Consider the following 42271-nt stretch of genomic DNA (forward strand, 5'->3'; position numbering starts at 1 on the left):
CCCGACCCAGAGGTGCGTGAGGAGGCTCGGCTCGCAGCAGCCGAGATCACCGCCGCCGAGTAGAAGGGCCTCACCCCCAACTCTTGACTATTGCTGCGAGGGTGGCCCCGACCAACGGGACCACCCTCGACCGTTTCCGCTTTCCTGGGGGTCACGGGATCGCGCTTCGGCGACGCGACTGTTCCGCTGCGACATCGGGCAGGGTTCACCAGTCGCCGGACAATCCGGCGCGAGAGGGAGGGAGACCAGATGGCCCAGGATCTGGATGCCGAGCTGTCTCGCATCTACGAACGCTGCATTGAGGCGGTACGCACGATCGCTGCGCTCGACCCGACCAAGCCCGTCGAGGGATGGAACCAGTACACCTGCACGTCCGCCAATGAGTTCGCGACGGACGTCGAGATGGCGTGGCTCGCGGCTCACCCCGGGCACGAGGCGCGTGACGCGTACCAGGCAATCATGGAGGGCGTTCCCGTCGAGCGTGCGAGCGTCTCCGGGGACTCGCCCACGCGATACATCACGTACGGACTGACGTCGTTCGGCCGTGTACTGCAATGCATCGAGGCCATGCGCGTCGGCCAATTCGATCCGCACGCGCCAGGCGGCATCCGAAACAACGCAGCCTGATCTTGACTCCCTCGCCACGCTCTTGGTCGACCCCACCGACGCCCCCAGCGTCCTGCGTGCCGTCCTAAGGTGCGCGGGCTGAGGAGGCATGCCGCCGCCGGTTTCGGCGGCGGCGCTTCCTCACGGGACGTTGTGCCGCCAGGCGCTGGGCACGAGGCCGGGCAGCCGGTGCTCGATCTGGTACTCGCCTTTGACGCAGCCTGCGAAGGGGCCGGTGGGAGCCCTCAGCTCGCGTATGCAGGGGTCGTAGTGGTCGCGGTGCCAGACGGAGGGGCCGGTGTAGTCGCAGGTGGCGGGGTCGGTGAGTTCCTGCCAGGCGAGCCAGAGGGCGTGGAGGCGGGCGACGGCGACGGGGTGCTCGAACCAGAGGTGACACCAGCGGGCGTCGGCGGAGGGTCCGGCGAGGTAGCCGGGGACCAGGACGCCTTCGACCCATTCGATCAGGGCGCGCAGTTCGTCGTCGTACTCGGGTGATTCGAGCAGAAGGATGAACGGCGGGAACTTCCACTCTGCTTCGTCGTCGGTGTCATCGTCGTCTGCGTCGGCGCTACCGGCCGGGTCTAGGCCGGGGCCGCCTTGGGTGAGTGCCTGAAGCTGGGCGGTCAGGGCGGCGACTTGGGCTTTGAGGTCTTCGAGGTCCTGGAAGAGGCCGACGGGTACCTCGAAGTCGGGGTCAGACACGGCGGGCGGCCTTCCGCTGTTCGTGGGCGGCGACGGCGCGCTTGGTGATGGCCTGCTCTTCGGCGGCCATCTGCGGGCCGATGTGGGCCTGGCCTTCTCCTCGTACCAGGGGCGCAGGGCGATCTGGGCGACGGGCATGCCGGTGGACATCAGCAGGGCGGTGCCCTTGCGCATGGCGCGGATCTGGGCCGGGTCGAGGACCTGCTCGCGCTGCTCGGAGTAGCTGCGGCTGGCGCCCTCCTTGCCCTTGGAGTAGGAGCCGCGTTCGACGGTGTGGGCGCCGGTGAGGGTGGAGACGTCCTGGGCGAAGCGGGCGTCGTCGATGCCGACGCCGATGAGCTTCTTGGTGGCGGCCGACCACATGGCGTCCATGCCGACCTCGCCCCAGGCTTTCACGCCCTGCCGGTAGGACTGGAGGATCACGTAGGGGGTGATGCCGCGGGAGCCGAGGTGGCTGTAGAGGTCGGGCAGGTCGGCGATCTTGCAGATGTTGGCGGCCTCGTCCAGGATCGCGCGCATCGGTTCGGGCAGGCGTCCGCCGCCAGCAACCTCGGCTTGCCCGTCGCCGCGGCCGACAGCACCGTCGCCACGTACCTGACGTACTGGCTGAACGGCATCGCCGTCCACCAGGTGCGGGAGAACACCCACACCCGCTACGCCGCCTGCGTCCGCCTCCATCTCAACCCCGGCCTCGGGGCAAAGAAGCTCGCCCGGCTCACCGCCCGCGACGTCCGCACCTTCCTCGACCGCCTCCGCGTCAGGAACAGCTTGGAGGGACAGCGGCCTCGTCTTCACCACTCCGACTGGCGGCCCTCTCGACCCGGCCAACCTCACCCGCCGCTTCCGCAGATTCCTCGATCAAGCCGGGCTCCGCCGGATCCGCTTCCACGACCTCCGCCACTCGACTGCCACCCTGCTTCTGGAGCAGGGCATCGACCTCATCGTGATCAAGGAGCTGCTCGGCCATGCCCACATCGGCGTCACCGCCGGCGTCTACACCCACGTCCGACTCCGGCTCCAACGCCAGGCCATAGACACCCTCAACGACGCCCTCGGCGAGGCCGACAGACGCCCTGACAACCCACCCGCCACGGTAGTCGTCCGCTGACGTTGCCGTGACCGTTGCCGTCAAACGGCGCAGGAGCCCCGCCGAGTTTCCCCGGCGGGGCTCCTGCGATTCACACATACCACGGATCAGTCGTAGTACCCGGGCGCGAAGATGGTTACTCCCTCGACTTCGGACCCTTCTTCATCGGGGGCCGAATTGAACAAAGCGAAGCAATCCTTCGGAAATTCGATTCCGGATGCATCTTCGGTGCCGACGATCCCGAGGCGACTCAGATCGCCGATCACTTGATAGTCGCGGCCGAAGAGAGGGACTTCCCCCACAGAGGCATCCGCATTCGGGGTCACCTCAATCAGCTCAAGCCTGTCTGATGCGTCGAATTCAAGAAGCAGGCCGAGCTGAACGTAGTGATCAGTCAGAGGGCCTGTATCGCTTCGGCGGAACGAGTCACACGCACCAAGGCGCGCTTCCTCAACTCGCCGCGACTCTCCCCGAAACGGGCCACATCAAGGCCTTCACGTGGAATCACACGAAAGGACATTCACACCTCACCACCCTGGCGCAGGAAATAGATCATTTCCTTGATCGCTTTGTCGCACTTGGAGCCAAACTTTGATCGTATGTCATCGATGTCCATCTGTATGGCGCCTCGATAATCACCTTGATTGATCAAATCTTGCTGTTGCGCCCTATGCTGAATCGCTTCGCGACTACGCCCCCAGCTAGCCGTTCTGTAGTGGTCTGCTTTATCCATTTGGATGGACGGTCCGTGATCCCTCGACAGGCCATTGATTGAATTGGGGGGCATGCGGTTGATCTCAGTTCCATGCACGTTCCTGCCCGTGGTCGGTGGAGGGGGAACCCTGCGCGCGGGGCGGCTGTCCGCCGGCTCATATCGGGCCCAGGACCTCACCGGGCGGGGCCGCCAGCTCGAGGGTCTCCAGGACGGTGAGCAACTGCCGTTCCTCGTAGCGGAAGTGGTTCTCCATGATCGCGGCGATGCCTTCGAGGTGCTGGTCGAGCTCCTCGGGCGGCGCGGACCGGCCGACCGCGGCGCGCAGGCCGTTGAGCAGGTAGGCGATCATCGAATGATCCTGCTGGAGCGCGCGCAGTACCGGGCGCAGCTGGGGGTGCGCGGCCGCGATGGCCGGGAAGAGGGTGCGGTCTTCGCCCTGGTGGTGGGCGTCGAGTGCGGTGCAGAAGCCGTGGCAGTACAGCAGCAGGTCGCGGGTGGCCGCTTCACCGGGGGTGCCGTCGGCGAGGGAGGCGCGGGTGACCGACAGTGCTTCCCGCAGCCGCTGGTGCACCTGGCGGAGTTCTCGGCTCCAGGCGACGAGCCTGGTCGTCTCGCGCTCAGACACGCGAGAGCGAAGGGTGCGACGAGTGCATCGTCGGCCTCCTTCGGTCCGGCGCCTCCATGCCTGACACGGTCTGCCACCGGCACGCGACGCTTCCCGTACGGTACCGCACCGATGCGGGGCCTACGGCCGGGCGTGGGCTGGCTGTTCGGGCTCGCCGCTGCGCGGCTTGTGCCGTCTGCCGGTGTGAGGTGGCGCCGAAAGCCGCGTCAGGCCGCCGGGGGCTCGTGCGGTGTCAGTGCGTCGAGTGCGCGGTCGAGGGCTTGGAGGAGTGAGGGGTGTTCGGCGGGGGTGTAGAGCATCCGCAGGGCGAGCCCGTCGCTGAGGGCGATGACGGCGTCGGCGGTGGCCTGGGGGCCGGGGCAGCCGGCGGCTTGCAGCCATTGCGTGAGGGCATCCCTGACATCGCGGTCGACCTGGCGCCGGATCGCGGCGAGGCGGGGGTGATGGGCCGCCTGCGCGGCGAAGGCCAGTTGGGCTGCGGCTTCGGCGCGGCGTTCCTCGTCCAGCGGGAGGGTGGTGAGGACCAGTTCGCGCAACGCCCGGCGGAGCGGGAGGCCGGTGTCCACGAGCGCCATGCGCTCCTCGACACGCTCGCCGGCGAGTTCGGCGGCGAAGACCAGCATGTCCTCCTTGGTGCGGAAGTACTTCTGCACCGCCCCGGCGGACCGGCCGCTCGCCACGGCCACGGTGCGCACGCTGACCTGGTCCAGGCCCCGCTCGGCGGCGAGCCGCAGCAGGGCGGCGCCGATCCGCCGGCGCTGCTCGGGCCGGTCGACACTCTTCGGCATGTCGGCTGCTCCCCTCGTTGAGATACAGTCGTATTCTATCGATGCAGGGGGAAGACGATGGACGACGACCACAGCAGACCCTCCACCGCGGCACTCCGGATCTCGGACGCCGACCGCGACCGGGCGCTCGGCATCCTGGCCTCGGCACTGGCCGAAGGCCGGCTCGACGCCCAGGAACACGCGCACCGCGTTCGGTCGGCCCTGCGGGCACGCACCGCTGACGACCTCGGCGCCCTCACCTCCGACCTGCCCTCCCCGGCGCCGACTCGCGCCGAACAGGACCGCGAGGACCTGGCGGAGTGGCTCAGGGAGTGGCGGTACTGGCTGGGCGGGCTGGTGATCCTGTCGTCCGTCTGGGGCGTGCGCTGCCTGCAGAGCGGAGAGCTGACGCCCTACTGGCCGGTCGCCCCGCTGGGAGTGTGGGCGGCCGTGCTCGCGGCCTTGGCGATCTGGCCCCGCAGCCGCAGCCGGAGCGGCGAGAACTGACCCTCGGCGGGTTGGCGCGTGTGCGCCTCACGGGCGGCGGGGCGTGGGGGTGTGCGCCGCACAGGCGGCGGGGCGCGGCGACGCGTCCGGGAGAACACGCCCCTGTGGGGGCCCGGACCGGCGCTACTCGACGTCCTCGGACTTCAGCAGTCGGCGTGCCGCCGTCACCAGCTCGCCCAGAGCGGCGTCGAGGCTCTCCTCCTGGTCCCGTCGCCGTGCGCGAAGGTGGGCCCGGTAGGTGTCGTCGAGCAAGAGGAGCCTGTCGTCGTCGCTGAGGTGAGGCAGCTCCGCCAGCGCCGCGCGGGCTGCCGATCTGCACGCCGCATACCCGCTCTGGTCGCGGGCGAGGTTGGCGAGGCGTGCGTCATGCAGCGCACGGAGCGCTCGCTTCGCCCCGACGTGCTGCGGCGACATCGCGGGGATGGCGTCCAGCCTGCGGCGGACCCGCTCCGCCGGGGCGCGGTCGTCCGCGAGGTCCATCCGGCTCTCCACCACTGCGACGACTCTGCGAGCCAGCCTCACCAGGGCCTCGGGGGCGATCAGTTCGAGCTCTGCCTGCTTCTGCGACAGCTCCAGGTACGCCGTTCGCATGGCCGCCAGTTGAAGCCCCTCGTCGTCCCGTTCGTAGAGCGTCTCCGCGCAGGCCGCCGTCTCTCGTGCCTTCTGCACGAACTGGGCTGTCTCGCGCCTGCGGTCGTCCCACAGGGCGGCCAGCCGCTGTGCCTCTGCCGTGATGCGCGCGGCGTCCCGAGCGGCGTCGGCTTGAGCACGGCCGCCCCGCAACTGGATCCGCGCGCCGATGAAGTTGCCGAGGACGCCTCCCGCGATGCCGAGGAGCGCCACCACTGCGGCGAACACCTCGGGATTCCCCTTGATCGCGTCGATGACTGTGCCCATGGCGGTCATCGTGCCGCGAACCGCTTCGCGGTGCCGGCTGATTGACGGCCCCCGCATCCCGCGCGGTGGTCCTGTTGAGCGGGGACATCTGGAGCAGGGCGTCGAACTCGTCGTGATCAAGGAACTTCTCGGCCACGCCCACATCGGCGTCACCGCCACCGTCTACGCTCCGGCAACGGGCGATGGCGACCTCGATACGTCCCCAGGCGCCGGGGGTGGCCGAGTGGCTGGTCGACGACTTCTTCCCCGGCGACGGGCAGAGCGTCGTGGCCGGCATCGACCCGGCCAGCGGGGCCTTCGCTGGTGCAGTGGATCAGTCGCCCGGGAACGTTTTCCGCCTGTGGAGTGGTGACATGGTCGACGCGGCCTCGGCTAGCTCTTGGGCGAAGGCCGTCTGGAGGCTGGTGAGCGAAGTGTCGATTCACTCCTGGACAGGAGTGTTGCCCTGGGCTCGGTACTCGACTGCCTGAACGAGGCGTTCCCGCTTGTCCGCGTCCTTGGCCACGATTCGCCTGTGGGGTGTCGTCGGCCTGATACTCGGCCACCACCCGCCGGCCGCCGATGCTCCGCCCAGGGACATACGTGCGTTGGGACACCGGGGCGGGTCCGCGGCGATGGTGCCCTGCGACCGCAGCGGGGCGGCTGCCACTGTCAGACCCAGGTGGCAGCATCACCGAGGTGAACGCCCTGAGGCGTCCTCAACTCACCTCCGTCGCCAATGAAGAGGAGCATTCCCCATGCGAGTGCGTCGCGTAGCGCCCGGCATCGCCGCGGGCATCCTGGCCCCGGCCCTCCTGCTCGCCACCCCGTCCTTCGCCACCCCGTCCTTCGCCACCCCGTCCTTCGCCGCCACGGCGACACCGACCGCGGTGACGGTGCCCGCCGTGTCCTCGTCCGCGGACGAGCCGGACGCCGACGACCTGAAGGTGGCCATAGCCAGGATCCTCGCCGACCCGGACAGCGGTCGGCGTGTGACACGAGAAGCCAACGCCCTCCTGGACGCCGACGACCCCGACGCGATGCGCGCCTGGCTGGAGACCGGCTACCGCATCGCCCAGGCCGAGGACGACCGCGTCGCCATCGCCCGCATCCTCGCCGACCCGTCCATCAGCCCGGCCCTGCGCGCGGCGGCCAACGCCGCCCTCGACGACAACACACCCGAAGCACTGCGCCACTTCCTGGAAACCGGCAGGTACCAGGTCGCCTGACCGGCCCGGCGCCGCACCACAGCGCGTCGCCTGGGTGACGCCCCCGGCCGCCCGCCCGGCCGCCGGAACCCCCAAGAATCCAGGCGGTGCCGCCTGCACTTTCTGTGTGCCGGCGGCACCGCCCGGCAGACTCTGTGCCGGCTCGGCGGCCTCCGCAGAGCTTTGTGGTCTCGCCGCCCCGTGCGGCAGGGGCCACCGACACCTCCGACAGCAGAAAGCTCATCTTCCATGACCGCACAACCCCTCCACACCGAGCGCAGCGGTGGGCAGACCGCTGCCGTCGTGACCGGCCTGCCGTTCACACCTCAGCTCGTCAAAGCGGTGTTCAGGGACGTGACCTCGCTGCACGTCTCCCGGCCGGCAGCGTGGGCCGCCGCGTCGGTGACGCGGACCGTGCTGAGGGAGATCGTCGACGGCGCGAGAAGCGCGGCGGCCGAGGAGACCAGGACGAGGCTGATTCCCCAGGACCTCGTCTCGGCGATCGACCGGAACATCGAGGTGGAGGTGGGAACGGCGTGGTATCTGCACAGCCCGACCTTCCACGGCCTGATGGGCGAGGTACGCGACGCCGACGGCGCGCTGGTGTCTCTTCGTGAGCGCCGCGGGGCGCGTACGCCGAGTGGTGTGGCCGGCGCCCACCGGTTCGAGGCCGGGGTGAGAAGGCTGCTGAGGAGCCGGGGGGTGAGGGCCGTCCCGGCGATGGTCCGCGACCTGGACGGAATCGCGAGCGTGTTCCTGACGGCCCTGGCCCGGGACGCGGCCACGGTCGTCCGCGAGCGCGGGGTCAAGCGGTTCGGGACGGTCGCTCTGGTGGAACCGGGCGAGCCGGCCCCGGCCCCGCTGCTCAAGGACCCCCTCCTCGCCCAGTCCACCCGCCGCGGCGGGGACGGGCGCACTGTCGGCGTGGACGACGTCCTGGCCGCCGTCACGATGCAGCTGTTCGGCGATCTCGGACGACGCGCCGTCACCGAGGCGGCCGCGATGGCACGGCACAAGCAGGCCGACTGATCGGGCCCGTCCCCTGCGCTCAGTCCGCTACGCACGCTTCCCACGTGCGCGCGGCTCCCGGAATCCGCCCGGCTCCGGACGGACGGTGCCGGCGCGGATGGCGCTCCTGTGTGGTTCTGGGATCTGACGACGTCCCGGCCCGTTTAGGGGGCCGGGTCGAGATCGGTGTCGCCGGCGGACGGTGCTTCTTCCGCCCGGAGGGCCGCCGCCCTGCGGCGCGGGTCGTATGCCGGTCCGACGCCTTCGATCAGCAGCAGGTCGCCGTCGATGTGGTCGGTCCGCAGGTGCTGGATCTCCCGGTATGCGGGTGAGCGGTACCAGTCGCGTGCGGCGGCCAGGTCGGGGAACTCGATCAGGACCATGCTGCCGGGCCAGGTCCCTTCCACCACCTCGGCGGGCGGACCGTGGACGATGAAGCGGCCGCAAAACGGGTCGAGGGTGGCCTGGATGCGTTCCAGGTACTCCAGGATGTCGGGGTGGTGGCGCCGCTCGCGCAGATGCGCGAAGCCGTAAGCGGGCATGTCGGGTCCCTCTGCCGGTCGGTCCGTGTCCCCGTGCGGGACGACGCGGTGAACGTAGCCACCGGGCGGATCCGGTGGCCATTACCCCCGAGGTAATCGATCTCGGTCCGGGTGTCCGGTCAGGGTGGGGGCATCGGGGCGGCACGGGGCCGTCGTGAAGGAGACGGAGCGGGGTGGGCGGGTGTTCACGCAGAGGCGCACGGCGTGGGGGATCTCGTGGGTGGCTGCCGCGGTGGCGGTGGCGGTGGCGGCCACGGCCTGGCCAGGCGCAGCGGCGGCGGAGGTCTCGGGGACGGCCTGCCCGGAGGCGCGGGCGGGCATCGAGCGGCTCGAAGGACGTATCACGCCCAACGTCTGCGCCTTCCTGCAGCGGCAGCTCGCCTTCGGCGCGATGCCGACCGGCGAGCCGCCGCTGCCCGGGGACAAGGCGCTGCAGCATCCCCGGGTCGCGGCCTACCTGGACATCTTCGATCCGGCCGCGACCCTCTGGGAGGCGGGGAGCCCTCCCAAGAGCGATCACCGCGTGATCGGCGCCGCCATCGGCGGCTCCCTGAACATGGTCCCCGACCTGTACTACACCGGCACCGACGTGGTAGCCGACGGCGGCGTGGTGATGTTCGGCCAGTGGAACACGGCGACCGTCAAGGGCCACAAGGTGGCCTACCCGCAGATCGCGCGCAATGTTCTGGGGGACGACGGCAAGACCATCCAGGCCCGTCGCTACTACGACCGTCACGTGCTGGTACGCGACACGCTGCCCGACGCTCCCAGGGGGCTGTTCGACGGCATCGCGGACAGCGGCAGGCCTCTGGCCCCCGGCCGGGGCCGCGCGGGCGTGACGGCGGCCGAGCTGCCGGACCGCCTGGCCGCCTGGAACACGGGGAACACCGATGCCCTGCTGCGCCGGATGAGCGGCGCGCGGCTGGCCGGGCCGGGGCTGGCGAAGTCCCTGGCGACGCAGGCGGGCAAGCGGGCCTACCTCCAGCGCCTCTTCGACAGGGCTGATCTCGAACTCAAGGCCGGTCAGGTCGGGTTCGGCCAGACCACCACGTACGTCGAGTGGTACGGCACGGTCACCAGGAAGCAGTCGGCATCGGCCGGGGAGAAGGGCGTCGCCGTTCCGTTCGGGATCGTGGAGCGCTTCGGGCCCGACGGTGCGTGGGAGTTGTACTTCGACACGCTTCCGGTCCTGGCCGACCAGGAGACGATCAACGGGCTCTTCGCGCGGCTGAGCGCCCCGTAGTGCCTCATCATCCCAGGGAGTAGCGGCGCCCTGTCGGGGGTGCCGCTGGCGGGGGTGCCGCTGTCGCAGCCGTGTGCCCGCCTGGTGGTCGGCGTACGGACTTCTCTTTCCGGTCGGGGGTACGGGCGAGCGTCCCCGGCTCTGGCCGTTGGCATCGGCAGCAGGGCAGAGGATCCCGGTCGAGGTCGATGCTCCGATCAGGGGCACTGGCGCGATGAGCCCCAGCCCGTCGTCTGAACCGACCGCGCGTGGGACGAGCCCTGGTACCGGGTCCGCATGGCGGGCTTCGAGGCGTCGTTCCTGCCCGGCGACGGCGAGGACGGGGGCGAGGTCTGCCATGCCGCTGTCTTCGTGACTCCGAAGGACGGGTCTCGTCGGACTGCGACCGTGTTCACCGTCGCGGAGGTCGAGCGCCTGACGAAACGGTGGGCGGGGACCGGCGAGGCCCTCGGGGGCCGGTACTTCCGGGCCGGGACGGCCCGATCGTCCAGGACCCGGTCAAGACCCCCTTCGGGCCGTTGCGGCAGCGTCACGCTGTCGGCCTTGAAGGAGTGGGGAGCCTTCGCTCGCGTGGCCGGGCGGCGACGGACACCGGGGCTCGCGGCCTGCCTGCTGATCTCGACGGTCACCGCGCCCCCGGGCGTCACGGGCAGCAGGTGCAGCCCGGTGTGCAGCCGCACGTGTCCGCCTCGGCCGCGGCCGCTCCGAGGGCGGCCGGGGTGCGGGCGGTGGAGGCGCAGCAGCCCTTGCCCTGCCAGGCGTCGCGGCCCTCCTTGACCGCGATGGCGGCGATGACGAGGGCGGCGATGGGGTCGGCCCAGGTCCAGCCGAGTGTGGCGTTGAGGACCAGGCCGATCAGGAGGACGGCGGAGAGGTAGGTACACAGCAGGGTCTGCTGGGAGTCGGCGACCGCGGAGGCGGAGCCGAGTTCGCGCCCGGCCTTGCGCTGGGCGGCCGAGAGGAACGGCATGACCGCCAGGGAGAGGGCGGCGATGACGATGCCGGGGATGGAGCGGTCGGCCTCGCCTGTGCCGGCCAGTGCGCGGACGGCGTCGATGCTGACGTAGGCGGCCAGCGCGAAGAAGGAGACGGCGATGATCCGCAGCGTGGTCTTCTCCCGGGCCTCGCGCAGCGCGTGATCGCGGGCGGAGAACTGCCAGGCGACCGCGGCGGCGGAGGTCACCTCGATCACGGAGTCCAGTCCGAAGCCGATCAGCGCGGTCGACGAGGCGAGCGTTCCGGCCGTGAGGGCGACGGCGGCCTCGACGACGTTGTAGGTGATGGTCGCTGTGACCAGCAGGCGTATGCGCTTGGCGAGGGCGTCGCGGCGGACGGCGGACGGCCCGATGGGCAGGGACGCCATCAGCAGCAGCCTTCCGTGGCGGCGTCCGGGCAGGTCCGGTCGGACTCGACCGCGATCACGGCGGCGAGCAGGTGGTCCAGGGCGTGACCGAGGCGTTGGCCGGCGAGTTCGTAGCGGGTGCGGCGCCCGTCGGGCACGGTGAGGACGAGACCGCAGTCCCGCAGGCACGCCAGGTGGTTGGACAGGCGGGTGCGGGAGATGCCGAGCGCGTCGGCGAGGTCGGCGGGGTAGGCCGGTGCCTGACGCAGCGCCAGGAGGATGCGGCAGCGGATCGGGTCGGCGAGCGCGCGGCCGAAGCGGGCCAGCACGTCGATATCGGAGGCAGCGGTCAGCACCCCTTGAGAGTACAGCCAAACGTGAATTCACATAATCATGGACAATCGGTCGCACGCCCGGGCCATGAGGGGCGGCGCGCCGAGTCCACCGCGGGTGGCCGGCTCGGCTGCCGCGTGCCTTCGGCACCACATGATCGTTTGCACCGGTGTGACGACCAACGCTCCCCCCGTGCGGGCCGTGAGCCGGACCGTGGTGGCCGCCACGGTGACGGCGCTCCTCGCCGGGGCCTGTTCGGCAGGGCCGAGCCCGGCGCTGCCCGCCTCCGAGAAGGGCCGCAGCGACCTGATCGCGACCGCGCAGCAGGCCCTCGTGGGCCGGTGTCTGCACGCCCGGGGTGCCGCCGGGCCGCCCCCGCGGCAGGAGGTGCTGTTCGGGGCCGGGCCAGCCGAGCTGTCGATCACGCTCGCCACCGGTCACACCGTCCGCGCCCACACCGACGGCTGCCTGGCCGAAGCGCACCGCTACCTCTACGGCGACCAGGAACGCTGGTTCCGCGCCCAGGTCACCGTCAACAACCTGCGTCCCGAGGCCCAGGCCCGGCTGCGCGCAGACCCCGGCTACCGGGCCGCTCTGGCCCGCCGGGCCTCCTGCGGCGACCACGACACGGCCTGCGTCCGGGCCAGCGGCGTCGAGCCGCTGCGGGACCGCCTCGAGCCGGCCCGGCTCGCACAGGTCCGTGCCGCGCACCGCGAGGAGATCACCACCTACGGCCGCCTGCGCGAGCGCGCAGTGCGGCGAGCGGCCGGCCTCCTGGCCGACCGCCCCTCCCCCCACCAGAAAGGCAACGCACCCTCATGACCCTCAGCCGACTGCTCACCTCCGCCGCCGCGGCGTTCCTCGCCCTCACCGGCAGCCTCGCCGCGGCCGCGCCGGCCGGCGCGGCCGAATGTCCCAGCGGCAACTTCTGCGCCTGGGAGAACGCCGACTACCAGGGCCAGCGGTCGAACTGGTCCGGTGACGACGGCTGGTGGGAGAGCTCCATCGCCGACGACGACTCCTCCTGGGCCAACCACGGCCTCGAGGGCCCGGGCATCCCCGCCTTCGTGCAGGTCTTCGAGGACTTCGGGCAGCGCGGTGACATGACCCTCTGCCTCGCCCCCGGCCAGGAGGTCGACTACAACGGTGCGGCCAACGACCGCGGCGACTCCCACCAGTGGGCCCACAGCTGCTGAAACCCGACGCGCCGCCCGGGGCCCGCCGTGTTCCGCCGGGCCCCGGGCGGGCGGCTCCACCGAGGCCCAGGCCGGCCTCTGACAACCTCCGCAACGCGGACCCACGCCCGCCGGTCTCACACAGTCCCCGAAGGTGGGCCGTATGCGGTGGCGAGGGTGACCCGGGCGGTCCATGACCCCGGTTGCCGGAGCGGTTCCCAGGTCACCTCCACCTCGGTGTCGTGGAAGTCGCGCGCGAGCTGCGTCACCATCACCGCCGCCGCGGCCCGCGCGTCTCGCGGGCCGGTGCCGATCGGCACGTCCAGCCGTCCGCAGACATCGCCGCTCTCGGTGACAACGCTGATGCGCCAGCCCTCCGGCGTCGCATACAGGAAGATCCCCTTCACAACGCCTCAGGCGGGCCGCTTCCTCTTCTCCTTCGTGCGTCTCACCATGCCGCCCGTCCAACCTCGTCGAGTTCATGGCGACGGGCCGGGGTAGCGGATCCACCGCCGCGGTACGGGTTCGCGGCCTCGCGCGGCAAGCCGCACCTTCAGGACAGACCGTCGACGAGCCCGAAGCCCACCGGGAACTCCTCCAGGAACTCACGGCGAGCGGGGTCGGCCTCGGCAGCCGTCATCTCCCCGAGCAGAGCGATCAGTTCGGCCGCTGATCACTCGGCAGCGTGCCGACCGCGCGGGCGACGCCCTCCGTGACCTCGACCGCCTCATCCTGATCCATCTGCTCGTCCTCACTGCCCTCCATGAACCACAGGACATCGGCCACAGCCTCGGCCAAGGCACGGGTCGGGGACGGGTACGAAGACGTCACGGCGGTCTCCCAGGACATCAACCGCAGAATCCGGCCATCCCACCGCACACCGCTGACATCACGATCCGTGAGCCTCCCCGGGAAGGGCACCAGAGGCCGCAGGAAACCGGCCGGAGGTGTCCTGCGCCGCCCGCCGGCCGGGTCTGTGGCGGGTGGCGGGCGGCGGGAGGCCCGCCCGCGGTCCGTCACGTAAGGCCGGTGACGCACTCCAGCGCCTCCTCGATCCGCCGGCGGCGGGATGACCAGTCGGTCGACTCGGGGGCGGCACCGCCTTGTCTCCATGACCGCGGGTGCCGGCCGGGCGCCGCCTCGGCCGGCACGGCCACCGGAGCCACCCCACGGCACGATCAGCCGCCGGGCCGACGGGCCGAACTCCCCAGCCCGGACGCGGCGTCGGTGGACCCGCTCGGCAGCTCGTCCTCCCGGCGTCGTCGGTCAGGACAAGCAGCGGGCCATCGAGACGGAGCCTGGTCGTGCCTTCGGCGCCGTCCGGGAGCTTCACGGCCGGCGGGACCTCCGGTCGGTTCGCCGGCGCACGAAAGGCCGCCCGGAAACGGCCGGGCCGTCCTGTGCCCGGGGCATCGCCTTGTGGCGAAAGCCCTTCATCCCCCGCGCCTTTGGTGTCTAGTGGAAGCCGTCCGTGATCACCACTCGGCCGGTGGCTTGCCGCCGGGCCGGGGACGTCGAGAACCAAGGGAGCAGGCACCGATGGTCAGTGTGGAAACGTCGTTGAAGGAGGCGATGGCCTCCATCGAGGGGAGCGTGGGGGTCGCGCTGGTCGACTACACGAGTGGGATGGCGCTCGGCGCGCTGGGCGGGAGCAAGGATCTCGACCTGGCCGTGGCGGCGGCCGGCAACACCGACGTCGTCCGGGCGAAGCTGCGGACGATGGAGATGCTCGGCATCGAGGACGGCATCGAGGACATGCTGATCACTCTCGACAGCCAGTACCACCTCATCCGGCTGATCAAGGGGCGGGGCGGCAACGGCCTGTTCCTGTACATGGTCCTGGACAAGGGCAGGGCGAATCTGGCCATGGCCCGGCACCAGCTGAGGCGGATCGAGGCGGATCTGGAGCTGTAACCCTCTTCCTGTCGCCCGGCTTCGCATGCCCTCGACTTGAAGGAATCTTCAAGTCGACACATCTGAAAGTGATCAGTCGAGGATGGGCCGGAGCCGGGACGCGGGAGAATGGGTCCGCAAGCAGAGGTCAGGGCAGTCGGGGAGAGTCGTCGCATGCAGGTGCCGCTGTACCAGGCCAAGGCGGAGTTCTTCCGCATGCTCGGGCATCCGGTGCGGATCCGCGTCCTGGAACTGCTCCAGCACGGCCCGCTTCCCGTGCGCGAGCTGCTCAAGGAGATCGACATCGAGCCGTCCAACCTCAGCCAGCAGCTGGCGGTCCTGCGCCGTTCGGGAATCGTGGTCTCGGTCCGCGACGGCGCCACCGTCAGCTACGCGCTGGCCGGAGGCGACGTCGCCGACCTCCTCAAGGCCGCACGCCGGATCCTTACGGAACTGCTGGTCGGCCAGAGCGAGCTCCTGGCGGAACTGCGGCACGCCGACACGCCGGCGGCCTCGCCTTCGCAGCGCGGTTCGTGAGGCCGCGCGCGCATCCTCGGCCCGCAACTCCCCCCTGAACAGGGACCCGGTGCGGACTGTGCGACGACCGGATGCCGCTCCGAGCCCCTCGCGCTCCTCTCCTGTGGCCGGAGGGTCTGCGGGGGCAGGGGTGGCGGCCTTCGGGGTGAGGATCGTGTGCTCGCGACTGCCCTCGGAAGGCCGGTTGACGGTGAATCCGACGTGGGCCACGACGCGCCCCGTCACGGCTACGGCGGCGGCCGCTCGCCGTCGGTGCACGGACGCCTTCCGCAGGGCCACTCCCCCGCTCGCGGGGGCCCGCGACGCGATCCGCGCGGCTCTGGCCCGTGAGGGAGAAGCCGTTACGCCCGGCATCACCGTGCCGCTCTCCCCGAGGACCCCGGACGCGGACGATGCGCGCGTTCAGCTACCCGCGGGCCGCCCAGGCCGGTGACGTCGAAGCCGCCCGCGAGCTCGCCGGCGCCCAGCCGCGGACACCCGAACCCCCGTCGATGCCGGGGATGGGCTCACGCACTGGTCGATCGGGCGAGCGCCGGTGATCGCCCCTTACGATCACGTCCATGTCGACCACACCGTCCGCCCCCGTCCTGCGCGGCACGGGCGGCGCCGCCCTCCGCCACGAGGACGACGCACTGACGCTGCGCCGCGGGGACGAAGAGATACGCATCCCCCTGCAGGCTGTCCGCGACGTCGTACCGGACCGGCGGGCCGTCGCCGTCGAACTGCGGGTCCCTGCCGGCGGCACGCCCGTCACACACCGGATCGACGGCGTCAGCCAGGCCGCGGCGGACCTGTTCGCGACGGCGGTGGGCGCTGCCCTGGCCGCCCTGCCGGAGCCGGGCCCGTCCTTCGACGGAGCCGCGCTCGTGACGACCCGCTCCCTGCACATCCCCCGTGACCCCGGACCGTCCCGCACCGCCTGGCAGCAGGCCCGGACCACGGCCTGGCTCCTGCTCGCTGTCGTGCCAGGTCTCGCGACGCTCATCGTGACCAGCGTGCTGTATGTCATGCACGCAGAGGCGGGCATGCTCATCCTCTCGATCCCGATGGGGATCGTGACCGTGTTCCTCAACCTCGCGAGCGCCACCGCCGGGGAGCGGGTCCTGCAGATGTGGCTGTTCCCCCGGCGCGGTATCACGGTGGTGGCGGTGCGCAGCAGTCCGTACGGCACGTCGGGGACGTACGAGTACACGGATCCGAGCGGCACGACCCATCGTTACCACCGGTCCGCGTCCGCCGGCCGGATCGAGGTCAGCTACCACCCGGACGACCCCGGCCAGGCGGTCGGGGTCTATCCCCCCTCCACACGTGTGCTGGCCGCCATCGGGACCCTGCTGCTGTGGGCCGTCACGGCGGGTCTCATCTTCGTGGAGATGATGGCCGCCACCGAGTGACCATCAGGCCGCGGAAGGCGGGGCGTCGTGGACGAGGTGTCCAGACTGGGCCGTCTCGCGCCTGCGGTCGTCCCCCAGGGCGGCCGGCCGCTGTGCCTCTGCCGTGATGCGCGCGGCGTCCCGAGCGGCGTCGGCTTGAGCACGGCCGCCCCGCAACTGGATCCGCGCGCCGATGAAGTCGCCGAGGACGCCCCCTGCGATGCCGAGGAACGCCACCACCGCGGCGAACACCTCGGGATACCCCTTGATCGCGTCGATGACTGTGCCCATGGCGGCCGTCGTGCCGCGAACCGCTTCGCGGTGCCCACTGCTCGACGGCCCCCGCATCCCGCGCGGTGGTCCCGCCTCGCCCGACGGCTCGATCCGCAGGTACGCAGGGTCACGTGGACATTCGACGCCGTCGAGCCGGGGCGCGGTCGGAGCCGGCAGCGGGGAAGGGCGGCCGGCGCAGGGCCTGGTTCTCCACAGCTCGCCCGGGTGCCGGAAGGTGGTGTTCGCCCTTGTCGAGCCGTCTCGCCTCATGCCGTTCGCGGGCTGGTCGGCGCGGGCTCTACCCATGGGACCGGCCGCCCCGATCTCCTCGCCGACGCCGGTCACGTGACGCGACGCCCGACGGAATACCGGCCTCCTCGCGGTGCATGGGCACCACCGGACCGCCTGCGCCGGCGCCTTCGACGAAGACCGGGCACCCGGACCGTTTCGGGGCGACTTCACGTACGGCTCGACGGTGGTGCGGGTGAGGCCGGGCGGGCAGGCTGGACGGAGTCCGAGGGCGTGGTCTGCGGGGCCGTTCCCGCTGGAGCGGTGCCCACCAGGGCGCGGGCGGCCGGGCGCCGGCGTGGCCAGGAGCGATGGAGTACGCATCCGTCGCGTCTGAGCTGCGGTAACAGGGGTAGGCGGGGAGAACCGCCGCCCGACGCATGGAGTGCGAGGACCTACGCCCCCGTACCCCCGCCGCACCAGGAGATGCCCCGCCATGAGCCTCACGCCGGTCCTGCCCCTCCCCCGCCGGTCGGTGCGCGCAGCCGCCCGCGCGTCTGACGCTCTTTCGCCCTCGGCGCTCGACGCGATGCTGGACGCCGCCTACGAGACGCACCGCCGTTTCCGTCATGGCGCCTTCGCCGAGCCCTGCCCGACCTGCCACGTCCCGGCGGGCGAGCTCTGCCTGGCGCGTCGCAGTGTGCACGCCGCCCGCCGACTGGCGCACCGGGCCCGGGTGGCGCAGGCCGAACCGGTCTCCCCCACGGCCGCCGAAGCCCGCTGAACGCGTGGGTGGGCGGTGTCGACTTCATGTGCCGGCTGGAGGGGCCCGGCGCGGACCGCGAGAGCCGACAGGCGGGCTGAGGTGCGGCGTGTGACGGCCGGCGGACCCGCCCCTCTTGTGTCCGGATCACCGAGGGACGCCGGAGCGGGCCGGGCACGGCCACCGGGGTGTGGACGGTCCCGCAGCGGGTGATCGGACGCCGTGCCCGGCCCGATCCGCCGCGCGGACAACACGGCGGAAGGCCGCCCGGGTGTCCCCGGGCGGCCTTCCGCCGTCATCGCCGCGTGCGTCGGACGGTTCCCGGCCCCGATGTGGTCTCGTACGGCGCTCGGGCGCTGTCGGCGAGCCGGGCAGCCGTGCCCCACCCGCCTGCGAAGGGGGCTACGCCGCCAGCGTCGCGTCTTCCTGGGAGACGCCCGCACGGCCGGTGTACTGGTCGAGCAGTGCGTCCGCCGCGAGCAGCGCCCGCTCCAGGGTGCGTTCCCCCGTCATCACGCACAAGGTGTACGTGGTGTCTTCAAGGGCCCTGCTGGTGGCCCCGGTAGGGCGCACGTCGTGTTCGATGCGCGCCTGAGCGAACCGAGCCAGCACCTCGCGCAGTTCCTTCTCCGCCGGAAGGATCATCGCCGTACCTCTCCCCTCACAGCCCTCCCGCGGTACGGCCAGGCCGTACCGCGGGGTGGTGACCGTCTCCATGGCATCCGGCGCCGGGGTCCGTGCCCCCGGCAGCGTCAAGCAGAACGTCGGATGCCCCGGATCGGGAGGTCTATGCCTCAGCGTTCACGGCCATCGGCCTGCCTCCTTCACAGGGGTCACGGGGCGGCGGCGCCAAGGCCGTCCGCAAGACGACACGCGGCTCGCCGACAGTGGCCGGCACGCTGCGGACAGCGGGGCCGGCCTCTGCCTCTGCCTCTGCTTGACCGTCCGGGGAGTCGGCGCCCGGCCCCCACCGGGTCACACGCGTTCTCGCGGCTCTTCCCCGACGGCCGCCCGATGCTTCCGCCCCTCGGACACCGCCGGCGGCGCCGCCTTCCGGTCCTGCCGTTCACGCTGCCGGGCGGCCAGGGCCCTGGCCAGCACCTTCGCCCGGTAGGGATGCGACGTGCCGAGGGCCTTCGCCACCTCCACGGCCTCCTCCAGCAGGGCCAGCCGTCGCTCGGGCAACTCCCGCACCAGGGGCGACGCGCTCTCCTCCACCAGGACGTACGCCAGCTTCGAGCCGTACGCCTCCGGGGCGACCTGGGTCAGAAGGCGGTAGATCCACAGCCCCTCCGCACCCCGTACCACCCGCCGGTTGGCACTGAGCAGCCTGACCCTCGCCAGCACGACCATGTCCTGATCCATCGATCCCCCTTCGTCCCCCACCCCCGGCCGGTGCACGTCACACGGCGAGACAGCACGGCGAACGCGCCGACAACCGAGAAAGGCTGAAGGCACGTTGGCCGGAGAGTGGATGACGACGAGTCTGATGCGCGCCACCGGCTGCCACAAGGCCGGACGGACGTGCCGTGCGTCCTACCGAAACCACCTGGCGAACAGGCATGATGGACCTGACACGCACACAATCCCCGTCCGCCTCAACCGAGTCGACTCACGTCGCCCGGAGGGGCCGCCCGCCGGGGTGGATCGCGGGCGCCGGACTGTTCCCCTCGCCCGTCCCTCGCGGGGGGGGGGCCGTCTCTCGTGTGGTACCTGTCTTCGCGTGGTGACGGGGCGGTGGCGTCGAGGCCGGTTCAGCAGACCGCGCCGTTCTTCCCGCCGTCGGCGGCACGCCGAACGGCCCGCACCGTTGTCCGGTGCGGGCCGTCCGACCACCCACGGGCCCGCCGGAGGGGGGAAGTCCGGCAGGGCCCTGCATATCCCGAGCGGTCCCATTCGCTCCTCACCCCAATGCCCCCGATCCCGCCCCCCACACCTGCCGATCTCTCGAGATGCCCGCCTGTCAGCGGGCGGCGACCAGCGCCTCGTACAGAGGGGATGCTTCGTCGCCGACGAAGCCCCGGATCGCGGTCAGGTACTCGCCCCGGTCGACACGGCCGTCGCCGTCGGCGTCCGTGGCGCGGTAGACACGTCCGTGCAGCGAGCGCGCTGTGGAGACCAGGGGGGCGTGCGGGTCACGGCCGAGTCCCGCCGCCCCACGGCCCGGCGGGAGAGGCACTCCTCGCGGGAGATCGCTCCGTCGCCGTCCAGCATCGAGCGTGCGGGAGATGCGCTCCGCTCCCGCGCCACCATGAGGTCCACCGCCAAAGCTCTTCGCTGGTTTCTTCCGACCGGATCGGACAGCGGTCGCGCACTCATTCCAGCCCGCTTCCGCCCGGTGCCGGCACCGCTGCCCGGGGGAAGCGGTGAGGGTTGCGGCACGGTGCGCCCGTTCCGGCCCCGGCAGCGCCGGTACTCCTGCCGTGGGCGCAGGGGCCGGCGGCAGGAGTACCGGTGCGTCACAGGTCCTTTTCGGGCCCGGTGAGATAAGGATCTTCGGGACGGAACGGGCGGTGAGGGGGAAGTGGTGACCGGCGCACGGATCGACCTCCGCGAGAACGGGGGCGGGCACGCACGCCCGGTCAGGCTGATGCTCGTGGTGGGCTTCTCCTTGGGGATTCTGGCGCCGACGCTGCACCACTTCACCCTGTCGGGGGCGGGCGGCGCCCTCGGCATGGGGGACGGCGTGCGGGTCCTGTCCCAGGTGCTGGTGGTCTGCGCGTCGCTGGCCGGGCTGTTCACGGCCGGCCGGGCCGTCGACGTGTACGGAACACGCCCTGTGGTCCTGGGGTCGCTGGTCGGGTCATGCGTCGGCGGAACCGTCATCGTGTCCGCGCCGAACGCGTGGGCGTACGGTGCGGGTCTGGTCGTGCAGAGCGCCTCGATCATGGGTTCGGTGGCCGGGTACGTGGCGTCGGTACCGGTGCTGCACCTGACGGGGCGTCTGAGCCGGGCGGTGGGTGCGGCGTTCGCCGTGCTCGCCGCGGCCCTCACCACGGGCGTGCTGCTGGCGCTGGTCGCCGAGGGGGTCGGGGGCTGGCGGGCGGTGGAGGCCGTGCCCTTGGCGGTCTCGGTGTGTCTGCTGCCGGCCGCCGTCCGTCTGCTGCCCGTGACGGCGGTACCGGCCGGCTCGTCGCCGGCGCCGCCGGCTTTCGGCGCCGGCTGTGTGGTGACCGTCGTGCTGGGCGGGATTTTGCAGGCGATCCCGTTGCGCGACTGGCTGGACGCCACGGTGGTGGCGCTGCTGGCGGTGGCGCTGGCCGTGCTGACGGTGTCCTGCCTGCCGGCCTGGCCGTCGTGGCGTGGCCGCAGACGCGGGCGTGAGCGGGACGAGCGGGGGGCGTGGAAGCCGCGCGTGGTGGTGGGTGCGGCCGTCATGGCGGGGGGTGTGTGGGGGTTCGGGCAGTCGGCGACGGCGACGGTGCTGCTGGTGCTGCTCACCGAGCCGAGCGGTACACCGCAGGAGAGCATGGTGGCGTGGATGGGCTTCGGCGCGGGTTTCGTCGCCGCCGGCCTCTACGCCATGCGCCGTGCGGTGGCCGCGCGTGCCGCCTCCGCGCTCGGCCTGACTCTGGCGGCGGTCTGTACCGCGCTGCTGCCGGTCCTTCCCTACGGCCGTGGTCTTCTGGCCACCGTCCTCGCGGTCCTGGCCGCCGCCGGGATCGGGTTCGGCATCATCCTGGCGCAGGTGCCCTGGACCACCCGCCTCCTGGTCGCCCTTCCCGTACGGGGGCGGGGGACGGTCGCGACGGCCTATCCCGCGGCGGTGGTCCTGGGTGGTGCGGCGGTCAGCGGCATCCCCTACGGGTCGGTGGTCCCGCAGGCCACGCGCGCGGTCACCGGTGAGGGGCTGCTGTGGATCACCGTGGCCGTCCTGGCGCTGGCCGCGGTCGTGCTGGGCCGCTCCGCGGTCGCCATCGCCGTCGCGGGTGCCGCGCTGGCCCAGTACCTGCTGGTCACCGCCGTCAGCGACGACCACTACGCGCGGCGTCCGCTGTCGATGACGGCGTTCGTCGTCACCGGGGTCATCGTCGGGCTGGCCGTGTGGGCGCGGAGCCGGCAGACCGAGCGCCTGGCCCGCACCCGGGCGGGTGCGACAGCGCTGCAGCAGGCGGTGCTGCGGCCCCTGCCCGCCCGTGCCGGAGATCTGACCCTGCGCGCGCTGTACCGGCCCGCGACCGCCGATACCGGCGTCGGCGGGGACTTCTACGATGTCGCGCACACCCCCTTCGGGACCCGTGTCCTGATCGGTGACGTGCGGGGCAAGGGGTTCCAGGCGGTGGAGACCGTCGCCGATGTCCTGGGCTGCTTCCGCTCCCAGGCCTACGAGACCGCCGACCTGACCGAACTGGTCGCGCGGCTCGACCGTCATCTCGCGCGGGCCGCCCTCGCCCGCCGGGACGGCGAACTGTTCGCCACCGCGCTGCTGCTGGAACACCCCGAGGGCGCCGACCGGCTGAGCGCCGTCAACTGCGGCCATCCCTTCCCCGTCCTGATCGGGCCCGGCCCACGGGTCCGGGAGGTGGAGGTACCGGCCCTGCTCCCCCTGGGGTGCGGTCTCCTCGCCCCGGGCACCCTGCCCGTCCCCACGCGGGTGGAGCTGCCCGGGGAGACGGCCCTGCTGCTGTTCACCGACGGCCTCAGCGAGGCCCGCGACGCCTCGGGGACCTTCTACCCGTTCACCGAGCGTCTGAGCGGCCTTCCGGCCGAGGACCTGGACGTCCTGCTGGCGCGCCTGATGGACGACCTGATGCGGTGGACCCACCGCCTGTCGGACGACGTGGCCCTCATCGCCCTCGCCCGGGGCCGCTCCTCGCAGTCCGCGCACGAGGCGGCGGGCGGGGAGACCGGGGCGGGTTCGCAGCCCGCCTGAGGGTGCGTGCGAGGTCGGGCTTCCCCTGAGGGTGCGTCCCGGGGACCCCCCCTGAGGGTGTGTCCGGAGGGCGGGCTGCCCTGAGGGTGTGTCCGGGGGGCGGGCTGCCCTGAGGGTGTGTCCCCCAGGGGCGGGTCTCCTGCCGTCCCGACGTTGGTCGGCGCTCGGAACGACGACGGGCCCGAGGGGGTGTCGGGGCCCTTGCGGAGCGCTGGGGTGCGACGACACGCGATCCGTGGTGGGCCGGACGGGGATCTCATGGTTTCCGACAGGGGCCTGCGCCGGTCCGGTCTCGGTACGTTCGCGCCATCCGTGCGGGGCGAGGTGGGGGTCGGTGTGAGAGCTGTGTCGTGTGTGCTGGTGGCGGCGGTGCTGTGGGGCACCGTGGGGCCGGCGCAGATCTGGGCCGGGACCGGGGCGCATCCGGTGTCGCTCGGTGCCGCCCGCATGCTCGTGGGCGGGGCCGTGCTCGCGGCCCTCATGGTCCGGCCGGCCGGTCTGCGCACCTTACGGCTCCCCGGTGTACGCCGGTGGGTGGCGGTCGGTGTCGTGGTGACGGCCGCCTTCCAGGTGTGCTTCCTGCAGGCGGTCGAGCGGTGCGGTGCGGCGCTGGCGACGGCGGTGGCGTTCGGGACCGTCCCCGCGGTCAGCGGGGTGTGCGGGCGGCTGCTGCGCGGTGAGCGGCCGCCGGGGCGGTGGGTGGCGGGGACGGTCTGCGCTCTCGCCGGGATCGCGCTGATGCTGCTCCCGGGCGCGGGAGGGCGGGCGGACGTGCTCGGTGTCGTGTACGGGGTGGTGGCCGGGGCGAGCTTCGGCGTCTACATCGCCGCGACCGGCGAACTGGGCGCGCGGGGGGCGGACGTGGGCGCGGCGGCTCCTGTCAGCGTCCTGGGCGCGGGGCTCCTCGTCTCCCCTTTCCTCGTGTTCGCCCCGGAGGGTGTGGTCACGTCGCGCGGTCTGGTCCTGGTGGGCTGGCTGGGTCTGGGGACGACCGCGCTGGGCTATCTGCTGTTCACCCGGGCGGTCGGCCGGCTCAGCGCCGCCACGGTGGGGACGCTGAGCCTGACCGAACCGCTGGTCGCCACGGTGCTGGGCGTGGTGCTGCTCGGGGAGCGGCCGGGGCCGCTCGCCTCGGCGGGCGCCGCGCTGCTGCTGGGCGGGCTGGTCGCCGTGTCCGTACCGGGTCGTCGCCGGCCGGTGAAGGGCTCCCGGCCGCAGCCGGCGGGAGGCTGAGGGGGCTGTCACGCGCCGGCGGGCGGTGTCACCGGTCCTGGTAGCTGCTCATGTTCCGCCGCACGGTGGCGGAGAAGAACAGGGGCCCGATCGCGTCGGCGCGGGCCATCCCCTCGAGGGTCAGCCGCAGGGTGCCGGCGTCGTCGCGGAGCCAGTGGTGTTGCCGCAGGGTGCCGAGCTGCGCGGCGAAGTCGTCCTCGAAGCGGGTGCCGAACCGCCGTTCGTAGGGGGCGAGGTCCAGTCCCGACGATTCGAGCAGGTGCTGGAGCACGTACATGCGGCGGCGTTCGTCCTCGTCCATGCGGAACGCCCACTGCGCGCGCTGGAACCGTTCGCTCGGGGTGGCGATGTAGTCGTCGATGATGCGGCGCACCTCGGGGACGGCGACGGCGTAGTCGGTCGTGTAGTGCAGGTCGGTGGTGAAGGAGCGGGCGCCGACGCCGAGTCCGACCATGCCGGCCTGCTGGTTGTATTCGCTGATGCTGCTGCCGGCGGTGTCCTGGACGGCCGCGGTGCCGGGCCGCCGGAAGACGCGCATGGAGGTCTGTTCGTAGCCGGCCGACAGGAGGTGGTCGCGGCCGTACCGGTACAGACGCAGCCTCTGGTCGTCCCATTCGGCGGGGGTGGCCGCGTGCCGGGTGCTCAGGCCGGTCAGGGGGCGTACGTACAGGGGGTAGAGGTAGATCTCCTCCGGTTCCCAGGCGAGGGCGGCGTCGAGCGAGACCTTGAAGGTGCGCTCGGTCTGGCCGTCGATGCCGTAGATGAGGTCGATGTTGAGGATGGGGAACTTCGCGTCGCGCAGCCGGGCGAGAGCGGCTTCGGCCTCCTGCCGCTTCTGCGGGCGGACGGCCGCGCGGGCCTCCTCGTCGATGAAGCTCTGGACGCCGATGCTCAGGCGGGTGGCGCCCCGCTCGGCGAGGACGGCGAGGCGGTCGGCGGTCGCCGTGGCCGGGGAGGTCTCCACCGACCAGGACGCGGCCCGCAGGTCGGCGCCCATGACGTGCTCGCAGATGTCGCAGAGCCGGGTGAGCTCGTCGGCCGTCAGATAGGTCGGCGTGCCGCCGCCGAAGGCCGCGAGCGTGAAGCGTAAGGGCCTGTCCTGGGCGTCCAGGGCCTGCCGGGTGACCCGGGCCTGTCTCTCCAGGGTGTCCAGGAACGCGCTGGTGACGTCCTCGGGGGCGCCGGTGCGGGTGAAGAGGTTGCAGAAGCCGCACCGCATCTCGCAGAACGGTATGTGCGCGTAGAGGGCAAGGGCGTCCAGGCGTTCACCCGCCCACAGGTCGCGCAGGAGCGGGCCGTCCGCCAGGAGGCGGTAGGCCTTCTGGTGGGGGTAGGCGTACACGTACTGCTGGTAGGGGGTGTCCGCGTCGGTGGCGGGGGCCGGGGGCCGGATCGACGGCGACGGAAGCGTGACTGGTGTGCCCATGGCGCGAGGTGACTCACTCTCAGACGACGGTGTCACGTTGGGTGACAGCTCGGGACCCTAGGGCGACCACGAGGCCGATATCTGTAGTGTGATTGTCAAAAAATCCCTTTCAGCGGATGGAGCTTCGTATGCACTTTTTGCGGAGCCGGGGTTCTGCCCTTGTATCGGTTGGTCTGTACGGGGGCTGGGGGCGGCGGAATCGTCCGATCCGGCTGGCGGCGGCGGAGTTCGATGGGGTTCCCTGTCCGCCATGAAGCGACTTCTCATCGCGGCAGGCGGTGGCGGTGACGCCATCACGGCGGCCATGGTGCACGCGGCGCTGTACGGAGGGGACACCGAGGCGCTGGTGCTCACCTACGCCTGGGAGAGGCTGGTCGTCGACCCCGTGCCCGGCCCGCGCGGCGCCGCGGACTTCGCCGGCGCCCTCGCGCCCGTGCCGGGCCTGACCCTCATCACGCCGCGAACGGCGCCGAAGGCACCGGCCGGCTCGCTGCTCCCGCGTCTGGCCGCACACCTGCGGCCCGCCCTGGGGCTGCTCGACCCCTACGGCGGGACGCTCGGCCTGGCCCGGCAGATCCAGGCGGCGGCCCGCTGGTGCCGGGCCGACCGGATCGACCTCGTGGACGTGGGCGGGGACATCGTGGCGCGGGGGGACGAGGCGACGCTGCGCAGCCCTCTCGGTGACGCGCTGGCCCTGGCGGCCTGCGCCGCGACGGGCATCCCCACGACCGTGTACGTCGCCGGGCCCGGCCTGGACAACGAAGTGCCCCTGCCCCAACTGGCGCCCCGGCTGGGCGAGCCCGCCTTCGCCCTCACCGCCGGCGACACCGACGGCGTGCTGGGCCTGTTCGACTGGCATCCCTCCGAGGCCGGCGCGATGCTCGTCGCCGCGGCCCGCGGGGTGCGCGGCGTGTGCGGTACCCGCGACGCCCCGCGTCCGCTGGTGCTGGACGACTCCGCGCGCCAGGTGCACCGCCTGGGCCGCGACGAGGCGCTGCGGCTCAACCCGCTGGCAGTGGCGCTGGAACGCTGCACCGGCCTGGAGGACGCCGAGGACATCTCGCGGGCGGTGTGCGGTTTCTCCGAGATCGCGCGCGAGAGGCACCGGGCCGCGCACGCACCTGCCGTGCCGCCGCCGCGCCCGCCGGCGGACCCGGAGAGCGTCCTCGCCCGCTTCACCGCGTGGGAGCGGTCACGGCTCGCCGAGGGCCTCGGCTACGTCACCACCCGCCGGATCACCGAGGAGCTCGGCCTCACCCTCCCGGAGGCCCTGGTCCTGTACCGGACGCTGCGGGAGGGGACGCCGGAACGCCGGGTGGCTCCGCTGTGGCGGCTGGCGGGGGGCTGAACGGTGGGGCACCGGGGCGGGCTGGCATGGCCGGCCGGCTCACCGCGCATCGCGGGGCTGCCGCCCCGGGGCGGCTCGTCAAGACGAGGGCGGCCGTCCGGCGGCACCGGGGCGGCCGCCCTCCTCGCAGGACCAGGTCGGCGCCGTACGGGGGCGCGCAGGGGCGGTGCGGCAGAGGCGGAAGCTGCTCGAGCGGGCGCCCGTCACCTGCGGCTTTGCCGGGTCGAGAGGCAGTGACCGTTCAGACGCCGACGGCGGTGACACCGAACATCAGGGTCCGGCGGCTGACGTCGTAGTGCACGGTCGGCGTGCTGCGCAGGAGGTCCTGGAGCACGTCGGCGTCGTCGGCGTCGACGGTGAGCACCTCTTCCCAGGCGCCTTCGTCGAGGACGAGCTGCAGGGTGAGGGTGCCTCGGGCCGCGGGCTCACCGGCAACCCAGCTGAACTGGTAGTGGCTGAGCTGGCGCACCTTGATGCTGTCGTCGGTGACGGGCTGGGTCACCTTTGTCGTCGTGGCTCTGGGCACGAGTCTCTCCTCGCATGAGGGATGGCGGGTAGGTCAGCCCGCGGCCGGAGGACAAGGAGAAAGGCGCGCCCGCGGCCGCAGGCCACTGGACTCAGGGTCGGGAAGCCCGCGGGTACCTGCCAGATCAGGCGCCCACTTGGCCGAACCCCCGCCCTCCGGAAGCTCCCCACAGAAGCACTCGCCAAGCCCGCTCGGTATCGACCGGAACCTGGCCCGGGCGGCAGTCGGCCGGGCACCCGACGAGGCCGCCGGGGCGGGACAGGCGGCGCTCCGGCCCGGTTCGACGGCGAGCGCACCCTGGCGGCGGACAGCTGCCGGTCGCCGAGCACACGCCCGCCCGGCCGCTGGGTCACCGGCGAGCAGGACCGTGGGCGTGCCGACGGCCGGAGCTGTTGGCGGGGCGAACGGCGTGGAGCCGGCCTGCCGTCACGGGGAGCAGAGCGGACCCGGCCGCACGCGGGCGGTCCCCGCCCCGGGAAGCGTGCCCGAGGGCCGGTGGCTGGGCGCTCCGGCCGGGGACCATACTGGTCGGGCCCTGATCACCCACTGGACGGTTCCATGGCCAAGAGCAGCTCTCCATCGACCACTGTTCCCGACACCGTATGGCTCGGGCACGGACGTCATCTCGGGCCCGAGCCGGAGCGCGACGTCCGGCGCAATCTGCTCGCCCTCCAGGCGGCCGGGGTGATCGACGGGTTCCTGGACCTCGACCCGGTCGAGGCGGCCCGCTCGACCGATCTGTTCCCCCGGGACGAGTCCGCCGACGCCGGCCCCTCGGCCCGCCGGATCTTCGAGGCCCGCCGGCGCGTGGCCGACGGTGTCACCGTGCGCGCGCAGCTGACCACGTACGAGCCGGAGTCCCGCCGCGTCGAGAACGAGGGCGTCGGCTGGGTGCTCGCCGCCGAGGCGGAGCGGGCGTGGGAAGCGGACTGGCCCTCGCCCGCCACCGTGTTCTGGCCCGACAGCGACCAGGTCGCGTGGGATCACGAGAGGGTGGCGGGGGTGCGGCTGCGCGGGGTGAACCACCTGCCGAAGGACGACGGCCAGTTGCGGCGCCTGCTGCGGGACTGCGCCCGCAAGAGCTGGTTCATCCATGTCGTGGTGCACGAGGCGATGACGCCGGACGCGCGGGGGCAGCGGCCGGTCACGGCGTTCCTGCCGCCGAGTCTGCGCCACCGGGTGGTCGAGCTCCGGGCGACGCCGGAGCAGGCGCTGATCGCCGACTTCGCGATGAAGCGGGAGCTGGGTGTGGGGCTGCCGCGCGGCGGGGCCGTCGTCCTGTCCCCCACACCGCAGGTGGTGGGCTACGACGCGGAGCGGTTCACCGTACGGGATGTGTTCCTGGACGGTACGGAACCGGCCGAACTCCTGCGGAAGATCCAGGAGTTCGCCGCGCTGCCGCAGCCGATGCCGGCCGACGCCGAAGCGGTCCTGACACGGCTGCGCCACGGCTGGCACCTGCTCACCCCGGACGAGGAGCTTGTCCACGCACGGGCCATGGTCACCCGGTACGCCAAGGCGCTCGAGGCCATGACGGCGTCCTGCGACCTGTACCGCGAGGCGGCTGAGTCGGCGCACGCCGCGCTCGCCGAGGCGACCGGCGGCGGCGAGGCGCCCCGGATCCCCCTGCCGGCTGCGGGCGAGCAGGGCGCCTCGCCGCTGAAGGCGCTCACGAAGACGTTCTCGCTGTTCCGCGGACCGAACAGGTAGGGGCCGGGAGGTCCCGGGGCCGGCTGCTCGGTCGGGCGCCGGCCGGGCAAGGCCCGCCTGGCACGATGGAGCCATGATCATCGGCACGTCCCCCTCCCTTCCCGGCCCCGCGGGCGCGGCCGCCCGCGCACGCGAGCTGTACGACCGCCCCGACGCCCACCTGGACGCGCCTGCCGTGCTCGTCGCCCCGTACCCGCCCGGGCACGGCCGCGCCGCGCGGCAGGCGGCGCTGCGGCCGGTGTACGAAGCGGTGGCGGCCGAGCTCGGCGAGCCCACCCTGTACGGCGGTTCGGCCGCCGGGCCCAGCGTGCGCTGGCACAGCTGGCCGCATGTGGTGCTGCTGGCAGGCGGCCCGCAGGGCGCCACGCTCTCGGTGCACAAGGCATCGGACCTGCACGGAGGCGAGTACACCGCCGTGGAGTCGGGTTCGGTCGGCCGGCAGCCGGGGCAGCCGCACGGCTTCGACGCGCTCCCCTACCTCTGGCTGCTGCACCGCGGGCCGGAGCGCGACTGGCCCGCCTTCCGCTGGGATGGGCACCACACGGCCGCGTCCTGGGAGCACCTGGAGTCCTCGCTCGCACTGCTTCTGGAGTCGTGGACGGAGCAGCTGCCGGTGCAGTTGCCGGGCGACTGGGCGTCCTTCGTCGTGGGGTGCGCGCGGGACTGGCCGCGGCACCTGCGGGTGGGCTACAGCCAGGACCCCGGGCAGCTGTCGCTGATGGTGGACCACCGGACCACGGCCGAGGAGCCGGGCTGGGAGGAGATGATGCGGGAGCGGGGCTGGCAGGTGCGCGACGGCGGCTGGTGGCGGGCGGCGTTCGCGGAGGAGGACCCCGAGGCGGCGAGGTCGGCGGCCCGGCTGCTGGTCGCCGACGTCCGCGGCCGTGGGTCGGTCTGCCCGGGCGAGCTGGTGGCCTGGGAGCTGACGGTCAACGACCGCGGCCGGCTGTGGCTGCCGGGCATCGGCATGCCGGTCAACTGAACCTGGCAGGTCCCGGGGCCGGCTCGACGGGGGGGGCGGATCGCGCTTTCGGGGCCGTGTGCCGGCTCGTACGCGGCGGGGCGGCGGGGTTCGGGCGCCGTAGGGGCGGGCCGCGTAGCCGGGCCGGCGGGCGGGGAGGCGGGGCGGTTCCGGTCGGGGGCGGCGCGACGAGGTGGCGGCCCGGGCGCACGGTGGGCGGCGGGTCGCGAGGTGGCGGAGGGCGCCGCGCCGGCTGGGGGGCCGGCGGCGCGCCGGGCTGTCGCCGTGTCGCGGCCGGCGGCTCGGGTCACGTCCCGGGTGCGGTGAAGGGCGGCTTTCCGGCACGTACGAGGGGCGCGGCCCGGTCCGGCGCGCCGTGTTAGCTTGTCGGCTGGCTTTGATCATGATCATCCCGGGGGGGACCTGTCGTGAACCGACGAACCTTGCTGAAGAGTGCTGCCGCGATCGGTCTGGGGGCGCCGCTCGCGTCCGTCGCCGCCGCGACGCCCGCCCACGCGGCGGGCAACTACGACGTGCTCGTGACGGAGCAGGTGAAGAACAAGGTCATGCTGTTCCGCGCGTACAAGGAATGGCGGCCCGAGAACCTGGGGTGGTCGTGGGCGGCGCCCGCCGAGAGCGCCTGGGCGCGGCTCGGTGACGCGCGGTTCCGCGAGAGCGACCGCTATGGCTGGGTGTGCCTCGTCGCCGCCGGCGGCGGCAGGGTCGGCATGGTCAACTTCGGTGACGATGACGCCCTGTTGTGGTCCGCGACGCCGTACGGCAACCCGCACGCCGTCGAGTACGTCCGCAGTCACGGTCTGGTGGTGGTGGCCTCGTCGCAGAGCTCGCCCGAGGTGGACTACGAGGGCTTTCTGACCGTGTACGCGCCGACGGACGCGGACGCCCCCGGCACGCTCGCGCCGGTCCAGCGGATCAGTTTCTCGGGCGCGCACGGCCTGTGGTGGGACGGCTCGTACCTGTACGCCCTGGGGTCGTGGACGCTCGCCAAGTACCGCATCACCGGCACTCTGCGGAACTCCAGGATCGAGCTCGTCGACAAGCACGTGTGGGACACCGTCTTCCACGGTCACAGCCTGGACATGGACTTCACCGACGCGGGCCGGCTCATCCTGAACGGCGCCGGCGCCCTGTGGACCGTCGACAAGCAGACCCTCGCCCTGACGAACATCCGGCCGGCCAGCTACGGGGTGAAGTCCTTCTCCCGTGCCGCCGACGGCGAGTTCTTCTGGGTCCAGGCCAGGGACGTGACGAACCCGGAGCCGGGCAGGGATCTTTACTGGAACGAGTACGTGCAGTTCTTCGACGCCGCGGGCAACCCGACCTACCGCCGCGGCCTGGACTACTACGGGTACGAGGGCAGGTTCTACCGCTCCCGGATCGCCAGCGTCAGGCTGTCCTGAGGGCACGCTGGCCGGCGCCTCGTCGGGCGGACGAGCGTGCTCTCCCCAGGGGGTGCGTTCGCACACCCGAACGGCAGGCTCTAGGTGTATTGATCACGGGCGTTGTTGACACGGTTGGGTCTTGAACATGGCGAAGGCCCCCGTGTGTGGTGGAGGTGTCGAATCTTCACCGCACGGAGGCCTTCGTTTCCCACCGTCATGCCCGGCTGACCGTCTTCGGGAGACGACTGCTGGTCGAACGTGTCGTATCGGGCCGTCCGGTCGCTCATGCGGCGGCCGAGAGGGGCATCTCCCGGGCCACGGCCCACACGTGGATCCGTCGTTGGCGAGCCGAGGGACAGGCCGGGCTGCACGACCGTTCCAGCCGCCCGCACTCGACACCGCACCGGACTCCGCCGGCGATCGAGGCCCGGGTCTGCGACCTGCGCCGGTACCGCAAACTCGGGCCCGCCCGGATCGGTCCGATCCCGGGCCTGCCCGCCTCGACCGTCCACCGCATCCTCACCCGCCACCACCTGCACCGGCTCACATGGCTGGACCGGCCGACCGGCACCGTGATCCGCCGATACGAACGCGACCGGCCCGGCGAGCTGATCCACGTCGACGTGAAGAAACTCGGCCGGATCCCCGACGGCGGCGGCCACAAGACCAACGGCCGCGAGGCCGGCCGGCCGATCCGCGGCATGGCCTGGTCCGCTGGTGGCGAGAGGCCCACGAGGTCAAGGAGCGTGCGAAGACGACGGCGCGGTGGTTCGCCCCGTTGTCGGTGACCACGCGAACAACCCGGTGGATCCCGTGGGCGGCGAAGAATGCGCGGGCGCGGCTGCGGAACCCCCGCGGTGGTGGCGGCCTTCGCGTCGGGAAGGTGTTCGGTGTAGGCCAGGCGGGAGAACCCGCCGACGGCGGAGGCAGGCAGACGTACCCGCCCTTGGTCCCGGCGGTCCTCACGCGTGGGGCTGATTTTGCCTGCTCGGAGCCGCGTCCGTGGGCCCGCCACCCGCCGCCGTCGGGGATGCGGCCCACCTTCTCGACGTCCAGGTGGACCATGTGGCCCGGGTAGCGGGCCACGATCTGTTTCGGCGGGCGCCGGTCGGCCGAGCCGTCGGGGTCCAGGAACCGGCGGTGGTTGAGGCCCAGGCGCACCGGCCACCGGCCCACAGTACGTTCACTGATGCGTACGCCCTGGTCCATGAGTTCGAGTGCGATCCTGCGGGCAGACCACCTGTTGTCCCGCCGCAGCCGCTCAATCCGTTCGACGACGTCGGGCGGGGTCTGGGTCGGTGAGGAGTGCGGAACACTCGGGCGGTCCCAGAGCAAAGGAAGCGTTCGCATGCGTCACTGGAGCACCTCGGCGCTTCGGCCAGCCGCGATCACTGTGCGAAGAGGCAATGCGATGAGCAGTGCAACAGCGACCAGGAACCCGCTCGACCACAGCGGCCCGATATTTCCGACTGCGGTGCTGAGGGTGGTCGCGGCGATGAGGGGGCCGACTGCGGCGCCGACGTTGAGTGCCGCCGTCGCGTACGAGCCGGCCATGGTCGGGGCTCCTGCGGCCTCGTAGATGACCCGTGTGATCAGGGTGCTGCCCAGTGCGAACGACAGGGCGCCCTGCACGAACACGAGGGCGAACAGGGCGACCGGCTTGTCGGCCAGCGCTGCCAGGGTCGGCCAGCCGATGAGCAGCAGCGGGCCTCCGACTGCGATGACCAGACCGGGACGCTGGTCGGACAGCCGGCCGGCGATGGTGACCCCGGCGAGGGAACCGGCACCGAAAAGCACCAGAACGACAGAGATCCACAACTCTCCCAGCCCGGCGGCGTCGGTCACGACGGGGGCGAGGAAGGTGAAGCTTCCGAACGTGGCTGCGTTCACCAGCGCGCCGAGCAGCATCACCAGAATCAACGGCGGCCTTGTGAGCTGGGCGAGCTCCGCTTGCAAGGCTGTCCCGCCAGTCGGCTCTTGCTTCACGCGTCCCGCCGGGATTGCCTTGAGGATGCCGAGAGCCGCAGGCAGGCAGAGCGCGGCAACGGCCCAGAATGCGGCCCGCCAGCCGAGCACCGTGCCGAGGACCGACCCGCCAGGGACACCGGCGATCGTGGCCACCGTCGTGCCTGACAGCAGCACGGCCAGCGCACGTCCCTTCTTGTCGGGTGGGACCAGCGTGGCGGCGGCCGTGAGAGCGACGGCGAGAAACCCTGCGTTCGCGAGTGCGGCGACGACCCGGGTGGCGAACAGGACCGGGAAGCTGGTGGTGAGGGCACCCACGGCGTGAGCCGCCGCGAAAGTGAGGATGAACCCGAGAAGGCTGGAGCGCCTGGGCCAGTTGCGGGCAAGCGCGGCCACAAGAGGGGCACCGATGACCATGCCGACCGCGAAGGCCGAGGTGAGCGTGCCTGCTGTCCCGACTGCGACATCGAGATCTGAGGCGATGTCCGGCAGGAGGCCGGCGAGCATGAACTCCGAGGTGCCCATGGCGAAGACCGCCAGGGCAAGCAGATACAGCGGGAGAGGCATCGAGTGGCTCCGAGGTGAGGAGAAGCACGAGAAAGTCATCTCGTCACCGCGGCCAGCCCTCAGTGCACCCTCGCCCACCCGCAGGATGCGGTGCGACGACAGGGCTACAAGCTCAGCGGTTCAGGGGGCTGACGGCGTGACCGAAAGCCCCCACCTTGTCTGACTCAGGACTCGACATGGCCCGCACGGTACCCGAATGATGCTCGTCAAGGCACCTCGCTTTCACCGGCATGGGACCGTGCAACCAACATCATGTCCCGCAACGCCTCGAACCCGGCGTCCCGCATGAGGCCGTGAAGTTCCCCTGGGCACCGGGTCGTCAAGGATCCGCCTGCGTCTCCCCTCGCCGGCACGCTAGCGGACGCCTCTGACAAGCCGGCCCACGCCGTTCGGGCACCGGCACGGCACGCTGCGGCCGGACCGCGAGGCCGCCCCCGCGGACGATCGAGCCGCCGCCGTTCTCGAGCATCACGATCGAGGCCAGCAGGAACCCTCGGAGAATGTTGTGCAGTATGAAGTTATTGGTGTTGCAGTAGTCGTCGTACAGCTTCTGGGTGAACCGCTGGAACACCTCCAGGTCCACGTCGCTTCCACCGAGGCGCTCGCTGTAGACCAGGCCGGTGGGCAGGCCCAGGAGGTCTCCGGTCTGCTCGGCGAAGGCGGCGTACGTCCTGCCCACCCCGATCCCCGGATCCCAGATGAGCGTGCGGCTGCCGGCCACTTGGAAGGGGTAACTCATCGGTCCCACCTCGTCAGGATGTCTTCGGTTGCGGTCGTCACGAGACCGCCGCCGTCGGGGATGCGTGCGGTGGTCGTCGCCTGATCACCCCTGACGTGGCTGCTTCAGGGCCGAAGGGGCTGCGGCGCGGGCGGAGCGCTGGTGTCCGGGCCGCCCCGTCACACCGCGCGGGGGATGATGGGGGTGGCACGCCAACACACGAGGTCAGGAGCCTTCATGGCGAAGCGGGTGCACCAGCCCCGTGAGGACGCGGAGTTCGATTTCATCCTCACGATGAGCACCGTCCCGGTGCTGGCGTACTTCACCGGGACCTGGCCGAAGGCGATCGAGCCCTGCAGGACGATGGACCTCGTCGTCGGCGGCATCGCCGACGAGTACGCGGGCCGCCTGACGGTCGTCCGCACCGACATCACGCGCTGTCCGGCCGCGACCAAGCGGTACGAGGTCACGGGAGCCCCGTCCTGTGTCCTGCTGAAGCAGGGCGAGGCGGTGGCGCACGGCACGGGGATCATGACCACCGCCGAGGTCAGGGAGTTCCTCGGCGGCCGCCTCTGAGCGGCCGCGGCGGCGCCACGGAGTGCGCCCCGGTGTCCGGAGCGAACAAGGCCGCGCCCAGGAGCCGCGCCCCCTGGTACAGGGCGCGTCGGGCGGGCGAGCGGCCACCTGAACCAGCTCGACCTGGTCGCAGGTTCTGGGAGACTGCGAGCCTTGCCGACCGCCTAGGAGATCGCCATGACCGACACCGCCGAAATCCCCGAGCAGGCAGCCCTCCTCGTCAAGGAGCTGGGCCACTGCGTTCGCCTGATCGATCTGGAATGTGAGGACCTTGAGAAGGGGTCCGACGAGGCTGAGGGCGTCGCCGACCAGCTGGAGCGCTACGCCCGCGTGCTGGATATCTTGGTGAAAGGCCTGCGGGGCGAGTGACAGTCGCTTCCGGTGGGGCCTGCAACACCGCGGGCCTGCCGGCAACACCCCACGGAGGCGCGCCGATGACCGGCAGGACGCCCGCCCAGCACGCCGACACCGCCAGCGACGCCATCCGCGCCCACCCGGTCATAGCGCTGTTGGATGTGCCCCCAGCCCTCCGCCAGGGCGGGGCGACGGGAGTTGTCGTCGGCGGCCTTCCCGCGGCGGGTGGACAGGTGCGCGGGCGGCTGCCGGGTCCGGGCACGTCCTCGGGTCACAGCTTGTAGACACCGCGCCAGGTCCACCCCGCCGCGAGAACCGTGTTCCGCAGGGGGTCCTTCAGGTCGCGTGAGTCGAAGCTGTACGTCTCGACCCTGTGCCGGCGCCCGTCGGGGCCCTTCTCCACGGTCCGTTCCTTGTGCACGCCTCGGATCGGCCCGCGGCCGTGCGCACGCGCCACGGTCCGGCCGGGTGGGGGGCCCGCTCGCGTGACCTCCCACTGTTCGTCCATGGCCCGCACTTCACGGTCGGACGGGCACAGGCGCATCCACACCTTCAGGGTCCGTTCCACCTGCCGGCGGGTCACGCCGGAGCCCGAGGCCGGCTCCAGGAACCGCCACTGCGCCAGCAGGTCCGCTCCGCCGGTGCCCGCCTCCCGCACACCGAAGGGCACGCCCGTGCCGTTCAGTGCGAGGAGCGCGGCTCGTAGTTCCTGGGTGGGAAGCGCCCTGCTGCTTCCGTCGGTGTGACGGGTCCCCATCCACTTGTCCCACAGGCGGCCCACGGCTATCCGGCCTTTCCGGCATCCGGGCGCACGCTTCGCGGGAACTCCTGGAAGTCGCCCCCAACGCCGTTGTACCGGGTGGCCGTCGCCGTCAGCGCGAGAAGGATCACCGCACGCCTGCTCGGTTCCTCGACATCGGTGGGGGACGGAGACACCTGTGTCTGGACGAGGTCGCGGTGTACATCGCCGGCGGTGGCCGTGAAATCGACCCGCTGGGTCAGGCCGGGGGTATCGCTGCCGCCGAATTCGCGACGGTCCCTGACCGCCGCCGAGTCCGCGGCAGCGCCCAGGCGTTCCACGGACTCGAGCCGCGGCAGCGGCATCAGAAGCAGCGTGCCGACGACCAGCCCCGCGGCGTGGAGCAGCGAGTTTCCGTTCATGATCCCTCTTCGGTGTGATGATCAGACTAAGGGATGGTCTGTGGCCGCGGCCCAGGCCGGCCGGGGCGGCGGCCGGCCCGTACCGGTCCTGTTCGCCCAGCCGCGTGTGCCCGGGAGCCGGAGGGGGAGGCGGGCAACTCGCAGGGCTCGGGGTGGGTCTTCGTGTGCGGAAGCGGGCGACGTGCCTGGTGTGGAGGATGGATGTATTTCGACGAGAACGAGCCTCAGGGCGTGCGGGATCGCAGACTCGCCGCCGAGCGGGCCGAACGGGCCCACAGGCGCAGGTCGGCATCTGTCGATCTCAGGGCCGCTCATGCCGGTCTGGTCATCGTGGCGGTGGCCGTGGCGGCACTGGTCTGGTTCGGCGAGTGCGTCGCGCTGGGTGTCGTCTCGGGTGTCTTCCTGCTCTGGTTCTGCCTCGCCCTCACCTGGGTCCACGTTGACGGCGACCGGGGCCTGCACGCGTTCCAGCGCGCCTACAGCGCGGTGTTCGGCTGGGCCGGCTCTCTCTGAGCGCGGGTGTCCGTCCCCGGGGGTGTGGGGCCCTGGCCGGACAGACGGAGGCGTGGGGTGCCATGTGGCCGGTGGCCGGGATGCGTGGGGTCGCTGCGGGTCACTCTGTCAGGGGGAGGCACTCGGCGAGCAGGGCGACGATGTCGTGCCATGCCCGGCGGGCGTGGCGGGGGTGGTAGCCGACGCCGGGGAGCACGGTGTGGTCGACCGGCGGGTGGTGGAAGGCGTGCAGGGCTCCGCCGTAGACCATGAGGCGCCAGTCGACGCCTGCGTCCCGCATCTCGGCGGCGAAGGCGTCTCGCTGTGCGGCGGGCATGATCGGGTCCTCCGATCCGACGGCGGCCCACACGGGGCAGCCGATGCGGGCCGCCTCGCCCGGGCGGCCCGTGGTGAGGGCGTTGACGGTTCCGATGGCCCGCAGGTCCGCGCCGTCGCGGCCGAGTTCGAGGGCGATCGCGCCTCCGGTGCCGTAGCCGATGGCGGCGATGCGGTGGGGGTCGGTCCGCGGTTCGGCGCGCAGCACGTCGAGTGCCGCGTGCCCGATGGCCCGCATCCGGTCGGGGTCGGCGAGCAGGGGTGTGACGCGTGCCAGCATCTGCTGGGGGTCGGTGAACCAGCGGCCGCCGTGGATGTCGAAGGCCATGGCCACGTATCCGAGTTCGGCCAGGGCGTCGGCCCGGCTGCGCTGGAAGTCGTTCAGGCCCGGCCCTTCGGGTCCGATCAGGACCGCGGGCCGGCGCTCGGTGCCTGCGGGCAGGGCGAGGTGACTGATCATCGTGAGGCCGTCGGCCGGATAGGAGACCGTGCGTGTGGTGATCGTCGTCATGGAAGGGGACCGTAGTGGTGGGCGGCTCCCGGCCGGGCTGGTCTTCACCGTCGGCGAAAACGGCCCGGAGTGCGGTGGCTTCCCGCACGGCTGGGTGCTCGCAGCGCCAGGACGCCCCGACGGCCGCCAGGGCGGCGGCCCGAGCGGGCCTTGCATGAGGTCTCATCCGTGAGGGCGGCTCGGGTACGCCTCGGTGCCGGCCCGTCCGGTGCGGGTACGGGGCGAGGGAGCCGGGTCGTGCCGGGGGCAGGACCGCCTTGGCTCGTGGCGTCGCGGCTGCCCGCCCGAAGTGTTGTCGGTATTCGGCTTTTCCTCTGCCGGCCGGTGTGCCCGGGGACCGCTGGGGTGACACCCGTGGCCGTGGTCCTCGCAGGCGGCCTGTGCGGCCGTAGGCTGGCGGGGTGCACAGTGTGGAGCTGCTGCCGGACGTGGTGAGCGAGCGTGCCGTGCGGGAGGTGTGGCGGTATCTGGCGGAGCGGGGGCTGCCCAGTCAGGCGGGCCACCGGCATGCGACGAACCGGCCCCATCTGACCCTCGCCACGGCCGGGCGGCTGCCGCCGCAGGCGCGCGCCCGGCTGCTGCGCGCACTGGCGGAGGCCCTGCCCGTGCCGTTGTGTCTCGACGGGCTGGTGCGGTTCTCCGGCCGTGTGCGGGTCCTGGCCTGGGCCGTCCGGCCCGACGAGGCCCTGCTGCGTCTGCAGGAGAGGGTGTGGGGGATCCTGCGCGACGCGCCGGACAGCGTCGGGCCCAACCCGCTGCTCGACCCGGCGCGCTGGGTTCCCCACGTCACGCTCGGCCGGGGGCGCGACGCCTTGTGGAGCGTGTCGGCCCATGAGGTGTTCTCCCCCGTCGCCGGCATGCCGCCCGGTGTCGTGAGCGGGCAGTGGACGGCCGCCCGGCACTACGACTCCCTCACCCGCACCGTGGAGCAGCTGAGCCCCTGACGTGCGCCGCCCGCGCCCGCAGGTCCCCGCCTCCCGCCGCCGGCGGCGCCAACGGGTGGGCCGGCGCGGCCGGTCGGTCCGCGGCCGCCACCGCGCCCAGGGGTGCCCGGGTGGTCCGTGAGGAGGCGGGCGGGGGGCTTATCCGGCGGGGCGGGAGTGCACGCTGACGGCGTAGCCGCCGCCCGGCTGGTAGGGGTCGCCGCTCCAGGTGGCGTAGCGGCTGTGCAAGGTCAGTCCGGCCTGGGTGCACCAGTGGTCGAACTCCTCCAGGGTCACGGTCGGTTCGGGCAGGGGCAGGTGGGCCGCGTCCAGTCCCATGCCGGTGACCAGCAGTCCGCCGGGGCGCAGTGCGGTGGCCAGCTGCCGCAGGACGGTCTGTTCGGTGCCGGGGGCCAGCAGGGGGATGACGTTTCCGGCGGCGAGTGCCAGGTCGAAGTCCGGGCTCAGGCCGAGGGTGTCCAGGCGTGCGAGGTCGCCGAGGATCCATTCCTGGTCGGGGGCCTGGCGGCGGGCGACGGCGAGCATGGAGGAGTCGACGTCCACGCCGGTGCAGTGGTGGCCCAGTTCGGCGAGCCGGATCGCGATCCGGCCGGTGCCGCAGCCGGCGTCGAGGATCCGGGCGGCGGGCTTCAGCAGTGCGGCGCAGAAGGAGGCTTCGCCGTGGATGTCGTGGCCCGATGCGGCGAGCCGTGCGAAGCGCCGGGCGTATTCCTCTCCGGCTTGGCCGCCGGTCAGTTCCGCCCAACGGTCGCGTTGCTCGCTCATGTTCCGCGTGCCTTCCGGTCGGCCTCGCCCGGCGGGGGCGAGGAGGGTGCCTTCACGGGTTCCATGGTCGCAGGTGGCCGCTGGTGGCGGACTCGCGCGCCGCGCCGGCCGGGAAGGTGTGCGGGAGGGCCGCGAAGGGTGCGCGGGACGTGCGCAGCGGCCGGACGGGATTCCCGCGTACGGACGCCGCGCGCGGCGTGTGAGGTACGGACGCCTGCGCCGGGCACGTACGACGCCTGCGCGCACCGGGCGCGGGGCGGGGACGGCGTCGAAACGGCGCGGCGACTCGTGGCTGCCGGTCTCGGCACCGGACCCGGTGATCACCCTGGGAAGTTGTCCGCTCACGACCCGTCCGTGGGGTGGGACGTGGCGGATCCCACGGCTGGGACGTCCGTATCTGTCGGACCCCCCGCCTACCCTGGACGTATGCCCCAGAGACCCACACACAGAGAGCGCCCGGGACCGACTGCCCTCAACAACGCCATTCGCGGCCTGTGGGCCCGTGCGCACGAGGAGCAGCGGTCGCTCACCTCCGATGAGCAGCGGATCTACCAGGCCCTCGTCACGGCCTGGACGAAGGCGATGGACAGCGAGCAGGGGCTCGCGGCTTGAGGTCCGGGGCGGTGGGATTTTTCACAGGATCCCCTCGCCTCGCCGCTCTGCAGATTCCGTCAGGAGCCTGTGGGCCGGCTCAGGCCCCGGAAGGCGTCGGTGAGGGTGATCTGGGGTTCGGCGTGGCGGCGGATGAAGGTGAAGATGAGCCAGCCGCGGCCGCCGGCGAGGTCCGCGATGTGCGCTCCGCCCGGGCTGGTGGAGGCCAGGGGCGGACGGTGATCCAGTGCGGCAGGGACGCGTCGGCGTCGATGCCCCGGTAGTACGGGTCCGTGGCGGTGACCAGTTCCGCTCGTGCGGCCGTCACCAGCTGCTTGCCGTCCGCGGGCATGTGCGCGAGTTCGTGCAGCGCCTGCGTCGTCCCAGGCCATCTGCCAGGGTGGCCGTGGGAGCTCATCGCTCACGTCCGTCGGTGGCAGCGGGCAGAACGTTCGAAGACGCATCACCGCATGGCCCACTCCCCTGTCAGGGGCCGGGGGCTGTGCCCGTGCCGCCCCTGCGGTGGCAGGAGAACGAGAGCGCAGAGCCTCGGCGTCCCCCAGGCGCCTGCCGGTTGAGGCCGGGCTGCCGGCCGAGGGGACAACGGTCGCGATGTCAGTGGGCGGTGGCAGGATTCCCGGGTCCCAGCCCTGTCCGAGCGACAAAGGATCTGCCATGTCCGCAGCTGCACCGATGACCTTGAACTTCGTCGAGCGGGGAGCCGGTACGCCCGTGCTGGCGCTGCACGGATGGACGCCCGACCACCGGCTGATGCTCGGCTGCCTGGAACCGGTCTTCGCCCCGCTGGACGGGTACCGCCGGCTGTATCCGGATCTGCCGGGCATGGGCCGGTCGCCCGCCTCGCCGTCCATGGCGGGCTCCGACGACGTCCTGCAGGCGGTGGAGGACTTCGTGCAGAGCGCCATCGGCACCGAGCCGTTCCTGCTTGTCGGGGAGTCCTACGGCGGCTATCTGGCCCGCGCGCTGGCCAGGTCCCGGGCCGAGCAGGTCCTCGGGCTGGCTCTGATATGCCCGATCGGCGTCGCGGTCGAGCGTGCTGAGCGCACCGTGCCCGCTCGCCAAGTCCTGCGAGCCGATGCCGACTTGCTCACATCGCTGGACCGCCGGCTCGCCGCTGAGTTCGAGGGCGTCGCGGTGGTACAGAGTCCCGAGACGGTGCGGCGTTTCAGGGAGGAAATCCTTCCCGGCCTTGACGTGGCGGACACCGTGGCGATGGCCCGTATCCAAAAGCGCTGGCGGCTTTCTGTGGATCCTGAGGGCGGCGAGCCCTTCCAGCGGCCGACGCTGATCCTGACCGGCAGGCAGGACGACAGTGTCGGCTACCTCGACCAGTTCGCGCTGCTGCCGCACTACCCGCGGGCGAGCTTCGCGGTTCTCGACGTAGCCGGACACAATCTGCAGATCGAACAGGCCGGCCTGTTCGATGCGCTGATGCTGGACTGGCTCGACCGGGTTGCTGCCGAAGCGTGAGCTGCGAACGCTCCGAGCAGGTGGGGAGGGGGTCAAGCGCCTCGCGTTAGAGCCTGGCGGTTGTCCGGCGCCCGGGCGGCGCATCGCCCCTCCTGCGCTTTCAGGGTCAGCGCGCTGTGCGACGGGGCGGATCGTGTGCCTGCCGGGCCCCGGCCCTGACCGGGTGCCGACTTCTCTGCGACCGTGCATGGAGCGCTGAGACCGGCCGGGCCGCGTTCGGTGAGCCGGAGGATGGAGGAGGCCCGGGCCGTCTGGCACCGGCGGGCCCGGTGCGCGGTGCGGGCCTCCCTGTCGGGGCGCCGATGGCGCGGTGCGGGGTGCCGGTTGCGCGCTCTGCTCACAGGCTGCGGGCGGTGATGTCGCCGTGGGCGGTGGTGGCGTGGATGGTCAGGTCGGGGGTGGGGCCGTCGGTGTTGCGCAGGGTGTTGTGGATCCGGCCGTAGGCGGTGCCGGCGTCCAGGCAGGCGGAGACTCCGTGGGCGGCGCCGATGGTGATGTCGCCCTTCTCGGTGCGGGC

At 72.3% G+C, this 42271-nt stretch carries 46 protein-coding genes and 5 pseudogenes; 25 read left to right on the forward strand and 26 right to left on the reverse strand.

The genetic code is table 11. The features are described from left to right. The first annotated feature begins 249 nt into the window (after positions 1–249). Complete coding sequence (locus tag AB0K65_RS29045) at positions 250–627, forward strand: hypothetical protein (RefSeq protein ID WP_365721668.1); 378 nt, start codon at positions 250–252, stop codon at positions 625–627. Between the two features lie 120 nt (positions 628–747). Here AB0K65_RS29045 and AB0K65_RS29050 read toward each other — a convergent pair whose 3' ends face one another. Next, positions 748–1308, reverse strand: coding sequence for a DUF4913 domain-containing protein (locus AB0K65_RS29050; RefSeq protein WP_365721670.1), 561 nt, complete (start codon positions 1306–1308; stop codon positions 748–750). After that, a pseudogene (locus AB0K65_RS29055) lies at positions 1301–1848 on the reverse strand (TraG/TraD/VirD4 family protein); the annotation flags it as partial. The gene AB0K65_RS29050 and the pseudogene AB0K65_RS29055, both read right to left, overlap by 8 nt. On the opposite strand from AB0K65_RS29055, the pseudogene AB0K65_RS29060 reads away from it, so the two are divergent. Continuing rightward, positions 1846–2416 (forward strand): annotated as a pseudogene (locus AB0K65_RS29060) (tyrosine-type recombinase/integrase); the annotation flags it as partial. The pseudogenes AB0K65_RS29055 and AB0K65_RS29060 overlap by 3 nt on opposite strands. An 86-nt stretch (positions 2417–2502) precedes the next feature. Here the strand turns inward: AB0K65_RS29060 and AB0K65_RS29065 are convergent. From AB0K65_RS29065 to AB0K65_RS29080, 4 genes are all read right to left on the reverse strand, one after another. Continuing rightward, a complete protein-coding gene (locus AB0K65_RS29065; protein WP_365721672.1) occupies positions 2503–2721 on the reverse strand; it encodes a hypothetical protein in 219 nt (72 codons plus the stop codon). A 194-nt stretch (positions 2722–2915) separates the two neighbouring features. Then, the gene (locus tag AB0K65_RS29070; protein WP_365721674.1) at positions 2916–3128 is read right to left on the reverse strand and encodes a hypothetical protein; all 213 of its coding nucleotides are present in this window, start codon (positions 3126–3128) and stop codon (positions 2916–2918) included. Between the two features lie 136 nt (positions 3129–3264). Beyond that, positions 3265–3735 (reverse strand): hemerythrin domain-containing protein, encoded by a 471-nt coding sequence (locus AB0K65_RS29075; protein WP_365721676.1) that lies wholly within the window; start codon positions 3733–3735, stop codon positions 3265–3267. A 206-nt stretch (positions 3736–3941) separates the two neighbouring features. Next, positions 3942–4523 (reverse strand): TetR/AcrR family transcriptional regulator, encoded by a 582-nt coding sequence (locus AB0K65_RS29080; RefSeq protein WP_365721678.1) that lies wholly within the window; start codon positions 4521–4523, stop codon positions 3942–3944. Positions 4524–4580: 57 nt separating this feature from the next. On the opposite strand from AB0K65_RS29080, the gene AB0K65_RS29085 reads away from it, so the two are divergent. After that, on the forward strand, positions 4581–5009 hold the full coding sequence (locus AB0K65_RS29085; RefSeq protein WP_365721680.1) for a DUF1707 domain-containing protein: 429 nt from the start codon (positions 4581–4583) through the stop codon (positions 5007–5009). 123 nt (positions 5010–5132) lie between these two features. Here the strand turns inward: AB0K65_RS29085 and AB0K65_RS29090 are convergent, their stop codons facing one another. Then, positions 5133–5906 carry a hypothetical protein gene (locus AB0K65_RS29090; protein WP_365721682.1) on the reverse strand — a complete coding sequence of 258 codons (774 nt, stop codon included), beginning with the start codon at positions 5904–5906 and terminating at the stop codon, positions 5133–5135. A 737-nt stretch (positions 5907–6643) separates the two neighbouring features. Between AB0K65_RS29090 and AB0K65_RS29095 the strand changes: the two genes are divergently transcribed. Further along, positions 6644–7114, forward strand: coding sequence for a hypothetical protein (locus AB0K65_RS29095; protein WP_365721684.1), 471 nt, complete (start codon positions 6644–6646; stop codon positions 7112–7114). A gap of 228 nt (positions 7115–7342) precedes the next feature. Beyond that, positions 7343–8122 (forward strand): hypothetical protein, encoded by a 780-nt coding sequence (locus AB0K65_RS29100; protein ID WP_365721686.1) that lies wholly within the window; start codon positions 7343–7345, stop codon positions 8120–8122. Positions 8123–8265: 143 nt separating this feature from the next. On the opposite strand, the gene AB0K65_RS29105 is transcribed toward AB0K65_RS29100, so the two are convergent. Next, a complete protein-coding gene (locus tag AB0K65_RS29105; RefSeq protein WP_365721688.1) occupies positions 8266–8643 on the reverse strand; it encodes a DUF1330 domain-containing protein in 378 nt (125 codons plus the stop codon). A gap of 220 nt (positions 8644–8863) precedes the next feature. Here AB0K65_RS29105 and AB0K65_RS29110 point away from each other — a divergent pair, with 220 nt between their 5' ends. After that, entirely contained in the window at positions 8864–9886 is a 1023-nt protein-coding gene (locus AB0K65_RS29110; RefSeq protein ID WP_365721690.1) for a hypothetical protein, read from the forward strand. Positions 9887–10529: 643 nt separating this feature from the next. Here the strand turns inward: AB0K65_RS29110 and AB0K65_RS29115 are convergent. After that, positions 10530–11249 carry a cation transporter gene (locus tag AB0K65_RS29115; protein WP_365721692.1) on the reverse strand — a complete coding sequence of 240 codons (720 nt, stop codon included), beginning with the start codon at positions 11247–11249 and terminating at the stop codon, positions 10530–10532. Then, positions 11249–11584, reverse strand: a complete 336-nt coding sequence (locus AB0K65_RS29120) for a metalloregulator ArsR/SmtB family transcription factor (protein ID WP_365721694.1) — start codon at positions 11582–11584, stop codon at positions 11249–11251. Before AB0K65_RS29120 ends, AB0K65_RS29115 begins: the two co-directional genes overlap by 1 nt. Before the next feature lie 148 nt (positions 11585–11732). Here AB0K65_RS29120 and AB0K65_RS29125 point away from each other — a divergent pair, with 148 nt between their 5' ends. After that, positions 11733–12383 carry a hypothetical protein gene (locus AB0K65_RS29125; protein WP_365721696.1) on the forward strand — a complete coding sequence of 217 codons (651 nt, stop codon included), beginning with the start codon at positions 11733–11735 and terminating at the stop codon, positions 12381–12383. Next, complete coding sequence (locus AB0K65_RS29130) at positions 12380–12757, forward strand: peptidase inhibitor family I36 protein (RefSeq protein ID WP_365721698.1); 378 nt, start codon at positions 12380–12382, stop codon at positions 12755–12757. The genes AB0K65_RS29125 and AB0K65_RS29130 overlap by 4 nt, the downstream gene beginning before the upstream one ends. 116 nt (positions 12758–12873) lie before the next feature. Here AB0K65_RS29130 and AB0K65_RS29135 read toward each other — a convergent pair whose 3' ends face one another. Both AB0K65_RS29135 and AB0K65_RS29140 read right to left on the reverse strand, forming a co-directional pair. Beyond that, complete coding sequence (locus tag AB0K65_RS29135) at positions 12874–13143, reverse strand: hypothetical protein (protein WP_365721700.1); 270 nt, start codon at positions 13141–13143, stop codon at positions 12874–12876. A gap of 250 nt (positions 13144–13393) precedes the next feature. Beyond that, a complete protein-coding gene (locus tag AB0K65_RS29140) occupies positions 13394–13585 on the reverse strand; it encodes a hypothetical protein (protein ID WP_365721702.1) in 192 nt (63 codons plus the stop codon). 690 nt (positions 13586–14275) lie between these two features. Between AB0K65_RS29140 and AB0K65_RS29145 the strand changes: the two genes are divergently transcribed. The 3 genes from AB0K65_RS29145 to AB0K65_RS29155 all read left to right on the forward strand — a co-directional run bounded on the left by AB0K65_RS29145 (position 14276) and on the right by AB0K65_RS29155 (position 16560). Then, positions 14276–14650 (forward strand): hypothetical protein, encoded by a 375-nt coding sequence (locus tag AB0K65_RS29145; RefSeq protein WP_365721704.1) that lies wholly within the window; start codon positions 14276–14278, stop codon positions 14648–14650. A gap of 153 nt (positions 14651–14803) precedes the next feature. Then, a complete protein-coding gene (locus AB0K65_RS29150) occupies positions 14804–15166 on the forward strand; it encodes a metalloregulator ArsR/SmtB family transcription factor (protein WP_365721706.1) in 363 nt (120 codons plus the stop codon). Positions 15167–15726: 560 nt separating this feature from the next. Next, entirely contained in the window at positions 15727–16560 is an 834-nt protein-coding gene (locus AB0K65_RS29155) for a hypothetical protein (protein ID WP_365721708.1), read from the forward strand. A 3-nt stretch (positions 16561–16563) separates the two neighbouring features. Here AB0K65_RS29155 and AB0K65_RS29160 read toward each other — a convergent pair whose 3' ends face one another. Continuing rightward, a complete protein-coding gene (locus tag AB0K65_RS29160; RefSeq protein ID WP_365721710.1) occupies positions 16564–16830 on the reverse strand; it encodes a hypothetical protein in 267 nt (88 codons plus the stop codon). Positions 16831–17536: 706 nt separating this feature from the next. On the opposite strand from AB0K65_RS29160, the gene AB0K65_RS29165 reads away from it, so the two are divergent. Next, positions 17537–17824, forward strand: coding sequence for a hypothetical protein (locus tag AB0K65_RS29165; RefSeq protein WP_365721712.1), 288 nt, complete (start codon positions 17537–17539; stop codon positions 17822–17824). Between the two features lie 381 nt (positions 17825–18205). On the opposite strand, the gene AB0K65_RS29170 is transcribed toward AB0K65_RS29165, so the two are convergent. The 3 genes from AB0K65_RS29170 to AB0K65_RS29180 form a co-directional block, all read right to left on the reverse strand. After that, positions 18206–18448 carry a DUF5133 domain-containing protein gene (locus tag AB0K65_RS29170; protein WP_365721756.1) on the reverse strand — a complete coding sequence of 81 codons (243 nt, stop codon included), beginning with the start codon at positions 18446–18448 and terminating at the stop codon, positions 18206–18208. Positions 18449–18778: 330 nt separating this feature from the next. Next, the gene (locus tag AB0K65_RS29175; RefSeq protein ID WP_365721714.1) at positions 18779–19168 is read right to left on the reverse strand and encodes a hypothetical protein; all 390 of its coding nucleotides are present in this window, start codon (positions 19166–19168) and stop codon (positions 18779–18781) included. Positions 19169–19766: 598 nt separating this feature from the next. Then, positions 19767–19982 (reverse strand): hypothetical protein, encoded by a 216-nt coding sequence (locus AB0K65_RS29180; protein WP_365721716.1) that lies wholly within the window; start codon positions 19980–19982, stop codon positions 19767–19769. A 348-nt stretch (positions 19983–20330) separates the two neighbouring features. Here AB0K65_RS29180 and AB0K65_RS29185 point away from each other — a divergent pair, with 348 nt between their 5' ends. After that, entirely contained in the window at positions 20331–22676 is a 2346-nt protein-coding gene (locus tag AB0K65_RS29185) for a PP2C family protein-serine/threonine phosphatase (protein WP_365721718.1), read from the forward strand. A 336-nt stretch (positions 22677–23012) separates the two neighbouring features. Beyond that, the gene (locus AB0K65_RS29190; RefSeq protein ID WP_365721720.1) at positions 23013–23909 is read left to right on the forward strand and encodes a DMT family transporter; all 897 of its coding nucleotides are present in this window, start codon (positions 23013–23015) and stop codon (positions 23907–23909) included. Positions 23910–23937: 28 nt separating this feature from the next. On the opposite strand, the gene AB0K65_RS29195 is transcribed toward AB0K65_RS29190, so the two are convergent. Next, a complete protein-coding gene (locus AB0K65_RS29195) occupies positions 23938–25335 on the reverse strand; it encodes an STM4012 family radical SAM protein (RefSeq protein WP_365721722.1) in 1398 nt (465 codons plus the stop codon). A gap of 250 nt (positions 25336–25585) precedes the next feature. Between AB0K65_RS29195 and AB0K65_RS29200 the strand changes: the two genes are divergently transcribed. Next, positions 25586–26683 (forward strand): DUF1152 domain-containing protein, encoded by a 1098-nt coding sequence (locus AB0K65_RS29200; protein ID WP_365721723.1) that lies wholly within the window; start codon positions 25586–25588, stop codon positions 26681–26683. Positions 26684–26924: 241 nt separating this feature from the next. Here AB0K65_RS29200 and AB0K65_RS29205 read toward each other — a convergent pair whose 3' ends face one another. Beyond that, a complete protein-coding gene (locus AB0K65_RS29205) occupies positions 26925–27209 on the reverse strand; it encodes a hypothetical protein (RefSeq protein WP_365721725.1) in 285 nt (94 codons plus the stop codon). A gap of 558 nt (positions 27210–27767) precedes the next feature. Here AB0K65_RS29205 and AB0K65_RS29210 point away from each other — a divergent pair. The 4 genes and pseudogenes from AB0K65_RS29210 to AB0K65_RS29225 all read left to right on the forward strand — a co-directional run. After that, entirely contained in the window at positions 27768–28919 is a 1152-nt protein-coding gene (locus tag AB0K65_RS29210) for a hypothetical protein (protein ID WP_365721727.1), read from the forward strand. Between the two features lie 73 nt (positions 28920–28992). Beyond that, positions 28993–29901 carry a hypothetical protein gene (locus AB0K65_RS29215; RefSeq protein ID WP_365721728.1) on the forward strand — a complete coding sequence of 303 codons (909 nt, stop codon included), beginning with the start codon at positions 28993–28995 and terminating at the stop codon, positions 29899–29901. Positions 29902–30308: 407 nt separating this feature from the next. After that, on the forward strand, positions 30309–31301 hold the full coding sequence (locus AB0K65_RS29220) for a hypothetical protein (protein WP_365721730.1): 993 nt from the start codon (positions 30309–30311) through the stop codon (positions 31299–31301). A gap of 155 nt (positions 31302–31456) precedes the next feature. Then, positions 31457–31948, forward strand: a pseudogene (locus AB0K65_RS29225) (leucine zipper domain-containing protein); the annotation flags it as partial. A 37-nt stretch (positions 31949–31985) separates the two neighbouring features. Here AB0K65_RS29225 and AB0K65_RS29230 read toward each other — a convergent pair. The 3 genes and pseudogenes from AB0K65_RS29230 to AB0K65_RS29240 form a co-directional block, all read right to left on the reverse strand. Next, a pseudogene (locus AB0K65_RS29230) lies at positions 31986–32615 on the reverse strand (helix-turn-helix domain-containing protein); the annotation flags it as partial. Between the two features lie 21 nt (positions 32616–32636). Further along, positions 32637–33815: a Cmx/CmrA family chloramphenicol efflux MFS transporter gene (locus AB0K65_RS29235; RefSeq protein ID WP_365721732.1), complete on the reverse strand. Its 1179-nt coding sequence runs from the start codon at positions 33813–33815 to the stop codon at positions 32637–32639. 319 nt (positions 33816–34134) lie between these two features. Beyond that, complete coding sequence (locus tag AB0K65_RS29240) at positions 34135–34554, reverse strand: DUF6086 family protein (RefSeq protein ID WP_365721734.1); 420 nt, start codon at positions 34552–34554, stop codon at positions 34135–34137. 216 nt (positions 34555–34770) lie between these two features. Between AB0K65_RS29240 and AB0K65_RS29245 the strand changes: the two genes are divergently transcribed. Then, on the forward strand, positions 34771–35109 hold the full coding sequence (locus AB0K65_RS29245) for a thioredoxin family protein (protein ID WP_365721736.1): 339 nt from the start codon (positions 34771–34773) through the stop codon (positions 35107–35109). Positions 35110–35286: 177 nt separating this feature from the next. After that, positions 35287–35478: a hypothetical protein gene (locus AB0K65_RS29250; RefSeq protein ID WP_365721738.1), complete on the forward strand. Its 192-nt coding sequence runs from the start codon at positions 35287–35289 to the stop codon at positions 35476–35478. A gap of 256 nt (positions 35479–35734) precedes the next feature. Here the strand turns inward: AB0K65_RS29250 and AB0K65_RS29255 are convergent, their stop codons facing one another. Together AB0K65_RS29255 and AB0K65_RS29260 are read right to left on the reverse strand one after the other, a co-directional pair. Continuing rightward, positions 35735–36220, reverse strand: a complete 486-nt coding sequence (locus AB0K65_RS29255) for a hypothetical protein (protein ID WP_365721740.1) — start codon at positions 36218–36220, stop codon at positions 35735–35737. 26 nt (positions 36221–36246) lie between these two features. Continuing rightward, positions 36247–36624, reverse strand: a complete 378-nt coding sequence (locus AB0K65_RS29260; RefSeq protein WP_365721742.1) for a hypothetical protein — start codon at positions 36622–36624, stop codon at positions 36247–36249. 201 nt (positions 36625–36825) lie between these two features. On the opposite strand from AB0K65_RS29260, the gene AB0K65_RS29265 reads away from it, so the two are divergent. Next, positions 36826–37137, forward strand: coding sequence for a hypothetical protein (locus AB0K65_RS29265; RefSeq protein WP_365721744.1), 312 nt, complete (start codon positions 36826–36828; stop codon positions 37135–37137). Positions 37138–37237: 100 nt separating this feature from the next. Here AB0K65_RS29265 and AB0K65_RS29270 read toward each other — a convergent pair whose 3' ends face one another. After that, positions 37238–37963, reverse strand: a complete 726-nt coding sequence (locus AB0K65_RS29270) for a dienelactone hydrolase family protein (RefSeq protein WP_365721746.1) — start codon at positions 37961–37963, stop codon at positions 37238–37240. Between the two features lie 401 nt (positions 37964–38364). On the opposite strand from AB0K65_RS29270, the gene AB0K65_RS29275 reads away from it, so the two are divergent. Continuing rightward, positions 38365–38907 carry a 2'-5' RNA ligase family protein gene (locus AB0K65_RS29275; protein WP_365721748.1) on the forward strand — a complete coding sequence of 181 codons (543 nt, stop codon included), beginning with the start codon at positions 38365–38367 and terminating at the stop codon, positions 38905–38907. Between the two features lie 138 nt (positions 38908–39045). Here AB0K65_RS29275 and AB0K65_RS29280 read toward each other — a convergent pair whose 3' ends face one another. Then, positions 39046–39672 (reverse strand): class I SAM-dependent methyltransferase, encoded by a 627-nt coding sequence (locus AB0K65_RS29280; RefSeq protein ID WP_365721750.1) that lies wholly within the window; start codon positions 39670–39672, stop codon positions 39046–39048. A 426-nt stretch (positions 39673–40098) separates the two neighbouring features. Between AB0K65_RS29280 and AB0K65_RS29285 the strand changes: the two genes are divergently transcribed. Next, the gene (locus AB0K65_RS29285) at positions 40099–40284 is read left to right on the forward strand and encodes a hypothetical protein (RefSeq protein ID WP_365721752.1); all 186 of its coding nucleotides are present in this window, start codon (positions 40099–40101) and stop codon (positions 40282–40284) included. Positions 40285–40938: 654 nt separating this feature from the next. Next, positions 40939–41754 (forward strand): alpha/beta hydrolase, encoded by an 816-nt coding sequence (locus AB0K65_RS29290; RefSeq protein WP_365721754.1) that lies wholly within the window; start codon positions 40939–40941, stop codon positions 41752–41754. A 337-nt stretch (positions 41755–42091) separates the two neighbouring features. Here the strand turns inward: AB0K65_RS29290 and AB0K65_RS29295 are convergent. Continuing rightward, a pseudogene (locus AB0K65_RS29295) lies at positions 42092–42271 on the reverse strand (hypothetical protein); the annotation flags it as partial.

This window comes from Streptomyces sp. NPDC053755, from assembly GCF_040677675.1.
GTDB lineage: Bacteria > Actinomycetota > Actinomycetes > Streptomycetales > Streptomycetaceae > Streptomyces.

Excerpts from the sequence above, each read along its gene's own strand:
- AB0K65_RS29045 (WP_365721668.1), top strand. The coding sequence starts at position 250 with ATGGCCCAGGATCTGGATGCCGAGCTGTCTCGCATCTACGAACGCTGC.
- AB0K65_RS29070 (WP_365721674.1), bottom strand. The coding sequence starts at position 3,128 with ATGGATAAAGCAGACCACTACAGAACGGCTAGCTGGGGGCGTAGTCGC.
- AB0K65_RS29080 (WP_365721678.1), bottom strand. The coding sequence starts at position 4,523 with ATGCCGAAGAGTGTCGACCGGCCCGAGCAGCGCCGGCGGATCGGCGCC.
- AB0K65_RS29085 (WP_365721680.1), top strand. The coding sequence starts at position 4,581 with ATGGACGACGACCACAGCAGACCCTCCACCGCGGCACTCCGGATCTCG.
- AB0K65_RS29090 (WP_365721682.1), bottom strand. The coding sequence starts at position 5,906 with ATGGGCACAGTCATCGACGCGATCAAGGGGAATCCCGAGGTGTTCGCC.
- AB0K65_RS29095 (WP_365721684.1), top strand. The coding sequence starts at position 6,644 with ATGCGAGTGCGTCGCGTAGCGCCCGGCATCGCCGCGGGCATCCTGGCC.
- AB0K65_RS29100 (WP_365721686.1), top strand. The coding sequence starts at position 7,343 with ATGACCGCACAACCCCTCCACACCGAGCGCAGCGGTGGGCAGACCGCT.
- AB0K65_RS29105 (WP_365721688.1), bottom strand. The coding sequence starts at position 8,643 with ATGCCCGCTTACGGCTTCGCGCATCTGCGCGAGCGGCGCCACCACCCC.
- AB0K65_RS29115 (WP_365721692.1), bottom strand. The coding sequence starts at position 11,249 with ATGGCGTCCCTGCCCATCGGGCCGTCCGCCGTCCGCCGCGACGCCCTC.
- AB0K65_RS29130 (WP_365721698.1), top strand. The coding sequence starts at position 12,380 with ATGACCCTCAGCCGACTGCTCACCTCCGCCGCCGCGGCGTTCCTCGCC.
- AB0K65_RS29140 (WP_365721702.1), bottom strand. The coding sequence starts at position 13,585 with ATGTCCTGGGAGACCGCCGTGACGTCTTCGTACCCGTCCCCGACCCGT.
- AB0K65_RS29145 (WP_365721704.1), top strand. The coding sequence starts at position 14,276 with ATGGTCAGTGTGGAAACGTCGTTGAAGGAGGCGATGGCCTCCATCGAG.
- AB0K65_RS29150 (WP_365721706.1), top strand. The coding sequence starts at position 14,804 with ATGCAGGTGCCGCTGTACCAGGCCAAGGCGGAGTTCTTCCGCATGCTC.
- AB0K65_RS29155 (WP_365721708.1), top strand. The coding sequence starts at position 15,727 with ATGTCGACCACACCGTCCGCCCCCGTCCTGCGCGGCACGGGCGGCGCC.
- AB0K65_RS29160 (WP_365721710.1), bottom strand. The coding sequence starts at position 16,830 with ATGGGCACAGTCATCGACGCGATCAAGGGGTATCCCGAGGTGTTCGCC.
- AB0K65_RS29165 (WP_365721712.1), top strand. The coding sequence starts at position 17,537 with ATGAGCCTCACGCCGGTCCTGCCCCTCCCCCGCCGGTCGGTGCGCGCA.
- AB0K65_RS29170 (WP_365721756.1), bottom strand. The coding sequence starts at position 18,448 with ATGATCCTTCCGGCGGAGAAGGAACTGCGCGAGGTGCTGGCTCGGTTC.
- AB0K65_RS29175 (WP_365721714.1), bottom strand. The coding sequence starts at position 19,168 with ATGGATCAGGACATGGTCGTGCTGGCGAGGGTCAGGCTGCTCAGTGCC.
- AB0K65_RS29195 (WP_365721722.1), bottom strand. The coding sequence starts at position 25,335 with ATGGGCACACCAGTCACGCTTCCGTCGCCGTCGATCCGGCCCCCGGCC.
- AB0K65_RS29200 (WP_365721723.1), top strand. The coding sequence starts at position 25,586 with ATGAAGCGACTTCTCATCGCGGCAGGCGGTGGCGGTGACGCCATCACG.
- AB0K65_RS29210 (WP_365721727.1), top strand. The coding sequence starts at position 27,768 with ATGGCCAAGAGCAGCTCTCCATCGACCACTGTTCCCGACACCGTATGG.
- AB0K65_RS29215 (WP_365721728.1), top strand. The coding sequence starts at position 28,993 with ATGATCATCGGCACGTCCCCCTCCCTTCCCGGCCCCGCGGGCGCGGCC.
- AB0K65_RS29235 (WP_365721732.1), bottom strand. The coding sequence starts at position 33,815 with ATGCCTCTCCCGCTGTATCTGCTTGCCCTGGCGGTCTTCGCCATGGGC.
- AB0K65_RS29240 (WP_365721734.1), bottom strand. The coding sequence starts at position 34,554 with ATGAGTTACCCCTTCCAAGTGGCCGGCAGCCGCACGCTCATCTGGGAT.
- AB0K65_RS29245 (WP_365721736.1), top strand. The coding sequence starts at position 34,771 with ATGGCGAAGCGGGTGCACCAGCCCCGTGAGGACGCGGAGTTCGATTTC.
- AB0K65_RS29250 (WP_365721738.1), top strand. The coding sequence starts at position 35,287 with ATGACCGACACCGCCGAAATCCCCGAGCAGGCAGCCCTCCTCGTCAAG.
- AB0K65_RS29255 (WP_365721740.1), bottom strand. The coding sequence starts at position 36,220 with ATGGGGACCCGTCACACCGACGGAAGCAGCAGGGCGCTTCCCACCCAG.
- AB0K65_RS29260 (WP_365721742.1), bottom strand. The coding sequence starts at position 36,624 with ATGAACGGAAACTCGCTGCTCCACGCCGCGGGGCTGGTCGTCGGCACG.
- AB0K65_RS29265 (WP_365721744.1), top strand. The coding sequence starts at position 36,826 with ATGTATTTCGACGAGAACGAGCCTCAGGGCGTGCGGGATCGCAGACTC.
- AB0K65_RS29270 (WP_365721746.1), bottom strand. The coding sequence starts at position 37,963 with ATGACGACGATCACCACACGCACGGTCTCCTATCCGGCCGACGGCCTC.
- AB0K65_RS29280 (WP_365721750.1), bottom strand. The coding sequence starts at position 39,672 with ATGAGCGAGCAACGCGACCGTTGGGCGGAACTGACCGGCGGCCAAGCC.
- AB0K65_RS29285 (WP_365721752.1), top strand. The coding sequence starts at position 40,099 with ATGCCCCAGAGACCCACACACAGAGAGCGCCCGGGACCGACTGCCCTC.
- AB0K65_RS29290 (WP_365721754.1), top strand. The coding sequence starts at position 40,939 with ATGTCCGCAGCTGCACCGATGACCTTGAACTTCGTCGAGCGGGGAGCC.